We start from the raw sequence: 54,041 nt of genomic DNA on the forward strand, positions 1-54,041 counted from the left end.
CCGTATCCCAAGGTCCGCGGCTTTTTTCGCCTTCGATCCGGCGCCCGGCCCCGCCACTACAAGGTCAGTCTTGGCGGAGACGGACCCTGCCACCCGCGCGCCCAGCGACTCGGCCTGTGCCTTGGCCTCGTCCCGGCTCATCGTCTCCAGCGTCCCGGTGAAAACGACGGTCTTCCCGGAGACTTCGGACGCGCGCGTCTCGTGAACAACGTCGGCGGGCACGATCTCGGTCAGCAGGTCATTGACCGCCTCGTCGTTCCGCTCTTCGGCGAAGAAATCGATCAGTGCGAGGGCGACTTCGGGGCCCACCTGCTTGGTATCGACGATCGCCGCCAGTTCTTTGGCCGTGCGGGCGAGCAGCTTGTCGTCGCTCTCGCCGATTGCCTGGAGCATGCCGTCGCGCTTCTCGATCCCGCTCTGCACCATCGCGCGGAATGCCGCCCAGCTCGTCCAGCGCCGCGCCAGATCGCGGGCGGTCACTTCACCGATGTGCCGGATGCCCAGTGCGAACAGGAAGCGATCGAGTGGCGGCGAGCGCTTGGCGTCGATCGCCGCGATCAGGTTGCGCGCCGAAACCTCCGCCCAGCGTTCGCGCGCCAGCAGGTCTGCCTCGGTCAGCCGGAAAATGTCTGCCGGCCGTGCGATCAGCTTGTCGGCAAAGAAATTCTCGATGTTGGTGATGCCCAGCCCCTCGATGTCGAGCGCATGGCGCGAGGCGAAGTGGCGCAGCCGCTCCACCTGCTGTGCCGGGCAGACCAGCCCGCCCGAGCAGCGCCAGTCGACTTCGCCCGGCTCGCGTACCGCTTCCGATCCGCATTCGGGGCAGTGCGTGGGGAATTGCCATTCAGGCCGCGGCGTATCGCGGGTCAGATTTTCGACGATCTGCGGAATGACGTCGCCGGCCCGCTGCAGCACCACGCGGTCTCCGGGCCGCACGCCGAGCCGGCCGATCTCGTCGGCGTTGTGCAGCGTCGCATTGCGTACCACCACGCCGCCGACCGTCACTGGCTCCAGCTTCGCCACCGGCGTCAGCTTTCCGGTGCGTCCCACCTGGATGTCGATCTGGTTGAGCGTCGTCTGCGCCCGCTCGGCCGGGAACTTGTGCGCGATCGCCCAGCGCGGCGCCCGCGCCACGAAACCCAGGCGCTCCTGCCAGTCGAGCCGGTCGACCTTGTACACCACGCCATCGATGTCGAACGGCAGGTCGGCCCGCTCCGCCTCGATCGACCGATAGACCGCCAGCGCATCCGCCGCCGTATCGACGCGGGTGAAGCCGTCAGCGACGGGGAAGTGCCATTCCCTGATGGCCGCGATCACATCTGACTGGGTCGATCCGGGGAGGGCACTCGCTTCGCCCCAGCCGTGCGCCAGGAAGCGCAGCGGGCGGCTGGCAGTGACAGACGCGTCCTTCTGCCGCAGCGATCCTGCGGCGGCATTTCGCGGGTTGGCGAACTGCCGCGCTTCCTTCCCCGTCTCCGCGGCCTCGGCAGCAAGCCGGGCATTCAGCGCGGCAAAGTCGGCCTTCGCCATATAGACCTCGCCGCGCACCTCGAACACGTCGGGCGCACCGCCCGGAAGGCTTGCCGGAATATCCGCGATCGTACGCACGTTGGCGGTCACATCCTCGCCGGTGGTGCCGTCGCCCCGCGTCAGCGCCTGCACCAGGCGACGCCCCTCGTAGCGCAGCGAACAGGACAGGCCATCGATCTTCGGCTCCGCGGTCAGCGCCACCGCTTCATCATCCGCAAGGCGCAGGAAGCGACGCACGCGGCCGACGAAATCCTCCACCTCCTCGTCGGAGAAGGCATTGTCGAGACTGGTCATCGGCCTGGCATGGGCGACCTTCGCCAGATGCCCCGCCGGCGCTGCGCCCACCTGCCGCGACGGGGAGTCCGCCCGAACCAGATCCGGGAACGCCGCCTCGATCTCGTTGTTGCGCCGGACCAGCGCGTCATAATCGGCGTCCGAAATCTCGGGCGCGTCGTCGGTATGATAAAGCCGGTTGTGGTGCGCGATCTCGGCGGCGAGCCGCTCGAGCTCAGCGGCGGCAGCTTCGGCGGTGGTGGGCAGGGCTGGCATGCGCTTTCGTTAGGCGAGCCGCCGGTTCCCGCCAAGCACATGCAAGAAGGCCCGGGAGCATCGCTCCCGGGCCTTCCTGAACTCGCCTGAACCTCGCCTCAGCGAACGCCGGGCACCGGCGGATCGAGTTCGGTCACCGCCTCGTCCTCATGAACTTCGACGAGTCCGCGGCCGAGGTGCGACGCGCGATAGCCATAGGCATAATAGATCACGAGGCCGATGATGCCCCAGATCGGCAGCACCAGCATCGCATCCAGCGGCAGGTTGAAGAACAGGAAGATACAGCCCGCGATGGTCATCGGCCCGATCAGCCACAGCGCCGGCGTGCGGAAATCACGCTTCCGGTTCGGCTCCCGGCGACGCAGGATCATCACCGCGATCGCCACCATCATGAAGGCGTAGAGCGTCCCGGCGTTGGCGATATCAGCCAGCTTGCCGACCGGCAGGAACGCTGCCGCGAAGGCCACCGCGCCGCCGGTGATGGCAGTCACGATGTACGGCGTCTTCCACTTCGGGTGTACGGTGGAGAGCTTGTCCGGCAGCAGGCCGTCACGGCTCATCACGAAGAAGATGCGCGTCTGGCCGAACATCAGGATCAGGATCACCGAAGGCAGCGCGAGGAATGCCGCAATGCCAAGCATGTTGCCGACGCCCGACCAGCCGATCTGGCGAAGGACGTGTGCCAGCGCTTCGTTCGAGCAGACCAGCGGCAGCTGATCGGCGGCATAGGTCGCGCACTGGCGCGCCAGTTCTTCCGAGCCGGCCGGGAAGGGAACGCCGTTCGGCCCCATGATCGGCTGGCCGCCCACGGTGCCGATCGCGCCCGCAGCCACCAGGATGTAGAAGACGGTGCAGAACAGCAGCGAGGCGACGAGGCCGATCGGCACGTTGCGCTGCGGGTTCTTGGTCTCCTCGGCCGCGGTCGAGACCGCGTCAAAGCCCACATAAGCAAAGAAGATCGTCGCTGCTGCGCCTACCGCGCCGACGCCGGTGCCAAAGCCGCCGAAGACGCCGGCCGGCAGGAACGGGTTGAAACGGTCGGTGTCAAAGGCGTCCGACGGCAGCGTCAGGGCGATGAAGGCGGTCAGCGCGGTCACCTTGATGGCGACCAGAACGGCATTGACGCGGGCGCTTTCGGTGGTGCCGATCATCAGCAGCCAGGTGATCAGAAGCGCGATGAAAACGGCCGGAAGGTTGATGAAGCCGCCTTCGACACCGCCCAGTGCCAGCGGTGCACCGGATAACCAGGGGGGTAAGTGTATGCCGAGGAATTCGTTGAGGATGGTGCCGGTGAAATAACCTGACCAGCCGACCGATACCGCGCTCGCCGCTACCGCATATTCAAGGATGAGGGCCCATCCGACCGTCCAGCCGATCACCTCCCCCATGGTGGCGTAGCTGTAGGTGTAGGCTGATCCCGCGACCGGGATCATCGCTGCAATCTCGGCGTAGCAAAGTGCCGCCACGATGCAGATCAGTCCGGCGATGGCGAAGGCCAGCATCAGGCCCGGTCCCGCCTTCTGGGCGCCGGCGGATGTCAGCACGAATATGCCTGTTCCGATGACGCAGCCGATGCCGAATAAGGTTAGCTGGAACCAGCCCAGTGTACGATGAAGCGACTTCTTCTCGGCAGTTGCCAAGATGGCGTCGAGTGGCTTTACTCGGCCAAAGATCATGCGGCCCTTCCCCCAGGAGGTGCGGCCCTCTGCCGGCCGCGCTTTCGTGAAGGGGCCAGAATTAGCGGGAGATGAGCCTCGCGCAATCCCTCACCGCGCGAGCGGGGGGATCGGCCGAAGATTCATTCACTTGGCGCTGTCGTTCTGCGCCAGCATCGGGCCCAGCGGGCGGCCCGCCAGGATATGGACGTGGAGGTGCGGCACTTCCTGGTGGCTGTGCGACCCGGCGTTGGCGAGCAGGCGGTAGCCCGGCTCGACCAGCCCGGCCTCACGCGCGACGAGTCCGACGGCGCGAACGAAGCCGGCGATCTCGGCATCACTCGCCCGGGCGGAGAAATCGTCCCAGCTTACGTACGGTCCCTTGGGGATCACCAGCAGGTGGGTCGGCGCCCATGGCGCGATGTCATGGAACGCCAGCGCGTGATCGTCCTCATATACCTTCTTCGCCGGGATCTCGCCGCGCAGGATGCGGGCGAAGATGTTCTGGTCGTCATAGGGGCGAGTTGCGTCGACGGGCATGATCGGCCTCACTCAGGTCGGAAGGAGAGGGGGCGGCCGGCCTTCTCGTCATGGCCCGACTGGCCTTCGCGCCGCGCCAGTTCCTGGCGCACGTCGTTGAGGCTCAGTCCGGCATCCGCCAGCAGCACGAGAAGGTGGAAGATCAGGTCGGCCGCCTCGGGCACGATCGCGCTGTCGTCTCCCGAACAGGCGGCGATCACCGTTTCCACCGCTTCCTCGCCCAGCTTCTGGGCGATCTTGTGCCGCCCGCGGAAGAACAGGCTCGCGGTATAGGAGCGGACCGCGGGCGCATCCTTGCGCGCGCGGATCGTGGCTTCGAGGCGGTCCAGCATGTCTTCGGCCATGCATCAGCCGGTGCCGCGCGGCGGCGGTCAGGTCAACCTTTGCGCGCGCGCTTGCGCAGCGCACGTCGCGCCAACCACACTGCAACGGCCGCGACCGCGAACAGGGCGACGTCGGACAGTTCCGGTCCGGTGCGCGGCGTGGAGACAGCAGAACGCCCGCCGTCGGCCACCGCCGGCGCGGCAAGGAACAGGATCGCGATCAGCCACATGGTGCGTGATCCATAGGCCGCCACGGTTATCGAGCCGTCAATGCGAGCGGACGGGAACGCCGGCAGCAGCCAGCGCGGCGTGCGCGTCGGCGATGGTCGCTTCGCCGAAATGGAAGATCGAGGCGGCGAGCACGGCGGATGCGTGGCCCTGCGTCACCCCCGCGACGAGGTGATCGAGGTTGCCGACGCCGCCTGATGCCACGACGGGAACGCTCGTCCGGTCCGACACGGCGCGGATCAGGTCGAGGTCATAGCCGTCGCGGGTGCCGTCGCGATCCATCGACGTCAGCAGGATCTCGCCCGCGCCCAGCTCTGCCAGGCGCAGCGCATGCTCCACCGCGTCGATGCCGGTGGCGCGCCGCCCGCCATGGGTGAACACTTCCCAGCCATCTCCGCTGCGCCGCGCATCGACACTGGCAACGCAGCACTGGCTGCCGAATCGCTCCGCGATGTCGGCCACCACTTCCGGCCGGGATACGGCAGCGGAATTGACCGCCACCTTGTCCGCCCCTGCCAGCAGAAGCGCGCGCGCGTCATCCGCCGTGCGCACGCCGCCGCCGACGGTCAGCGGCATGAAGCACACCGCCGCGGTGCGTCGCACCACGTCCAGGATCGTGTCCCGTCCTTCGTGGCTCGCGGTGATGTCGAGGAAGCACAATTCGTCCGCGCCCGCCGCATCATAGGCGCGCGCCTGCTCCACCGGGTCACCTGCGTCGATCAGGTCGACGAAGTTCACCCCCTTCACGACGCGCCCATTGGCGACGTCGAGGCAGGGGATCACGCGCGCGCGGACCGTCATGCCGCCGCCGCCACGCTCAGCGCTGCGGCAAGGTCGAGCCGCCCGTCGTACAATGCCCGGCCGGTGATCACCCCTTCGACGCCGTCGCGCGTATGCAGGGCAAGCACATGGATGTCGCCGATCCCCTTGACGCCGCCGCTAGCGATCACCGGGATCGACACCGACCGCGCCAGATCCACCGTTGCCTCGACGTTGCAGCCCTTCAGCAGCCCGTCGCGCCCGACATCGGTGAACAGCAGCGCCGCGACGCCAGCATCCTCGAACTGCCGCGCCAGGTCGACCGCGCTGGTGGTCGACACGTCAGCCCAGCCCTTGGTCGCGACCATCCCGTCACGTGCGTCCACCGCAACCACGATCCCGCCTGGAAAAGCGGCGGCCATGTCGCGAACGAACTGCGGATTCTCGAGCGCAGCGGTACCAATCACCACCCGTGCGACACCAAGATCGAACCATCTTTCCACACTTTGTGCCGTTCGGATACCACCGCCGAGCTGAACATGACCGGGAAAGCACGCCACGATCGAGCGTACGGCGTCGCCATTGCGGCTCTCGCCAGCAAACGCCCCGTCCAGATCGACGACGTGGAGATGCCCGGCACCTGCCTCGGCGAACAGCAGCGCCTGCGCCGCCGGATCGTCGCCATAGACGGTCGCGCGGTCCATATCCCCCTCGGCGAGCCGCACGACCTGTCCTGCCTTGAGGTCGATCGCAGGGAAGACGATAAGGCTCACGGCCGCCACTCCAGAAAACGGGCGAGCAGTGCCAGGCCGTAGCGCTGGCTCTTCTCGGGATGGAACTGCACGCCGACGATATTGTCGCGCCCGATCGCCGCGATGACCGGCCCCGCGTGATCCGTGCGGGCGATCACGTCATCGCCCTCGAAGGCATAGCTGTGCAGGAAATAGGCCTCGCCCGGCGCGATCAGTGGATGGTCGCTGACCGGCACGACGTCGTTCCAGCCCATGTGTGGAACCTTGGCGTCAGTACCGGCCGGATCGAGCCGGCGCACCGCACCTGAAATCCACCCAAGTCCAGTATGTTGGCCGAGCTCTTCACCACGATCTGCGAGGAGTTGCATGCCGACGCAAACGCCGAGGAATGGGGTGCCCGTCTCAAGCACCCGCTCCCGCAGCGCCGCTTCCAGGCCGTCGATCGCACGAAGGTTCGCTGCGCACGCGCCGAACGCGCCGACACCGGGCAGAACGATGCGGTCGGCACGCAGGATCTCCTCGGGATCGGCGGTGATCGTGACGTTATCCGCTCCCGCAGCCCGCAGTGCATTCTCGACCGAGTGGAGGTTGCCCGACTGGATGTCGACCAGCGCCAGCGTCACAACACGCCCTTGGTGGAGGGGATGGCGTCCGCTTTTCGCGGATCGATCTCGATCGCCTTGCGCAGAGCGCGGGCCAGGCCCTTGAACGCGCTTTCTGCGATGTGATGATTGTTCTCGCCGTGCAGCGTCTCGACATGTAGTGTGATTCCAGCAGCTTGCGCGAAGCTGTGAAACCAGTGTTTGAAGAGTTCGGTGTCCATCTCGCCGAGCTTCTTCTGGCTGAACTCCGTCTTCCAGACGAGCCACGGACGACCGGAGATATCGAGCGCGACGCGGGTCAGCGTCTCGTCCATCGGTGACAGCGCGTCGCCGTAGCGGCGGATACCGCGCTTGTCGCCGAGCGCCTTGGCCAGCGCTTCGCCGATCGCGATGCCGGTATCTTCCACCGTGTGGTGCTGATCAATGTGCAGATCGCCCTTCGTTTCGACGTCGAGATCGATCAGCGAGTGTCGCGAAAGCTGCTCCAACATGTGATCGAAGAAGCCGACTCCGGTCGAAATCCGGTAGATGCCGGTACCGTCAAGGTTGACGGTGACCGCGATTCGGGTCTCGTTGGTGTCGCGACGGATCGTGGCGGTGCGCATGGGCGCGCACATAGCGGAGCAGCCACGTCATGCAATCTTGACCGTACGCGGTGGTCCGTTACCCATGGCGGCAATGGACGATCATTCTCCCGATAGCCTGATTCCGTACGACGAGATCGTGCAGGAGGCGCTTCGCGCCGTCGTCGGTCGCGTGCTCGGCTCGGTCGCCGAGGGCGGCGGGCTGCCCGGCGACCATCATTTCTACATCACCTTCAAGACTCAGGCCGCTGGCGTGGACATCCCGAAGCGGCTGATCGAGCGCTTCCCGGACGAGATGACGATCGTCCTGCAGAACCGGTACTGGGATCTGACGGTGGACGATACACGCTTCTCCGTCGGCCTGAGCTTCAATCAGGTGCCCTCGAAGCTCGTCATCCCCTATTCCGCGATCACGGGCTTCCACGATCCGTCGGTCAATTTCGAGCTGCGCTTCCAGGCCCAGGAAGGCCCTGGCGACGGCCCAGGCCCGCATGATCCGGCCGAGAACGATGGCCCTCCGGTGCCGGCCGAGGACGGCTCGAACGTCGTCGCGGTGGACTTCAAGCGCAAGAAATAACCTGGCTCGTCGGATGCGGGTGCCATCGTGCAACCGAAGTGCCCGCCGGGAGCTTGAGGATCAGGCTTCCGCGGGAACGACGAGATCATGAACACACGCACCGAAACCGATTCGCTTGGCCCCATCGAGGTGCCGGCCGATGCCTATTGGGGCGCGCAGACGCAGCGCTCGATCGAGAATTTCCCGTTTCCCTCGACCGAGCGGATGCCGATCGCCATCGTCCATGCGCTGGCGCTGGTGAAGCAGGCCGCCGCCCGAGTGAACCGCCGCCATGGCCTGGAGCCTGAGAAGGAAAAGGCGATCGAGGAGGCAGCCGCGGAAATCGTCGCGGGCAACCTCGACGACCAGTTCCCGCTCGTCATCTGGCAGACGGGCAGCGGCACGCAGAGCAACATGAACGTCAATGAGGTGATCGCTGGCCGTGCCAACGAGATCCTGACCGGCACGCGTGGCGGCAAAAGCCCGGTCCACCCCAACGACGACGTCAATCGGGGGCAATCCTCCAACGATTCGTTTCCTACCGCGCTCCACGTTGCCGCGGCATTGGGCGCGACTCAGCGGTTGCTCCCGGCGCTGGAGCGGCTGGAACGTGCGCTTCTCGAGAAGGCGGAGGCGTGGCAGCGGATCGTGAAGATCGGCCGCACCCACCTGCAGGACGCGACGCCGCTGACGCTGGGGGATGAATTCTCCGGCTACCACAGGCAGTTGCGGCTGGCCCGCACGCGCCTGATTCCGGCGATCGAACAGGGCCTTTCACAGTTGGCGCAAGGCGGCACGGCTGTAGGAACCGGACTGAATGCGCCACCGGGCTTCGACAGGGACGTTGCGGTGGAACTGTCTGAACTCACCGGATTTGCGTTCGAGACAGCGCCGAACAAATTCGAGGCACTCGCAAGCAACGATACGCTGGTGGACTTCTCGGGACGGCTCAACACGCTGGCCGTGGCACTGACGAAGATAGCGAACGATATCAGGCTTCTGGGATCAGGGCCGCGTTGCGGCATCGGCGAGCTTGTCCTGCCCGCGAACGAACCGGGCAGTTCGATCATGCCGGGCAAGGTGAACCCGACGCAGGTCGAGATGCTGACGATGGTAGCGGCGCAGGTGATCGGCAATCACGCTGCCATCACCGTAGGCGGTATGCAGGGGCATCTCGAGCTCAACGTGTTCAAGCCGATGATTGGTGCCGCAGTGCTTCGATCGATCGATCTGCTGGCCGTCGGGATGGAGAGCTTTGCGGAGCGTTGCATAGAGGGTCTCGAGGCGGACGAGCGGCGGATCGCCGAATTGCTGGATCGGTCGCTGATGCTGGTGACCGCGCTGGCGCCGGAGATCGGTTATGATCAGGCGGCCAGGATCGCCAAGCATGCTCATGCCGAGGGGCTGACGCTGCGCGAAGCGGGGTTGGCGCTGGAGCTTGTCGACGAGGAGACCTTCGACCGGGTGGTGCGCCCCGAAGCGATGCTTGGAACCTGAGCACCGGCATCATTGTTGAACGTCGGAAGCAGGGAAGGGAGCTATATGATCCGCACCATCATCGGCGCGCTTGTGGGCAGTGAACTCGATCGGCGGGACGGCCGTGGCGGGCTGAAGGGCGCGGCAATGGGAGCGCTGGCTGCGCGTGCCGTCACTCGCACCGGCCCCTTCGGGCTGCTGCTGGGCGGCGGTTATGTCGCCAAGAAGATGTACGATCGCCGCAAGGCTTCCCGGGTCACGGCTGGCCGGTCTGCTGCCAAGCCCTGACGGCGTCGCTCGGGGCGATCAGCATCAGCAAGTTGAGCGTCAGATTGTCCCGGATCGCAGCCAGCGCAATGAGTTCGAGCAGGATGGCCAGCGCGACCCCGCCCCAGCGGGGTAGCCACGCCGCCAGCCAGAAGCCGAGCGCCATCATCGCCATGTCGCTGACCGAATTCAGGATACTATCGCCGGAGTAGCCGAAGGTCATCGTCACCGCGCGGTACCGGTCGATGATGAGGGGCGAGTTTTCCAGCACTTCCCAGCCAGCTTCGATGATCAGGGCCAGCAGGAAGCGCGTGCCGATGGGCTGGCGACGGAGCAGCAGCCAGCCGAGCGAGTAGAAGATCAGGCCGTGGACGATGTGGCTGAGTGAATACCAGTCGGCGATCTGCTGGCTGTTCTCGTCCGATTGAACCAGGCCGTGCCACAGCCTGATCGTGCCGCACGGGCAAATCGGCGATCGCCCCATCACATAGAGGGTCAGGGTTGCCAACCCGATGATCAGCTGCCGCGACCTGCCTTGACGCTAGCCCCATCGCCGCGGCACTAGCGCGCATGGCCGCCTCCAACCAGTCCGATCCCCATGGCATGCGTCGCCGTGGGGTACTCTTCGTGCTTTCCTCCCCGTCGGGCGCTGGAAAATCCACCATCGCCCGCAAGCTGCTGGCGGCGGAGCCAGAACTGTCGATGTCGGTATCCTATACGACCCGCGCGCCGCGGCCCGGGGAGGTGGACGGCAAGGATTATCACTTCGTCTCGCTCGAGAAGTTTCGAGAGATGGTGTCGGACCACGAGTTCCTGGAGTGGGCGCACGTGTTCGACAATCGCTACGGCACGCCGAAGGCGGATGTGTTCCATACGCTAAGCGAGGGGCAGGACATCCTGTTCGACATCGACTGGCAGGGCGCGCAGCAGCTTCATCAACTGGCCGGCGGAGACGTGGTGCGCGTGTTCATCCTGCCGCCGTCCATGGCGATCCTGCGCGATCGACTGGAGAAGCGCGCGACGGATAGCCAGGACGTGATCGATGCGCGGATGGCGCGCGCCGCCAACGAGGTCAGCCACTGGGACGGCTATGACTATGTGCTGGTGAACGACGATCTCGAACAATGTTTCGAGCATGTCCGCACGATCCTGGCCGCGGAACGGCTCAAGCGATCGCGGCAGACGGGGATCATTGGATTTATTCGCAGCCTGCTGAAGAGCGGCTGATCCTCGCGCCCGCTCGAGCGCGGCGCGGAATCAGGATACCAATGCGAGAAATCGCGCCGCGGCGGCAAAGTCACGATGCCGTGCATCGCGCGCTTCCGCGGCGAGCACATCTTCGCCCCATTGGTCGACCTGCCACATCTCGTCCACCAGGGCGGCGTTCCAGAGTGCCTCGACATCGATTGCGCCCTCAGCGAGCGCAAGCGTGCCCACCAAGGTGCCGCTGATCGTGACGAGGGGCTGAAGCGCGACCAGCCGGAAGGGCGGGCGGCTCGCCACAGCTTCCGAAAGGCGCGCGATGGTCGCGGCGGGCTGCGGACGATGCATGACGCCGCTCACCAACTCGAAATGAACATCGTAGCGATCGCGCGCCCAATCGAGCAGCGGATTCCATGCTGCTGCTTCCCGCGCGATCAGTTCCGCAGGCGAGTCAGCGCGGTAGTAGAGCAAGTCACTTTTCGCATAAGCGGCAAGGCCGGCAGCAAAGGCGGCGGGATCAGGTGCCACACGATCGATGGCCGCGTTTGCGAGGCCGGTGAGCGGCATCGCGCGCGGATCGATCGTCTCTTCGACTGCGTCCCACTCCGAGGCGATGGCCTGGGCGAGCGCACCGGTTGGCAGGGCGAGTGGGCTCCGTCCCGGCGTGCGGACGGGCCGTTCATCGAGCCGAACCACGTTGTCAGAATCGACGCTTACCGACTTCCAGAACCGCTTCACGGCCGGGGGCTCCGCCAGCGGCGGGCGAGCGCGCGCGGCACGATCGCCATCGTCCACAATGCCGCGATCACGATCCCGCCGCCAAGCAACTTGCGTCCCAGCTCCTCGCCACGCGCGAGCAGCAGCACGCCGAGGACGGCAGCCATCGCCGTTACCAGGCGGACGAGCACCAGCACGAGCCAGCGTGATCGGGCAGGGTCGGTTGTCATCTGCGCTGCTATGGCCGATCCGCCTGCGGCTTTCCAGCCGCGACAAGCGGGCGCGAAAATCCGACCAGTCGCCTGGCAACCTCTTGGTTACAAACGGACATTATGGTTTAATTCCACATGTAGCGAGAGCGGGCCCGGGGGGGCAGCCTCGAACCAGCGGTGATGAGGAACGGGACGGCGATGGTCGGCGCGGCGGTGTTTGTTTACGGTTTGCTGATGAGCTTTGTTTTTTCGGGCGCCTCGCGCAACGCAAAGCTCCGTCGTCCCAACCCGCCGGTGATGCAATATGTCGGCTATGTGCTCTGCGGGATCACCGCCGGCGCATCGGTGGTGCTGATGTGCCACGCAATCGGCGATTCGATCGGCATGCCACTGCTGCCGTTGACGATCTGATGCCTGGCTGGCGTGGCCAGCGGGCATTCATAGCTGTCGAATGTCGATCACCCGCAGCTAGCGCCGCGGGTGATGGCTCATTCCTTGGCGCCGCGACCGCGGCGTTCGCCGCGCCGGGCCTTGCGGACCTGCTTTGCGTGGGCGCGGGCTTTCGCTTTGCGGTCCTCTCGCGTCGGCGCCGGGCGGCTGCCGTCCGGTAAATGATCCCCGAGCGACTCTTGGAAGCCCAGACCAGAGAGACTATCGCGGAAATGCGTCGGCAGCGATGCCGTCACGTCAATTGCGCCGCCGTCCGGATGATCGACCCGGATGCGCCGGGCGTGGAGATGCAGCTTGCGGCTGATCCCGCCCGTCAGGAATGCAGCGGGGCCGCCATATTTTCCGTCACCCACAATCGGGTGTCCGATGGCCGCCATATGGACGCGCAGCTGATGGGTGCGCCCGGTGAAGGGCTGTAGCTCCACCCAGGCCGCGCGGTTGCCGGCGCGTTCGATCACGCGGTAGCGGCTGCGCGACGGAGCGCCATTCTCCTCGTCGACGTGCATCTTCTCGCCGCCAGTGCCCGGCTGCTTGGCGATCGGCAGATCGACCACGCCGTCGTCGATCGAGGGCACGCCGACGACCAGCGCCCAATAGACCTTCTTTGCGGATCGCCCGGAGAATGCCTTGGCAAAGAAGGCGGCGGCACGGCTGGTGCGGGCGACCAGCAGCGCGCCTGACGTATCCTTGTCGAGCCGGTGAACGAGCTTCGGCCGCCCTTCGGACTCGAACTGGAGCGCGTCGAGCAGCCCGTCGACATGCTGGGTCGTCTTGGTGCCGCCCTGCGTCGCGAGCCCGGGCGGCTTGTTCAGCACGAAGGCAGCGGGATCCTGGTGGATGACCAGTTCGCGCGCGAACGCCACCTCATCCTCGCTGAGCGGGGGACGCACGCGCTTTGGCCGCGCATCGGCGCGTGGCGCTTCCTCTGGCGGCAATCGCAACGTCTGACCCGCGACGACCCGGTCGCCTGGACCGACGCGTGCGCCGTCGAGCCGCAGCTGCCCCGTGCGCGCCCATTTGGCGACGGTGGTGAAGCTCGTGTCGGGCAGATGGCGCTTGCACCAGCGATCAACGCGGATGCCATCGTCATCCGGCGCGACGGTGAACTGGCGGACGGTGTCGCTCATGCAAAGCCCCTCGTCAGACCCAGGCCAAGCGCCAATGCGCCAATCGCACCAAATACGGAGAGGATGACGTAGGCCAGCATGGCGGCGATCTCGCCGCGCTGGATCATCAGCACCGCGTCGAGCGAGAAGGCGGAGAAGGTCGTGAAGCCGCCGAGTACGCCAACGCCGAGCAGCAGGCGCCAAGCCTCGCCATCGCTAACGCGTGACAGCGAGCCGGCGAGGACACCCATGACGAGCCCGCCGACGATATTCACCATCAGCGTGCCCCAGGGCCATGCCGGACCAAGCGCAACAAGCGCTGCGCGCCCGACCAGATGGCGCAGTCCGGCGCCGACCGCGCCGCCGGCCATCACGAGAAACAAGGAATTCATCCGCGTCTCCCTAGAGGGAACGGCCGCGGGGCGGAAGGGACGATCAGCTGCCGTCGGCCATCAAGTCCACTTGCGTACCGCCATTCTTGCCGGGATTCATGATCACCATGAAAGCTGCGCCGCGCTTCGTGCCGGCAAGGACATGTTCCTTGCCCTCGGCCTGATGGCCGGCGCGATATCCTGCGTCCGTGGTGCGGGTGAAATACCAGTCGAGCAGCCGCTGCATCGGTGCCGCCGACGTGAAGCTCACGACGCGCAGCGCGCAGCCCTCGCCGTCTGCCCCGGCAGCCTCGGTAACACGCGCGTCTGGATAGAGCGGCACGCCGGCGGGCAGGCGGTTGGCCCAGTCGTTCGAGTAGGCAACGTTGTTGGCGCAGCGTGGCGAGGCGCCCTGGCTTGACGCGAGCGCCCCCAGGGTCAGCGCGCGGCGGGCAGCGGCGCACTGCTTGCAGTCACCCGAAGCGGGCGGGGCAGGGCGGACGGTGTCGGTCTCTTCCTTTCTTGCGGCGTCAGCGATGCCATCTGGCGGGACTGCACCCGATACCGGCTGCGCCGGTGGACGCACCGTATCGGCGTTCGCCTGCTGGACGAGCGCCGGATCGACCATGATCTGGTCCTTGAGCGTGCTCTGTAGCGCGGGATCGGCGGCACTTGAGGCGGCGTTCGCCTGTGCCAGCGTGTTGTCGAGGTCGGCAAGTGCGGCCTCTTCAGTCGGCGTTTTGCCGCACCCGGCTGCAATCAGCGCCAGCGCCAGCGCCGCCCCATGGCCAATCAGGCGTTTCATCGTCATCCCCGCGTGATCCTATCGGAAGGGCAGCTTGGCACGGCAGGCGTTAAAGAACGGTACGGGCACTAATGGTGTATCATTCTTGCAATACACGTCGGGTGGCGTCATGTGGAGAGAATGCTGAACCTTGTTTCGATTTTGATCGGTCTTGTTACCCTGGCCCTGGGCCTTGTCGCGTTCATGCCGCTACTGGGCTGGCTCAACTGGCTGGTGATCCCGATCGGGATCGTAGGCGCTGCCGTGGGCGCGCTTTCGAGCACTGACGGCGGTCGCAATCTCAACATCGTGCTGATCGTGATCTTTGCCCTGCGGCTGATGCTGGGCGGCGGCATTTTCTGATCAGCGGGCGCCGGTCACGGCGCCACGACGACGCAGGCAACGCCCGCCTTGGTGCACGCTGCCTGCGCCGCTGCCTTGGAGGAAAAGCCGGTCGCCTGGAGGCGGGTGACGGCGCCTGCCTTCACATAGCTGGGGCTGCCGCCGGTGCGGCTGCCGACCTTCGCCCATAGGCCGCGCGCATTGCTCTCGTCCCGGAAGGCGCCGAGCTGGATGCGCCATGCGCCGCCTGAGGTGCCGGGCGCAGACGTGGCTGCCGGCCTTGTCGCTGCGGCGGGGCGCTGTGCGATGGCGGGCGCCGGGGTCGGCTTCGCAGAAGGTGCGGCCGCAACCGCGCCCGGGCGGGCGGGCGTCGTGGCCGGGGCGGTTGCAGGTACCGGTGCCGTCCGGCCGGGGAGGGGTGCGGGCGGCGCGGCCATGGCGAGCGAGCGGGCATCCGCCTCGTACTTGCGGGCAAGGGCGAGGCCCTGCTGTCGCTGCGGGGCGGGGATATATTGATCCATCTGCGCCAGCGTCTGCGAGGCTTGGGGCAGACTCTGCTGCGAGGAACGCGTCACCAAGGCGTAGGCACGGACCCAATCCTTGGGGACCCCATCCCCGTTGAACAGCATCGTGCCGAGAACGAGCTGCGTGCGCTTCTCGCCGCGCGCGACGGATTTTTCGAGCCAGGGGAGCGCTTCGGCCTTCTTCCCTTCCTGAAAAAGGATCAAACCATAGTTATCGATGGCCTGCGCGTGGTTCTGAATGGCGGCTTTCCGGTACCATTCGGTCGCAATTGGCATGTCGATGGGGACGCCTCGTCCAAGCTTGTACGCCTGTCCCAGGTTGAACTGCGCATCGGCATCGCCCGCGACAGCGAGCGGGCGCCAGATGTCGACCGCCGCCTTGTAATCACCGCGCGACCAGGCATCCACGCCCTGCTTCACGTCAGCCGCGGCGGGCGCCGCGATCGCAACGATGCCGCCGAACAATCCCCAATACGCCTTGTTCATCCCACCACCCCAATCAACCGCAGGTTATCCCTGACGAAGCCGCATCGGCTTCATGCCCGAGAAGCGCGGTTTGAGCCAGTACGGTAATCAGGCCGTTAACTGCTTCGACCGTCTCAAATTGCCCGCTTTACCATTCCTTATCTAACCCCGTGCCATGCCTGATCATGAACAGGGCGGGAGTTCGGCGAGGTTGATGGGCGGTTCGCTACGAACAGCGCGGCAAGGCGGATCGGGCAACTCCGATCCGGCGAACGTGGCTGTCGGGCGGATGCTGCCGCGTTCCTTCCCGGATCTTCCGACCACCTCGCGGGGCGCAGCGGCGATCGTGCCGACGGCGTCCCGCCAGACACTTCGTTCGTTCGAGGATTGATCATGAACATGCGCGCGATTGCCGGTCTCAGCCTTTCGGCCCTGATGCTTGGTGGAACGATGGTCGCTTGCTCGCAGGGCGGCATCGCGACGGCGAGCAGCCGTGATGCCTCGGCGGCAGCAAAGACCGCGGCGAAGAACGCCGAGAAGGCGAACAAGGCGCTCGCAAAGGGCGATGCGAAAAAGGCAATCGGGTTCGCGGAAGCCGCAGTGGCGCTGATGCCGCAGAATACCGACTATCGTTCGCTGCTGGCGGGCGCTTATCTCAAGGCGGGCCGCTTCACCTCGGCCCACGCCGCCTACGCCGATCTGCTTCAGCTGACACCCGGTAACGGCAAGGCGGCGCTTAACCTGGCCTTGGCGATGATCGCGGAGGGGCAGTGGGACGAAGCGCGCCAGACGCTGGAGGCGCACGCGAGCGTCGTTCCTGCAGGTGACCGCGGCTTGGCGGTGGCGCTGGCGGGTGATCCGGCGACCGGCGTCGAACTGCTCACCGCTGCCGCGCGATCGCCCGACGCCGATGCGAAGACGCGGCAGAACCTGGCGCTGGCACTGGCGCTGGCGGGACGCTGGGTCGAAGCGCGCGAAGTCGTGGGCATCGATCTGGCGCCGACGGACGCGGATGCCCGGATGGTGCAATGGGCGGCGTTCGCCAAGCCGGTTGGCGCGGCTGACCAGGTGGCCGCCCTGCTTGGAGTCATGCCGGTGAAGGATCCCGGCCGCCCCGTGGCGCTGGCGCTGAACGCAGCCGTGCCGGTAGCGGCGATGGCGGCAGCAGAGCCGGTCGAGGCGCCGGTGGCGACAAGCGAGCCGGTGGCAGCACCGGAAGCAGTGGCCGCCGTGGAAGCCCCACCATCGTCAGGCGCGGCTAGGATCGTCTTCGCCGAGCGGCGGGAGGTGGTGCAGGCGCTGCCGACACGTACGCCAGCGACGTTTGCGGCGCCCCGCACGGTCAAGACGCAGCTGGCGACGGCGTCCGCTGAGCCGAAGCCGGTTGCGCAGCCGAACAAGGGCAAGTGGTTCGTCCAGCTCGGTGCGTATGACAATGCGGCCGTGGCGAAGGACGCCTGGGGCCGCGCACAGCGCCGCTATCCGGCGTTCGAGCAGCAGACGCCAACCGGCATGGCGTTCAAGTCGTTCTACCGCCTGTCGGTTGGCGGCTTTGCCAAGGCCGACGCCGACGCGCTTTGCCGCGGTTATCGCGCCAAGGGCGGCGCGTGTTTCGTTCGCACCGGTGCGGGTGATCAGGTTGCGCAGTGGGTGAAGCCGGCAGGGGTGCAGGTGGCTTCGCGCTAAGCGCAGCCTGTGGGCTGCATCGGCTGAACGAGAAGGGCGTCACTCCGTCCAAGCGGGTGACGCCCTTTTCGTGCCAGATGGCTATTGAAGTTCCCGGCCGCCTTTGAAGAGCCGGAGAACACGGCCCTGCACGGGAAGGCCATCGAACGGCGTGTTGCCCGCTTGGCCGGGCAGCGTGTCAGAATCGATCTGCCACGGCGCGTCCGGATCGACCAGCATGAGGTCCGCCTCGGCACCGGGTGTCAGTGCGCCCACGTCGAGGCCAAGGACGCTCGCCGGGTTACGCGACAGAAGCGCGACGAGGCGATCGATGGTCACGCGTTCGTCACGCACCAACCCAAGTGCGAGCGGCAGCAGCGTGGCTGCACCTGCCGCGCCGACGCTGGCATCCGCGAACGGCAGGCGCTTTTCCTCCGGCCCGCGCGGATCGTGGCCGGAACAGAGGACGTCGATCGTGCCGTCGGCGAGCGCCGCAAGCGCTGCTTCGCGATCCTCCTGGGAGCGCAGCGGCGGCGACAGGTGCGCGAAGGTGCGAAAGTCGCTCATCGCGTTGTCCGCCAGCAGCAGATGGGCCGGCGTGATGCCGCAGGTGACTTGGACGCCGCGCCGCTTGGCGGCACGGATGAGATCGAAGCCGGCGGCGGTGGTCACTTGTCGCACGTGAAGGCGCGCGTCGGCTGCTTCGGCGAGCATCAGATCGCGGGCGATCGCCAGCGGCTCGGCGAGCGCCGGAGCGGCCGGCAAGCCAAGGCGGGTCGCGGTCTCCCCTTCGGTTGCGACCGCTTCGCCGACAATGCCGGCGTCCTCGGCATGGCTGATGACCGTGAGACCAAGATCATGCGCATAAGCGAGGACCCGTGCCATCACGCCCGAATCCCCGATCCAGCGCCGACCGGTGCCCACGGCGCGTGCGCCCGCCGAGGCGCAGATCGCCATTTCGGCAAGGTCGGTGCCAGCGAGGCCGCGTGTGGCGGCCGCGATCGGGTGGATCCACAGATCCGGCCGGCCGATCAGCGCGGATCGCTGGACGATGCCGGGCTCGTCGAGCACCGGCGACTGATCCGGCATCAGCCCGACGCGGACGATCCCGCCCGCACGAAACGCGGCGCGATCGATGGTTGCAACCCCAAGATCGACGATCGCCGGCATCAGCAGCTTGCCGCGGCAGTCGATCACGGTGGCCTTTTCAGCCGCGTCGTCAGCGGGATCAACGATCCGGCCGTCGGCAACGAAGAGGTCCCCGCGACGTTCGCCAGTCAGCGGGCACACGATGCGCGCGTCCCTGAAAAGCAGTGCCGCGCTCATGCCCAACCCTCCACGCCGCGCGCTCTTCGCGTCAGCACGTCCAGACACGCCATGCGGACCGCCACGCCCATCTCGACCTGTTCGGTAATGGCGGAGCGATCATGGTCTGCGACGTTCGAATCGATCTCGACTCCGCGGTTCATTGGCCCGGGGTGCATGACCAGGGCGTCGGGCTTCGCGCGGGCGAGCCGCTCCAGCGTGAGACCATAGCGCAGGCGATACTCGCGCATCGACGGAATGTAACCACCGGTCATGCGCTCGGTCTGGAGCCGGAGCATCATCACCACGTCCGCCCCCTCCAGCGCCGCGTCGAAATCGGTGAACGGCGTCACGCCCATGCGCTCGATCGCGGCCGGCATCAGCGTGGTCGGGGCGCAGACGCGCACCTCGGCCGCAAGGGCAGTAAGGGCGAGGATGTTCGACCGTGCCACGCGGCTGTGCAGCACGTCGCCGCAAATGACGACTCGCTGGTTGTGGATCGTTCCCCGCCGCCGGCGGATCGTCAGCGCGTCCAGCAGCGCCTGTGTCGGATGCTCATGCCGACCGTCACCGGCGTTGAGGACGGGGCAATCCACCTTGTCGGCGATGAGCCGAACCGCGCCCGACGACATGTGGCGGATGACGAGGACGTCGGCACGCATGGCATTGAGCGTCATTGCCGTGTCGATCAGCGTTTCGCCCTTCTTCACGCTGGACTGCGCCGCGTGCATGTTCACGACGTCAGCACCCAGTCGCTTTCCGGCGATCTCGAAGCTGAGCAACGTGCGGGTCGAATTTTCGAAAAAGGCGTTGATCTGCGTGAGACCGGCGAGCCGCTTGTCTGGGGCGGCGCGATCGCGATTGGCGGTGATCCAGCCTTCCGCTTCATCAAGCAGGAAGGTGATCTCGTGCGGCTCCAGACCCTCGATACCGGTGAGGTGCCGGTGCGGGAAAACGGCGCCGCCGGAGATCAGCGACGCGGGGCGGTGGTCCGATGTTGGCATCGAGCGGGCGCGATAAAGCCGCAAGGCTGGCGAGGCAAGCGAAGCTGCCCGATCATCGCCATCTGCTCAGGCCTGCGTCAGCGCATCGATCGCTGCCTGCAGGATGTGGGCGGCAGCGAGGCTGTCGATCCGCTCTGCCCGCTTTGCGCGGCTCATGTCCTGCTCGATCATCACGCGCTCCACCGCGACGGTGGACCAGCGCTCGTCCCACAGAAGGATCGGCCCGAGATCGGCGATGTTGCGGGCAAAGGCGCGAGTCGATTGGCTGCGTGGGCTTTCGCTGCCGTCGAGATTGAGCGGAAGGCCAAGGACGATGCCGGCGACCTGTTGCGCCGCGATCAGATCGGCAAGCGCGGCCTTGTCCTGCGTGAACTTGCGCCGCTTGATGAGCGGGGCAGGGCTGGCGAAGGTCCAGCCCGCATCGCACAGCGCGGTGCCGATCGTCTTGGTGCCGAGATCGAGCCCGATCAGGCGCCCGCCGCTCGGCAGAGCGTCGCGAAAGTCGGCGACGGTGGGGGTGATCATCGTGCCGCCAGCCGGCGTGCGACGTCGGCGCGCACATTCGCCCAGAACAGGCTGTAGTCGTAGACGTGATAGTTCTTGCCGGGGAGCACGTAAGGCCCCACGTCCGGCCCGTCGCCGATCAAGAGGAAGCCGCGATCGGCGCAGCGCGCGGGGACGCGGCCTGCCTCGATGCGGGCGCTGCCAAGGTCTTGGGCCGGGAACAGCGTGCCGACGTTGGCGCTGGCAGGGGCTGCAGCATCCGCCGTGCCGGTCAGCGGGTTCGTACAGACGAGTTTGCTTCCGCGGCGTGGCTTGCCATCGAAGCCGATTGTCTTGTCATAGGTGTCGATGACCAGTGAGGGATCGGCCGGCTCTCCGAACGTCGACCACGAAAGAATGCAGCCCCGCTGATCGGCGCGGGTACATTCAGGGAGGCCCATGGCGGCAAGATCGTTGCTGCGGCTGACGGGCCACCCGACGACATAGGCGGCGATCACGCGGCGGGCGAGCGGGGTGCCGGAGACCTTGTCCTTCAACAAGTGCGATAGATGAAGCGCACCCTGGCTATGGCCCGCTAGGATGATCGGCCGATCGGGGCCGATCTGACGGAGGAACGCCGCGAAGGCCGCCTGGATGTCTCCATAAGCGAGGTTCAGGGCGCGCTGCGCGTCGGCCGCATCGGTCAGGAACGAGCCGAAGGTCGCTTGGCGGTAACGCGGCGCCCAGATCTCGCCCGCTTGGTTGAAGGCGCTAGCCTGGCCGCGCAGGAAGAGGGCCGCGCGATCATTGGCCTCCTGATTGTCGAGCGGCGCGTTCCAGTGATCATCGCTGATATAAGACGTCGGGTGGATGAAGAAGATCGCCGCGCCCCCCGGCGCAGCACGGGGCTTGTATCCTTCCGGTACCCAGAGGGCGGGGTTGCCTGCACGGCCAGGGCGGGCGAGCCACATGCCGGGCCTATCATAGGCATTCTCCGCGACCTTCTTCTGCGGCTCGAATGGGCGGTCGGGAACGAAGGTCCAGCGGATCAGATCGTTGCCCCAGATTCGATACACGACGGCGCCGGCGAGGACGAGCGCGATGAGGAAGGCAATGACGTAAAGGAACTTGCGGGCCATGGCCCCGGCGCCTGCCCCAGCCGGGCCTCTCGCGCAACAGTGCGCCATTGCCTTGCGCAGCGCAGCAATGGTAGCGCGCCGACATGTCCGTAGATACCGCCACCGTGAAGAAGGTCGCCAGCCTTGCGCGCATCGCGATCGACGATGCCCATGCCGAGCGGCTCGTGCCCGAGCTCAACAACATCCTGGGTTGGATCGAGCAACTGGGCGAAGTCGACACCAGCGGGGTCGAGCCGATGACGGCAGTGATCCCGAACAAGCTGCGTCTGCGCGACGACGTGGTGAACGCCGATCCGCTGACTGGCGGCGGGATCCGCGACGCGGTGCTCGCTAACGCGCCGCAGGCCGAGCACGGCTTCTTCACTGTGCCCAAGGTGATCGAGTGACCGCTTGGTCCGCCCCTATCGCGCCTGCGACGGCCTGCACTCTTTGTTCGAGTTTCGACCATGACTGATCTTACCGACCTTGGCATTCGCCAGATCCGCGACGGCGTGCGCGACGGGAGCTTCTCCGCGCGCGAAGTGGCGGAGGCTTTCACCAGCGCGGTCAGCGCCGCGAAGGAGCTGAATGCCTTTCTCGTCGAGACGCCGGAGCATGCGCTTGCCGCAGCCGCCGCCGCCGATACCGCGCGCGCCTCGGGCGAGACGCTGAAGCCGCTGGCCGGCGTCCCGATCGGGATGAAGGACCTGTTCTGCACCAAGGGTGTCCCGTCGACGGCCGCGAGCCACATCCTGGAAGGCTTTACGCCGCAGTATGAGTCGACCGTGTCGCAGCGCCTGTGGGACGCTGGCGCCGGGATGCTCGGCAAGCTCAACATGGACCAGTTCGCGATGGGCTCGTCGAATGAGACCAGCGCGTTCGGCAACGTCATCTCGCCGTGGCGGCGCAATGATGGCGGTAATGCCGCGCTGGCGCCGGGCGGATCCTCGGGTGGCAGCTCGGCCGCGGTTGCCGCGCGGCTGTGCCCGGGCGCGACCGGCACCGACACGGGCGGTTCGATCCGCCAGCCGGCGGCATTCACCGGTATCTCGGGGATCAAGCCGACCTACGGCCGCTGCTCGCGTTGGGGCGTCGTCGCTTTTGCGTCCAGCCTCGACCAGGCGGGGCCGATGGCGCGTGACGTGCGTGACTGCGCGATCATGCTGGAGGCAATGAGCGGCTTTGATCCCAAGGACGGAACCTCGCTGGACCTGCCCGTACCGCAGTGGGAGCAGCAGCTTGATGCGAGCCTTAAGGGCAAGCGCGTCGGCATTCCCAAGGAATATCGCGTCGACAACATGCCCGAGGAGATCGAGGCCCTGTGGCAGAGGGGCATCGAGTGGGTGAAGGATGCCGGTGCCGAAGTCGTGGAAGTGTCGCTGCCGCACACCAAATATGCCCTGCCGGCCTATTACATCATCGCACCGGCGGAGGCGTCTTCGAACCTCGCGCGCTATGATGGCGTGCGGTACGGCCAGCGCGACCTGCCGGATGGTGCCAACCTCCAGGCGATGTATGCCGCGACGCGCGCTGCTGGCTTCGGCGAGGAAGTGAAGCGTCGCATCCTGATCGGCACTTATGTGCTGTCGGCCGGCTTCTACGACGCCTATTTCACCCAGGCATCGAAGGTGCGGACGCTGATCGCACGCGATTTCGAGCGCGCGTGGGAGAGCTGCGACGTGCTGCTGACGCCGACGGCGCCGTCGGCGGCGTTCGCGCTGGGCGAGAAGAGCGCCGATCCGCTGGCAATGTACCTCAACGACGTGTTTACCGTGCCGTCGAGCCTCGCCGGCCTGCCGGCGATGAGCGTGCCGGGCGGCCTCGACAAGAACGGGCTGCCGCTGGGGCTGCAGGTGATCGGCAGGGCGCTGGACGAGCAAGGCGTGCTGAACGCGGCGCTGGCGATCGAGGAGCGCGCCGGCTTCACCGCCCGTCCGCAGGCCTGGTGGTAATGATGTTTGAATTCGGGGATCAGGCCAATGGCTGACGCAACCGCACCGTTCCGTATCAAGGGCGCCACCGGCGATTGGGAGGTCGTGATCGGCCTCGAAGTCCATGCCCAGGTCACGTCGAACGCGAAGCTTTTTTCCGGCGCCGCGACCGCATTCGGCGCGGAGCCGAACACCCAGGTGAGCTTGGTCGACGCGGCGATGCCCGGCATGCTGCCCGTGCCGAACCGCGAGTGCATCCGCCAGGCGGTGCGCACCGGCATGGCGATCGACGCGAAGATCAACAAATGGTCACGCTTCGACCGCAAGAACTACTTCTACGCCGATCTGCCGCAGGGCTATCAGATCTCGCAGCTCTATCACCCGCTGGTTGGCGAAGGCGCGGTCGAGATTGAGGACGGCGATACCGTCAAGACGATCGGCGTGGAGCGAATCCATGTCGAGCAGGACGCCGGCAAGCTGATGCACGATCAGCATCCGACGCGCTCCTATGTCGATCTGAACCGCTCGGGCGTGGCGCTGATGGAGATCGTCAGCCGGCCGGACATGCGCTCGCCGGCGGAAGCGGGCGCGTATCTGCGCAAGCTTCGCGCGATCCTGCGTTATGTCGGCAGCTGCGACGGCAACATGGAGGAAGGCTCCATGCGCGCTGACGTGAATGTCAGCGTGCGCCGGCCGGGCGAGGAGTTCGGTACACGGACCGAGACGAAGAACGTCAACTCGGTGCGCTTCGTGATGGCGGCGATCGAGCATGAGGCGAACCGCCAGGTCGACGTGCTGGAGAGCGGCGGGCGGATCGTGCAGGAGACGCGCCTGTTCAACCCGGACACGGGCACGACGCGATCGATGCGTTCCAAGGAGGATGCGCACGACTATCGCTATTTCCCGGATCCCGACCTGCTGCCGCTGGAACTGGACGACGCCTTCCTGGAGGAATGCCGCGCCTCATTGCCGGAACTGCCGGATGCCAAGCGCAAGCGTTACGAGGCTGCCGGTATCACCCCGTACAATGCCGGGGTGCTGACCGCCGAGGTGGAGACCGCGCGCTGGTTCGACGCGCTGCTGGAGGCCGGCGCTGCGCCGGTGGCGGCATCGAACTGGGTGACGGGTGAACTGTTCGGTGCGCTCAACCGCATGGGGAAGGATATCACGGAATCGCCGGTGACGCCAGGCCAGGCAGCCGAGCTGCTGGCGCTGGTGGCCGATGGCACCCTCTCCGGCAGCCTCGCGAAGCAGGTGTTCGAGGTGATGCTGGAGACGGGCGACGCGCCCGGCAAGATCGTCGAGGAGCGCGGGCTGAAGCAGACCAGCGATACGGGCGCGATCGAGGCGGTGATCGCCGAGGTGCTGGCGAAGAACCCGAACCAGCTGGAACAGTATCGCGGCGGCAAGGTGGCGCTGTTCGGCTTCTTCGTCGGCCAGACGATGAAGGCAATGGGCGGCAAGGCGAACCCGGGCGTGGTCAACGAGCTGTTGAAGAAGGCCTTGGGTTGAGGAGATCGTCCATCCTGCCCGTACTAGTCGGGCAGGATGGACGGGCCGGTCAGCGGAGCGTCCGGAACGCGGCGCGCACTTCGTCGACGAACAGTTCCGGCTGCTCGAAAGCGGCGAAGTGGCCGCCGCGGTCGAGCTCGTTCCAGTGGATGATGTTGGGGAATTGCCGTTCCGCCCAGCGGCGCGAGGCCCGGAAGATCTCCTTTGGGAAAATGCTGCACCCGGTCGGGACATTCACCGTCTCGCTCGAGAAGCTGCCGAAGCTTTCCCAGTAGAGCCGCCCGGAAGATGCGCCGGTGCCCGTCAGCCAATAGAGCATGATATCATCGAGCATCTCGTCACGGGTGAGGGCGTTTTCGGGCACGCCGCCGCAATCGGTCCACTCGCGGAACTTCTCGTAGATCCACATGGCCTGGCCGACGGGCGAGTCCACCAGCCCGTAGCCGAGGGTCTGCGGGCGGGTGGCCTGCTGCTGTGAATAGCCGTTGCCGTCCTTCATGTAGTTCTGAAGGCTTTCGAGCGCCGTCTTTTCGCGATCGGTCAGGGTCGCCATGTCCTCCGCGGTCGGTCTCGCCACCACCATGTTGAGGTGAATGCCAGCCACCGATGGATCAGCCGTCGCGCCGATTGCGGTGGTGACGGCCGAACCCCAGTCACCGCCTTGCGCGACGAAGCGATCATAGCCCAGCCGCTTCATCAGCGCGATCCATGCCTTGGCGACGCGAGGCACGGGCCAGCCTTCGGAAGGACGCTGCGAGAAGCTGTAACCGGGGAGCGATGGACAGACCACATGGAAGGCGTCCTCCGCGCGACCACCATGCGCGACCGGATCCGTGAGCGGACCAATGACCTTCAAAAATTCAATCACCGAGCCCGGCCAGCCATGGGTGATGACGATCGGCAGGGCATTGGGCTCAGGCGAGCGCCGGTGGAGGAAGTGAAGCTGCAATCCATCGATTTCGGTGGTGAACTGACCGATGGCGTTCAGCGCGGTTTCGCACCGACGCCAGTCATATCGATGCTGCCAATGATCGACGAGCGCGCGCGCTGCATCAAGCGGGACGCCTTGCTGCCAGCCATCGACGGTTTCGCGCTCCGGCCAACGGGTGCGGGAAAGCCGCTGCTGCAGGTCATCGAGATCGGCCTGCGGCACGGCAAGGGTGAAGGGCGTGATCGCATTGCTCATGATCTTATCCGCGTCGCAAGATGGAGAGCGCCTGTTCGGCGAGCATCGGGGTGCCGTTGATCGCCTCGCCAGCATTCGGCGTCACCCCAGCGAGGGCACGAGCGTAGACGCCCTGGCTGATCGAGGCGAGGCGGAACACGGCGAAAGCGAGATAGAAGTTCCAGTCCTCAATCGCGCCGCGTCTCGTGCGCCGACTGTAAGCGGCGACATACTCTGTCTCGGTCGGGATCCCGCTGGTGGTGAAATCCACCCCTTCCAACGTGCCCCAGCTGGGCGACGTCGAGTGCCACATGAAGCAATTATAACCGAGATCGGCCAGCGGGTGCCCGATGGTCGACAGCTCCCAATCGAGCACCGCGATGAGGCGCGGCTCGGTGGGATGGAACATGACGTTCTCCAGCCGATAGTCGCCATGTGCGATGCCGACCGCCTCGTCCCTCGGAATACGGCCGGGGAGCTCTGCGATCAGCGCCTCCATCGCCGGGATCGGCTGCGTCTCCGCGCCACGATATTGCTTGGTCCACCGGGCGACCTGGCGCTCGAAATAGCCGGTCGGGCGGCCGTAGTCTTCCAGGCCGACGGCGCGGTGATCGACGGAGTGAAGCGCGGCCAGCGTTTTGTTGAGCTGGTCATATACCTCCGCCCGCTCGGCCGGCGACAGATCGGGGAGGGAAGCATCGCGGAAGATGCGGCCTTCCAGATAATCCATGACGTAGAAGGCGGTGCCAATGATCTCGGGATCTTCGCACAGCGCGCGCATGTTCGGCACGGGAACATCGGTGTCGCGCAGCGCCTCCATCACGCGGTACTCGCGGTCCACCTGGTGGGCACTCGCCAGCAACTGGCCTGGAGGCTTCTTGCGCAGGACGTAATCGCCGGCGTCGGTGGAAAGCATGAACGTGGGGTTGGAGGCGCCGCCGACGAACTGGCGGACCTGCATTCCATTGCCGAACCCGTCGACATTGCGATCCAGCCAGGCGGCGAGCTTCGCCTCGTCGAAGCGGTGCCGCTCTGCGACCTCGGTAAGTCGTGCGCCAGACGCCCCGCTCATGCAGCAACCGGCCGTTGATCGTTCATGCCCGCTCTCCTCGCATCGATTTTTGGAACGCGTAGCAAGAAAGCGTCGCGGCGAGCGAGCCCTTAATTCGGCGCGGAGCTCGAGCTGGCAGGGCCGGGGGGTGTCATCGTTCCGGACAATATATCGGCAAGCAGCCGGAAATCCCGCTCGCGCGGGCTGGCACGACGCCAGGCAAGGGCGATCGTCCGCCGCGGATTGTCGCCTGCGAGCGGACGAGCGCAGATGTGCGTGTGATCGAGGATGCCGGCCTTCAGCGCGATCTCCGGCAGCATCGTCACGCCCAGGCCATTGTCGACCATCTGGACGATGGTGTGGAGCGACGTTCCCATCATCGTCGCCTCGGCACGCAGCTCCGGCCGATTGCATGCGGCAAGTGCATGATCCTTCAGGCAGTGACCGTCCTCCAGCAGAAGCAGCCGTGTTTCATCGATGTCGGCCGGCGAGACAGGCGTAACGCCATCAGCCAGCTCGCCTTCCGGAAAGGCGAGGAAGAGGCGATCGTCGAACAGCGGTTGCGTGGTCACTTCGCCGCAGGCGTAGGGCAGGGCGAGCAGCACGCAGTCAGCGCGGCCGTTGTGGAGCGACTCGCAGGCGGCGCCGCTCGGCTCCTCGCGCAGGAACAGGCGCAGATCCGGATAGTCCGCACGGAGCCGCGGCAAGACGCGGGGAAGCAGGAAGGGCGCGATCGTGGGGATGACGCTCATGCGCATCTCACCGGATAGTGGCCTGCCGGCTGCGCGCGCCATGTCGCCAAGCTCTTCCGCCTCGCGCAGCACACGGCGTGCCTTGGCCGCGATCCGCTCGCCAAGCGGGGTGAATCGGACGACCCGCCGCGTTCGCTCGACCAACGTCACGCCGATCAGCGTCTCCAGTTCGCGAATACCCGCCGACAAGGTGGACTGCGTAACGAAGCAGCTGTCTGCGGCGCGGCCGAAATGCCCCTGATCTTTCAACGCGATCAGATATTGCAGCTGTTTCAGAGTCGGTAGGTAAGTGGCCACTAATCGCCTCAATCGATCAACTCACGCGGAATAGCGTGCTTGATCGATTATAAGAACCCCTTATATCGCCTTCCAGAGAGGCGGATCGCCGCCCGGCAAGAGAGGTTGCCCGAGGCCTTAATTTATTCCTGGAGGCCCATTCATGCTCACCGTCGGCGACAAGTTCCCCGCCATCACCGTTCCTGTTCAGCAGGGCACCAATGCGCTTCCCGCGGGCGAGACGCTCGACCTGACGACCGCCTTCCCGGGTAAGTGGAAGGTGCTGTTCTACTGGCCGAAGGACTTCACCTTCGTCTGCCCGACCGAGATCGTCGGCTACAGCCAGCTGAAGGGCGACTTTGAGGATCGTGACGCCGTGCTGATCGGTGCATCGACCGACACCGCCCACGTCCACCTCGCCTGGCGAAAGTCGGACCCGGATCTGGCCGCAGCGGACTTCCCGTGGCTTGCCGATAACGGTGCGAAGCTCGCCGAGGCGCTGGGCATCCTCGATGCTAACGAGCATGTCGCGTTCCGCGCGACCTTCACCATCGATCCGGACAACGTGATCCAGGCGGTGCAGGTCAACGGCCTTAACGTCGGCCGCAACCCGCAGGAGACGCTGCGCGTGCTCGACGCGCTGCAGACGGACGAGCTGTGCCCGTGCAACTGGAACAAGGGCGACGACGTCCTCCAGATCGCGGCCTGAAGCCACACGTCCCCTCCCGCGTGAGGGAGGGGAAAAAAGGAGGGCGTGTCGGCTGGCGCGCCCTCTCTTTTTGCCTGGCGCCGATCGGCGCGGGTGCTTCCCCAATCCTCCGCAGGAGCGGAGGCGTGATGAAAGAGATACCATGTCGCTCAAGGAATTCGCCGGCACGCTGCCGGATTACGCCAAGGATATTCGCCTCAACGTCGGCTCGCTGCTGAACGAGACGATCCTCAACGACCAGCGCAAGTACGGCACTTTCCTCGCCTGTGCGCATGGCAGCGGGCACAAGCCGCTGGTCGAGGCAGCCGAGGCTGAGTGCGCCGACAAGCTTTCGCCCGAAGCTGCCAACGCGGCGCGTGCAGCGGCAGTAGTGATGGCGATGAACAACGTCTATTACCGCTTCACGCACCTCGCGGGGAATCAGGAATACCGGAACATGCCGGCGAAGCTGCGCATGAACGTGATCGGCGCGCCCGGCATCGACAAGGTCGATTTCGAGCTGTTCAGCCTGGCCGTCAGCGCGATGAACGGCTGCGGCATGTGCATCGATTCGCACGAGGCGGTGCTGAAGAAGGCGGGCGTCACCGCCGAGGTGATTCAGGGCGCTGTTCGTATCGCTGCGGTGATGCAGGCGGTCGGCACGGTCCACGCCGCCACCTCCTGATTGTTTCAACCCGCGTCGCTCTTACAGAACGGCGCGGATGAACCCGTAGGTGCTGGTGATGACCAGCACGGTCCCGACCAGGATGAGCATCGTCTTGGTCGGGATTTTCTTTGCCATGATCGCCCCGAACGGCGCCGCGATGACGCCGCCGATGAGCAGGCCGAGCGTAGCCGTCGCGAAATCCTTCAGCCCCAGATGGAATATGAAGGTGGCCGAGACGGTGAGGGTGAGGAAGAACTCCACGGAGTTCACGGTGCCCACCACCTTGCGCGGCTCGACGCCCTGAACAAGCAGGTTCGAGGTAACGATCGGTCCCCAGCCGCCACCGCCAGCCGCGTCGAGAAAGCCGCCGACGAGACCGAGCGGCTCGACGACCTTGGGCTTCTTTGACTTGGGCGGGAACAGCAGGCCGCGCACGAGAAGGTAGATCCCGACTGCGACGAGATAGCCAAGAACGTACGGCTTCACCGTCTCGCCGTCCAGATTGGTGAGCAGGTACGCGCCGGTGATCCCGCCGATCATCCCGGGGATCAATAGCCGCAGAAACAGGCGGCGATCGACGTTGCCGTGGAGCACATGGCTGATGCCCGACACGGCAGTGGTGAATGTTTCGACGATATGGACGTTCGCCGACGCCCGCGCGGGGGCCAGGCCGATGACCGCGACCAGCAGTGTATTGCAGATCACACCGAACGCCATGCCGAGCGCACCGTCGACAATCTGAGCGCCGAAGCCGACCAGGATGAACGGCAACAAGGCCTCGATCGTCGTCAGCGAAAAATCCACACCGGTCCCCTGGGGCATGTTCATTGGTCGCCGCCGGATGGCGCACCGAGCCAAATCCTACAAGATCGCTATGCTTTGCAGCAATAGCGTTCAGCTTTCGCGGTGCTGGAAAACGGCGTTCGGAAGGCCTAGATGCGCGTCACGACTAGGGGAAAGCGTGATGGCGCGATTGGCCGATTATCTCGATTCGATCCGCGCGCGCGATCCCGCGCCGCATTCCCGGCTCGAAATCCTGACCTATCCGGGCGTGTGGGCCCTCGGATGGCACCGCGTGGCGAACCGCCTGTACCGCGCGCGACTGTTCTTCCTTGCCCGTCTGGTGAATCATTTTTCGCGCTTCATGACGGCGATCGACATCCATCCCGGGGCGAAGATCGGGCGCAATTTCTTCATCGATCACGGCTTCGTCGTGATCGGGGAAACGGCCGAGATCGGCGACGACGTCACCATCTACCAATGCGTAACGTTGGGGGGCACGAGCCCGGACAACGGCGTGGCGGGTAAGCGCCACCCAACGATCTCTGACGGCGCGATCATCGGATCGGGCGCGCAGGTGCTCGGGCCGATCACGGTCGGCCGGCGCGCGCGCGTGGGCGCGAACGCCGTGGTGACGCGCGACGTACCCGAGGGCGCGGTGATGGTCGGCATCCCGGCGCGTCCAACGGTGGTTGAAGGTGGAAAGGCGCCGGAACGCAAGTTCATGGCCTATGGCACGCCTTGCTGCGACGGCTTCGATCCGGCGACGCAGAAGGTGGAACTGCTGCGCTGCGAACTGGAAGCGATGAAGAAGCGGCTCGACGCCCTGCTGGAGGAACATGGCGAGCAGCCGCGGGAGCGTGACCGCGCCTGATGGGCGTCGTCACGCCATTTCCGCTTCCGTGGCGCCCCAGCCAGATCGGGTTCGAGCGGCTGGAGCTGAACCGGATCCTCGATCTGTACGGCCGCATGGTGGCAGCGGGTCATTGGAAGGATTACGCCATCGATCTCGGCCGAGACGCTGCGATTTTCGCTGCCTTTCGCCGGTCAGCCGAGCGGCCCGAGTTCCGTATCGAGAAGCGGCCGGCGCTGCGCAACAAGCAGGGGATGTGGGCGCTGGTGGGCGAAGGCGGGCAGGTGGTGAAGCGCGGCCACGAGCTTGGGCCGGTGCTCGCCCCGGTCGAGCGGCGCCTGATGAAGCTCGTCGAGGAATGATGTCAGTCACCGACGCCTTCACTGCCCTAGTGGAGACGTCGACCGGCACGGCAGTTCGATGGCGATACCACGAACCGTGGCGTCATTATCATGACTGGAGTCACCCTCTAGCGATGATCGTCCATCTCGTCGCGGCGGAGCGAGACGGCATCCAAATTCACGACTCCACGGCTGCTGCCGCCTTCGTTCTGTGGCACGATGCGATCTACGATCCTCAAGCGGCCGCCGGAAGGAACGAGGAGTTGAGCGCGGCTTTGTGCCGCAATGACCTATCCGCGCCGGCAATTAGCGTCGAGCGAGCGGTGGCCGCAATCCTCGCGACCGCAGACCACAAGGTGCCTGACGCTGGGAAGTGTCCGGACGGCGCGTTGCTGCTGGATGTCGATCTGGCGATCCTTGGGGCCGAAGCTGACGATTTCGACCGGTATGATGCGCAGATCGCGGCGGAGTACGCCCATGTCGAGCCCGCGGCCTATCGCGCGGGAAGGGCAGGGGTCCTGCGACGCTTTCTGAATCGCGAGCGACTGTACGTCACTGATTGGGCGCGGGCGCGATGGGAAGCCCGGGCGCGGGATAACCTGGCGCGGGCGATCACCCGCCTGGGGTAAGTCCGGTTCGTCTGGGCGCGATGCTGCGTTGGGCAGCGTTGCGGGGGCCGCTGGCGCAGCCCCCGTGGCCGATCAGCCGCCCTGAAGCTTCTTGCCGATCATCATCGACTGGCCGGCGCCCGAATCCGGCACGATCTCGCCGGTCCGGTCGGTGATCTCGGACCAATGCTTCGCGATGCCCTCCGGCGACAGTTCTTCGCCGCTGAGCGCGACGCCCGGCGTCAGCGTGACATAGGCTGCCTGGAACACGCCGGCGCCAGCACCGACGATCTGGTTGGTCGGCGCATCCTCGCTGACGAGATAGAGTGCGGCCGGCACCACCTTCTCGGGCGAGAATGCCTGGAACAGCTGCTCAGGAAACAGATCTTCGGTCATGCGCGTGCCGGCGACCGGCGCGAGCGTGTTGACCTTGATGTTGTTCTTCGCGCCCTCGAGGTACAGCGATTTGGTGAAGCCGGCGAGGCCGAGCTTAGCCGCGCCATAGTTTGTCTGGCCGAAGTTGCCGTATAGACCGGTCGACGACGCGGTCATCAGGATGCGGCCGTAGTTCTGCTCGCGCATCGTGTCCCACACCGCCTTGGTGGCATAGGCCGAGCCGAGCAGGTGAACCTGCACGACGAAAGCGAAGTCCGCCGGATCCATCTTCGCGAACGACTTGTCGCGGAGCACGCCAGCGTTGTTGATCAGGACATGGACGCCGCCCCAGGCTTCCTTGGCCTTGGCAACCATCTCGACCATCTGCTCGTATTCGGTGACGCTGGCGCCATTGGCCATTGCCTCGCCGCCAGCAGCCTTGATCTCCTCGACTACCTTGTGGGCGGCATCAGATGCGCCGGTGCCGGTGCGATCGCCGCCGAGGTCGTTGACGACCACCTTCGCGCCGCGGCGTGCTAGTTCCAGTGCATATTCCCGGCCGAGCCCGCCGCCGGCACCAGTGACGATCGCAACCTTGTCATCGAAACGGATGGACATGGAAAAGGCGCTCCCTCGCGTGATTAGAAGCGCCTTCCCATACTCGACATTCAAACGGGTGCAACCGCCCGGTGTGTCAGGTCCACCGCAGTGGCGGTGTTACTTGCCGCCGCGCTGCATGCAGTTGTTGTACTGGCCCTTCTTGCAGATCGGGTAGCTCTTCATGGGCGGGGGTGGCGGGAATGCAACCGAGGGCGGCGGTGCGGGCTGGAATACGACGCGCGCCCCGGGCTGCGGGGTACCCTTCAGAGCCGGCTCGGCGGGCTCATAGCCGCCCATCGCCGGGCCGCCTTCTTCCTCGAAGCCGGGGGCGGTGGGACGCGGCGTTTCCTCGGATGCGATCGTGGCCTGTTCAGACGCCGGGGCCGGTTGGGTTTGCGCGAGTGCGGGAGCGGCAATGAGCGCCGCCGCGGCGAGAAGGAACGACTTCATGAGGAAATCTCCTGAAAAAGCTGACTTGCGTGCAAACGCAGCACAAGGAACGCACTTACAGGCTGAAGTATCCTTCGTTTCGAGTGCGATTCGACATCTACGTAGTCGGCCTATCCTTGAGTATGACTAGTGGCCGGCATCCAGCGCATATCCCGCAGACCGCACGGTTCGAATGATGTCTGGTCGTCCACCATCATTGATCGCCTTGCGAAGGCGCCGAATGTGCACATCGACGGTGCGACTTTCGATATCGCTGTCGTGCCCCCAGACGCTGTCGAGCAGGCGCTCGCGGGAGAAGACGTGGCCGGGATGCTCCAGGAAATGCTTGAGCAGGCGGAACTCGGTCGGGCCGAGCGGTATCACTTCGCCACCGCGGCGGACCTTGTGGCCGACAGTGTCCATCTCGAGGTCGGCGTAGCTCAGTGCTTCACCAGCAAGGCCAGGGCGAACGCGGCGCAGCACCGCGGATACGCGAGCGACGAGTTCGCGCGGGCTGAACGGCTTGGTAACGTAATCGTCCGCGCCGGTTTCCAGCCCGCGGATGCGATCCTCTTCCTCGCCGCGCGCGGTGAGCATGATGATCGGCACATTCGCCGTTTCAGGCGAGCGCCGCAGGCGGCGGCAGACCTCAATGCCCGAGAGCCCTTCCACCATCCAGTCGAGCAGGACGATGTCCGGCACCTTCTCCTTGGCGAGCAGCAGTGCCTCCTCGCCGTCGATGGTGTGCGCGACGTCAAAATCCTCGCGCTTGAAATGCCAGACGAGCAGTTCCGCGAGGGACGCATCGTCCTCGACCAGAAGCATGCGGGCGCGTGCCATCATTCCCCCTTTTCGCGATCGCCGAGTTGCGTCCCCGTCGCGGCGAAATAGACCATTTCAGCAACGTTCGTGGCGTGATCGCCGATGCGTTCGAGGTTCTTGGCCACGAACAGCAGATGGGCGACTTCGCTGATGGTCTTGGGATTCTCAACCATGTGGGTGACGAGCGTGCGGAAGATCGCGTCGTAGAAATCATCAAGCGCCCGGTCGCGCTCGCAGATCTCCACCGCTGCCTGTGCATCGCGCGCGGCGAAGGCGTTGAGAACGTCGTGGACCATTTCCGCCGCCATCCGGGCCATTGCCTGGATCACGGAGATCGGCTCGATGCGATGCTCGCTTTCAATCATCGGCACGCGCTTGGCGATGTTCTTGGCATAATCGCCGATACGCTCGAGCACGGCCGCGATCTTGAAGGCTGCGACGACTTCGCGAAGATCATTCGCCATCGGTGCGCGCAAGGCGATGACGCGAACCGCAAGCCGCTCCACCTCCGCCTCGATTGCATCGATCTGGGCATCCGCCTTGCGCACCTTCTTGGCGAGGTCGAGGTCGCTGCGCGCGAGCGCGAGCATCGCGCTTTCGATCGCTTCCTCCGCGAGGCCGCCCATCTGGCTGATCATCCCGCGCAGGCGGCGGATGTCATCGTCGAACGCCTTGACGGTATGTTCCTGTCCCGTCGGCATATCCTCTCCCCTCAGCCGTAACGGCCCGTGATATAGTCGGTGGTGCGCTGCTCGCGCGGGTTGGTGAAGATGTCGTTGGTGTCACCGTACTCCACCAGCTCGCCCAGGTGGAAGAAGGCCGTCTTCTGGCTGACGCGCGCGGCCTGCTGCATGTTGTGCGTGACAATTACGATGGCATAGCGGCCGCGCAGATCGTGGATCAGCTCCTCGATCCGGGCAGTGGCGATCGGATCGAGCGCGCTGCACGGCTCGTCCATCAGGATCACCTCGGGATCAACCGCGATGGCCCGTGCAATGCAGAGCCGTTGTTGCTGGCCGCCCGACAAAGCGGTGCCACTGTCGGACAGGCGGTCCTTCACTTCGGCCCAGAGGCCGGCGCGGGTGAGCGACTGCTCCACGATCTGATCGAGATCCGCCTTGTTGCGGGCGAGGCCATGAATGCGCGGCCCGTAGGCGACATTCTCATAGATCGACTTGGGAAACGGGTTCGGCTTCTGGAACACCATGCCCACGCGCGCGCGCAGCTGAACGACGTCCATGTCCTTTGAGTAGATGTCCTCGCCATCGAGTCGGATCTCGCCCTCCACGCGTGCATTGGCGACGGTGTCGTTCATGCGATTGAGGGTGCGCAGGAAGGTCGACTTGCCGCAGCCGGACGGGCCAATGAAGGCGGTTACGTCCTCCTGATCGATATCGATCGACACGTCCCTGATGGCTTGTTTCTCGCCATAGAAGACGCTGACGTGATGGGCCGTGATCTTTTGCGTCACCAGCGGGTCTCGAAGCGGTTGCGGAGGTAGATGGCAAGGCCGTTCATCGCGAGCAGCACGACGAGCAGCACGATGATGGCGGCAGAGGTCTTTTCTACGAAGCCGCGGGCGACTTCGTCCGACCAGAGGAAAATCTGGACCGGAAGAACGGTGGCTGGATCGGTGAGGCCGCTCGGCGGCGCGGCGATGAACGCGCGCATGCCGATCATCAGCAATGGTGCCGTCTCGCCGAGTGCGCGCGCCATGCCGATGATCGTGCCGGTGAGGATCCCGGGAAGGGCGAGCGGCAGGACGTGGTGGAAGACGACCTGGACTGGGCTCGCGCCAATGCCCAGCGCTGCGTCACGGATCGACGGCGGCACTGCCTTGATCGCGTTGCGCCCGGCGATGACGATGACTGGCATGGTCATCAACGCCAGCGTCAGGCCACCGACGATCGGCGCCGAGCGTGGCAGTCCGAGCGTGCCAAGAAATACCGCCAAGCCAAGCAGGCCGAAGATGATCGAGGGCACTGCTGCAAGATTGTTGATCGAGACCTCGATGAGGTCCGTCCACCGGTTCTTTGGTGCATATTCCTCAAGATAGAGGGCGGATAGGACGCCGATCGGGAAGGCGAGCGCCAGCGTGACGAACATCGTCAGCAGCGAGCCCTTCAGCGCGCCCCAGATGCCGACGCGGGTCGGATCCGTCGAATCCGCGCCGGTGAAGAAGCCGCGGTTGAGGCCGAGCGACAGACGGTTGCCCAGCGCGGCGACAATCCGCTCGGCAGCGGGCGGGCCATCACCCTTGTATGCCATGTCGATTTCAGTCGAAACCGGCACCTCGATCAGGGCGGAGCGGCGGAGCAGCGAGGGATCGGCCTTTACGGCGTCGCGCACCCTCAGCCATGCACCCTCAGACAGGAGCGCCGCACCGCCTTCCGGCCCGTAAGCGGCGCCGGCGGCGCTATCGACCACTGATTCAAGGCCCGCACCGGCCAGAGCCAGATCGGCGCGATCGCCACGCAACTGCTCGGGCGTGACGGCGAGGTTCGCCCTCGCGAAATCGATCGGTAGCGCGAGACGGGTTTCGGTGAAGCCTGCCGCGCCCTGCGCCACCATGGTGATGATCAGGAAGGCGAGGAACCCGGCCGACAGCAAGATTGCGCCAAGACCCAGGAGGCGAAAGCGTCGTTCGGCAGCGTATCGGCGCGCGATGCGACGCCGCATCGCTTCCGTGCGCCAATCGGTGGGCGCGCGCTCAGTCATAAGCTTCCCGATATCTTTTCACGACCATCAGCGCGACGATGTTGAGGAGGAGCGTGACGACGAACAGCGTGAGGCCGAGCGCAAAGGCCGCGAGCGTCTTCGCGCTGTCGAATTCTGCTTCGCCGGTGAGGAGATCGACGATCTGCTTGGTCACCGTCGTGGTGCTGGCGAAGGGATTGAGCGTCAGCGCAGCGACGCCGGATGCCGCCATCACGACGATCATCGTCTCGCCGATCGCGCGACTGACGGCGAGAAGCACGCCGCCGACGATCCCTGGGAGGGCGGCAGGAACGAGAACCTTGCGGATCGTTTCCGAGGGCGTGGCACCCATCGCCAGACTGCCATCCCGCATCGCATTGGGCACGGCGGCGAGCGAATCGTCTGCCATGGAGGAGACGAAGGGAATGATCATCACGCCCATGACGAGCCCGGCTGCAAGTGCGCTTTCGCTGCTGGCCCACGTGATGCCGATCGCCACGGCGAAGTCGCGAACTGCCGGCGCCACCGTCAGCGCTGCGAAATAGCCGTAGACCACCGTAGGAACGCCGGCGAGGATTTCCAGCAGCGGCTTCATCCAGCGGCGGGTGCGCGGCTTGGCATATTGCGTCAGGTAGATGGCGCTCATCAGCCCGAACGGGATCGCCACGATCATCGCGATGATCGCGCCGATGAAGAAGGTGCCCCAGAAGAGGGGCAGCGCGCCGAGGCTCGCACCCGGATCGCGCGCGTCGATGACCTGCGGCGACCAATGGGTGCCGAACAGGAAATCGGTAATCGGCACGATCGAGAAGAAGCGCGCACTTTCAAAGACCAGGCTGGCGACGATACCGACAGTCGTGAGGATCGCGATCAGCGACGCCGCCAGCAGCGCGATCATCACGATCCGTTCGACGTGGGTGCGGGCGGCGAATTGCGGGCGTACGCGAAGATAGGCGAAGGCGAAGCCGGCGAACGCAAGCGTCGCGGCCAGCGCAGTCGCGATCCAGTTGAAGCGCGCCTGCGCGGCGGCATAGGCGGGGGCCAGCACTTCAGAGAGATCGTGGAAGGCTCCGAAAGCCTGGCCACGCGCGAGGTTCCGCGCTTCCGACAGGATGGCGGCGCGTTCGAAGCCTTGGGCCGGCAGCGCCGCCGCCGCAGGCGTTGCGATGACGGCATCGGTCACCAGCGCCGGCGACGTGAATGACCAGATGGAGAGGAACGCCACCGGGGGGATGATCGTCCACAACGCGACGTACCAGCCATAATGGCCGGGCAGGGCCGTGAAGCGTCCCGATGTCGAGCCTCGGAAGGCGGCCGCGCGGGCACGCGCCATGAACCAGGCAATCAACCCGAACGCAGCGACCACGAAGAACAGGGCGCCGACGCTCATGACAGTTCACGTCCGTCGAGCGGCATTTCCTTGTGAACGACCTCGGCCGCATGAGCCTGCACGGCCGTCGGCGCGGCGATCAGACCGCGCCGGGCGAGGGGGCCGCCTTCGCCCCAGAGCTTCGCATATTGCTTCAGGTACTGACGCAAGCCGGGGACCGCATCGAGATGCGCCTTCTTCACATAAAGGTAGAGCGGGCGGGCGCCGGGGTAGCTGCCGTCAGCAATGGTCGCATCACTCGGCGTGACGCCCGAGATCGGCACGCCGTCCACCGAGCCCGCATTTTCCTCGAGATACGAATAGCCGAAGATGCCGATCGCGTTGGGGTTGGCCGTCAGCTTCTGAACGATGAGATTATCGTTCTCCCCGGCGTCGATATAGGCGCCGTCCTCGCGCACGCGCTGGCAGCGCTTCTTGAACGCGTCCTCGTCGTGCGCCTTCATCGCCTTTGCTGCGGGATCCACTTCCTCGCAGCCCTTTGCGAGGATCAGTTCCGCCAGGGCATCGCGCGTTCCGCTGGTTGAAGGCGGTCCGTAGACCTGGATCGGCGTTGCCGGCAGCGCCGGGTTCACGTCGCGCCAAGTGCGCGCGGTGTTGGGGCGGCCGTTGGGATTGGCAGCAAGCGCCCGGTAGAGATCAGCGGGTGTGAGCGGCATCTTTGGGCCGTTCTTGGCCTCCGCAAAGGCGACGCCGTCGATACCGACCTGGATTTCCAGAATGTCTCCCGCACCGTTGCGCGCGCAGGTATCGAATTCACTGCGCTTCATCCGGCGCGAGGCATTTTCTATGTCCGGATAAGCCGCACCGATCCCTCCGCAGAACAGCTTCATCCCGGCGCCTGTACCGGTCGATTCGATCACAGGGGGACGAGCGTCGGGGTTATTGGCAAGGAACTGCTCGGCAACGATCGTGGTGAAGGGATAGACCGTGGAGGAGCCAACCGCCCGGATCTGATCGCGTGCGCCCGCCCCGCCGCTCGCCTGGTCATGACAGGCGGCGACCAGTGCGAGCATCACGATCGGCATGACGGCGCGAATCATTGGCATCCCGAAATCCGTCGCTCCAGCCGCGACCGGGCGGCCTGTGTGACACGTGCGTTACGGCTTCATGACAACGTCTCTGCTGCAGCCGGGGCGCGTAGGGTAACTGCGACGCGCGTGCCTTCGCCAAGACGGCTGGATATCTCCAGCCGGCCGCGATGCCGCTCCGCGATGTGCTTGACGATGGCGAGACCGAGCCCGGTTCCGCCGATGGAGCGGCTGCGGCCCGGATCGACGCGGTAGAAGCGCTCCGTGAGCCGCGGCAGGTGCTCCGGAGGGATCCCTTCCCCTTGGTCGGCCACGACGAGGCGCACGGTACCTTTTTCGCGAGTGAGCGAGACACGGATCGGTGTGCCTGGGCGGCCATATTTCATCGCGTTACCGATGAGGTTGTGGAGCAATTGCGATAATTGTGACGCATCACCGAGCACCGGCACGTAGGCGCCCGGCTCATATTCGAGGATGATGTCGCGACCGCGGCCGTTGTGCGCATCCGCCAGTTCCGCTTGGGTCTTGTCGACGAGGTCCGCGAGATTGATCACCTCTGCGGGCGTTCGGAACTTCTCCGCCTCGATACGAGAAAGGCTCATGAGGTCATCGACCAGCCGATCCATGCGGCGGGCTTCGTCGAGAACGATTTTGAGGAAACGGGCGCGCAGGGCAGGATCCTCCCCGGCCTCGTCCGACAGGGTTTCCACATAGCCGAGGATCGAGGCGAGCGGGGTGCGCAGTTCATGGCTGGCATTGGCCACGAAGTCGACCCGCATGCGCTCCGCGGCATGACTGCCGCTGCGATCGGCAAGATGGACGAGCCGGCGCCCGTCGCCGATCGCGGCGACGCGCATGTCCCACCGCTGATCGGGCGACCCGAGCCCCGCGAGCGCAACGGGATCGGTATCGCTCGCCCCGCCGAGTACTGCGGCGGCTGCGGGATGACGGATGGCCGTACGCGCATCCTCGCCGATGATATGGTCGCCGAGAAGTTCGCGCGCGGCGCGGTTGGCGGCGAGGATGCGGGGGCCTCCGAGCACGAGCACCGGCTCCGCGAGTGCGTCCAGGACCAGATCGGGCTCGCCGGCAGATGCCGTATCAACGGGCGCGAAGGCTGCTTTTTCTTCCGTGGCTTCGCGCGCCGTGGTGGCGAGTACAGCTGCGGTGCCACCTACCAGCGTCAGTCCGGCAGCATCAAAGCCAGCTCCGGTAGCGGCGATGATCCCGGCCGTGAGGATCACGATGCCGAGCGCGAGCCAACCGCGAGGAGAAACGATCTCAGCCATGGTCGCCTGTCAGTTACCTCCCTGCCGCCGGTACGCGGCCCAAGAGTGTAGCGCATTCCTAGTCGGCTGATACATGGTTGCATCAGGAGCGGCAGTTGGGACTTGCCCCTATGCCTCACGCAAGATCATCGTCCCGCGATGAAACGACGCTCCGAGCGGCGCTTGTTCCACCGTTAGGATTATGGAAGGGCGTCTTGGTGGAAAAGCGTCCGATGAGCGAACCGATCGACCCGGATCAGCCGGCCCAGCCGCAGCGGCGCCGCGCCTTGCGCCTTGGTGCCGCGGGCGCGGTGGCAGTGGTGTCGATCCGGCCGGCGATGGCCCAGGCCTACGGCTCGGTGCTGACGTGTGAGATTCCCGTGCCCGACCCGCGCCAGACCGGCGGCTTCATCAATCGCGACGGCAAGGTTGTGCCCGCTGGAACTGCCGGCGCCTACGCGCCGCCTGCACGCCCGCTGAAGGGCGAGGACGTGCGACGCGCATTGGCGACCGGGGGCAATTTGCCCGGCGTCGACTACGAGCGCAGCCGGGCCTACCTCAAATACGTTCAGAACCTGCGCAGCGGATCGACCGGCTTCACCTGCTTCGCGTCGCTGCAGATGCCGCGGAGGTAAGTGGGTGGACGCGACGCGCTATCGCGCGCCGCCGGCCGACGGCCTTGCGATCGTGCCGCTCGATGATCTGGTAGCGGTCTTCCATCGCGCGTCGGGCATCACTCATCTCGTCACATCTCCCGCGCCGGAATTGCTGGATGCGCTGGCGGATCGCTGGCTCACGCTTGATGATCTCGAAACCGAGTTCGAGCTCGTGGGCGGCGATCGGGGCAGTCTGATCGCAGCGTTGGATGAGTTGGCGGTCGCCGGGCTGCTTGAATGGCGATGAGGCATGTTTTTACCGTCCGGGTCGGGCCGATCGGCTTTCGTGTCGGATCCGAGTGGCGCACACCAATCGAACAGCTGAACGCGTTGTATAGCGACTACCCTCCTTTGGAGGGGGTTTCGGATTTTACCGTGCGGCTGGAGCCTGTCCGGCCGTGGCGACGCTGGGTGCGGCCTGCCGTCAGCATCGCGGGGGACTATGCGATTCCGGATGCCGCTCCGCTGCCACTGGCGCAGGGGCTGCTCGCAGCGGAGATGGCGATGAACCTGCAGATGGCGCTGGGGCAACGAAGATTTCTGCTGCTGCACGCGGCCGCGGCAGAGCGCGACGGCCGCGCGATCATCATGACGGGAGAGTCGGGGGCGGGGAAGTCGACGCTCGTCGCCTTGCTGCAGCGGCGCGGCTGGCGGCTGATGGCGGACGAGTTCGTGCTGGTCGACCCATCGACTGGCCTGGTCGTTCCTTTTCCCCGTCCCATCAGCATGAAGAACGCAGCGATCGCGGTAGCGGCAGCTGCGCTGCCGGGTGCCCGGTTCGGCCCGCTGCTTTACGGCACGCCAAAGGGGGACATCCGACACCTCGTACCCAACCACGCAGCTCTGGCCGCGATGGATGAGGCCGCCGAGCCTGCGCTGCTCCTCTTCCCCCGCTTCGGCCTGCCGGCGGAGCAGCGACCGGTCGGCGCGGGCGAAGCATTCGTGCGGTTGACGCAAGCATCGACCAACTATGTCGGGCTGGGGGAGGCGGGGTTTACGGCACTCACGCGGCTGGTGAACGGCGTTACGCGCATGGCGATCGACTATCCCGAGGCGGACACTGCGGCTGCATTGATCGAGGCCATGTGGTGAGCCCGGCCCGCGAACTCGTTAGGTTACTGGTTGCGCCGGCCGAAGCGGAGCAACTCAGCGATCGCGAATGGACCGGTGTTCTTGCAGTCGCGCGGGCGGAGCAGTTGATGGGCTCGCTAGCCTGTCGTCTGTCGGGCCTTTCACTGCCGGGCCGGGTAGCAAGCATCCTGGCAGAGGCGCGCGCGACCGCGCTGGAGGGACGCCGCCAGGCGCTGTGGGAAGCGGAAGTCGCGCGCCGCGCGCTGGTGGGCATCGCTGAGCCACTTATCCTCCTCAAAGGCACTGCTTTCGTCGCCGCGGGGCTGGACGCGGGGCAGGGCCGCTCGATCGGTGACCTGGACATCCTGGTGCCGCGGCAGGCGCTAAACCGGGTTGAGGATGCGCTTCTGGCGCATGGCTGGATGTGGGTGAAGCCGGACCCCTATGACGACGAATATTACCGGCGCTGGATGCACGAGCTGCCGCCACTCATCCATCCGGAACGGGACCGGATGATCGACGTGCATCACACGATCCTGCCGCTGACCGCTCGAATCTCACCCGATGCTGGCAAGCTGATCGAGGACGCAGTGCCGCTCGGCGGCGGTTTCGCCATGCTCTCGCCAGAGGATATGGTGGTGCACGCTGCGCTTCACCTGCTGGCCGACGGCGACCTGAGCGGGGGCTTGCGCAACCTGTGGGACATCGACCGGCTGCTGCGCGAGTTTGGCGAAGCTGAGGATAGCTTCTGGCTGAAACTTGCCGCGCGTGCTGCCGAACATGGAGCGGATCAACCCGTGGCGCGCGCCGCGCGGTTGAGCCATGCCCTATTCGCGACGCCAGTGCCGGACCCGTGGCGCAGGCAAACCGCCCTGGACCGGATCTTCGTTCGCCGGCTGCTGGCGCGGGATGGCTGGGGGCGCAGTACGCGTCGAGCGACGCGTCTGGCCTTCTACGTCCGGTCGCACTGGATGCGGATGCCCCCTGCGCTGCTCGCCCGTCACCTTTGGATCAAATGGCGGCGCGGCGGCCCCGGACCAGCCTGACGACGAGCAGCATCCCGACAATCACGACGGTGTCAGCCACCCAGTCCATGATGTCACAATCACGGTGAAGCGCCGGGATCGACTGAACCACTTCGATCATGGCGCCAAGGAAGGAGAGCCGCTCGCCAATGCGCAGCAGCTCGGCCTCCGGATAGGCCATGACCGAGAGGATCGTGAGCACGCCGAACGCCAGCATGTGGCGGAACTTGTCGCTGTCGATCGGAACGGACGGTGGGTTTGGCAGGACCGCCATGGTCACCGCTCCGAGGAGAGCCACGATCAAGAGGATGCGCCATGGCAAGCGCCTTTTGCCCGTCACTGGCTCGGCCCCCTCGATACGCTTCCGAGCCGCTCCAGCGTGGGCACCAGTTCATCGAAGTGGTCGATGATCGCTTCGGCGCCCAGTTCCTCCACCGGCTGCATAAGGAAGCCGAAGCGGCAGGCGATCGCCGGAACGCCAGCGGCGTGAGCGGCGGCGATGTCGAAGATCGAGTCGCCGACAAATGCTGCGCGGCCACCGCCCGATCGCTCGATCATCGCCTGGATCGGCACCGGAGAGGGCTTGGAGTTGCCCGGTCCCATTGTGTCGCCGCCAATCACGCACGCAAGCCGATCCAGCAGGCCGGCGCCGCGCAGGACTTCGATGGCGAACGCTTCAATCTTGTTGGTAACCACGGCAACCTTCGCGCCGCGTGCTTCGATCGAATCAAGGGCCGCTATTGCGCCCGGAAACGGAACGGTGTGGATGGATAGATGTTCGGCATAATAGTCGAGCAGAACACGGTGAAGGCGCTCGAGTAGCACCTCATCGCTGCCGCCGGTCGCCGCGAGTCCGTGCGACAGCATCATTCGGGCACCGCCACCGATCATCGGCTTGATTGCTGCCACCTCGAGCGGGGGACGGCCGTTTTGTGCCAGAGCGTAATTGACGGCCGCGGCGAGGTCCCCGCTGGTGTCGAGAAGGGTTCCGTCGAGGTCAAAGCCGACGACGTCGAAAGGAAACTGCTGCATCGCGGCGAGCGGTGACGAGTTGCTATGGAATTGGCAAGCGTCCGGTGGCAGAGGCGCGTGATGACGGGTCGACCATTAGCCGCCATCGTCCTTGCTGCCGGCAAGGGCACGCGGATGAAATCCGATTTGCACAAGGTGCTCCACCCGCTCGCCGGGCGTCCCATGCTGTTGCATTTGCTCGACAGCGTCGCGTCGCTCAAGCCGACGCACAATGTGGTGGTGGTCGGTGCCGGCCGGGACCAGGTGGAAGCTGCGGTCAAGCCTCTTGGCGTGGTAGTGGCGCATCAGGCAGAGCAACTCGGCACCGGGCATGCCGTGCTGCAGGCGAAGCATGCGCTGGCTGGGTTCGGTGGCGACGTGCTGATCCTCTATGGTGACGTACCGCTGGTAACGGCGGCGACGATGCGGCGCATGATCGAGCGGCTGCATGCGGCGGATTCTCCGGCAGCCGTGGTGCTCGGCTTTCGGCCCTCTGATCCAGGTGCCTATGGCCGCGTGATTGCCGATGCCTCAGGGCGGATCGATCGTATGGTCGAGTTCAAGGACGCATCCGCAGAAGAGCGCTTGGTGACGCTCTGCAACTCGGGGCTGATGGCCGTGCGAGGCGAGGAGCTATTCGCGCTGCTCGAACGGGTCGGCAACGACAATGCAGCGGGGGAATATTATTTGCCGGATATCGTCATGCTGGCAGCGGCTGACGGACGTGCTTCCGCGGTGATCGAAACGGGGGCGGATGAAGTTGCCGGCATCAACAGCCGGGGCGAACTCGCCGAGGTGGAACTGGCCTGGCAGGAACGCCGCCGCCGCCAGGCGATGGCGGACGGGGTTACCCTCGTCGCGCCGGACACCGTATGGTTCAGCCATGATACTACCCTCGGCCGCGACGTCACGATCGAGCCCAATGTCGTGTTCGGTTCCGGTGTAACCGTCGCTGACAAGGTCACGATCCACGCCTTCAGTCACCTCGAAGGAGCAGAGGTTGGCGAGGGAGCATCCGTCGGTCCGTACGCTAGGCTGCGCCCCGGCGCTGTGATGGGAGCCGGTTCTCGGGTAGGCAATTTCGTCGAGATGAAAAAGGCGGTGCTCGGCCCGGGTGCGAAGGCGAACCATCTCACCTATCTTGGGGACGCGGAGATCGGGGCGGGCGCGAACATCGGGGCTGGCACGATCACGTGCAACTATGATGGCTTCTTCAAATATCAGACGAGGATCGGCGCTGGCGCCTTCATCGGGTCGAACTCCGCGCTGGTGGCGCCCGTGTCGATCGGCGATGGGGCGATCGTGGCGGCAGGGTCGACGGTGACGTCCAACGTGGAGGCCGATGCGTTGGCGCTCGTCCGTCCGCCGCAAACGGCGAAACCAGGTTGGGCGAAGAACTTCAGGGACATCATGCGCGCACGAAAGGATGCACGTTAATGTGCGGAATTGTGGGGATTTTGGGCAAGGAGCCGGTTGCTGACCGGCTGCTAGATGGACTGAAGCGGCTTGAATATCGCGGCTATGATTCTGCCGGTATCTGCACTGTCCACGATGGCGACTTCGATCGTCGCCGCGCGCCGGGCAAACTGAAGAACCTCGTGCAGCGACTGGCGGAAGCGCCGCTGCCGGGCGACAGCGGAATCGCGCATACGCGCTGGGCCACACATGGCGCGCCGACTGTTGACAATGCGCACCCGCACATCGTGGGCGACGTGGTGATCGTCCACAATGGGATCATCGAGAACTTCAAGCCGTTGCGTGATGAGCTGATCGCCGAAGGGCGTGAGTTCAAAAGCCAGACCGATACCGAAGTCGTGGCGCATCTGGTCGCGCGCGAGATCGAGCGAGGGGCGGAGCCGCGCGCGGCGCTGGCGGCGGTGCTGCCGCGCCTGCATGGCGCCTTTGCGCTGGGCGTGATGGTGCGCACCCATCCCGATCTCCTGTTGGGCGCGCGCCTCGGTGCGCCGCTGACGGTTGGCTACGGCGACGGAGAGAGTTTTCTTGGATCCGATGCCCTCGCGCTTGCTCCGCTGACGCAACGCATCGCCTATCTGGAAGAGGGCGATTGGGTCGCGATCACGCGCGAGGAGGTCGAGATCTATGATCGTGACAACCAGCGGGTCGAGCGGCCGATCGTGAATTCCGGCGCGTCCGGCCAGCTGATCGACAAGGGCAATCACCGTCACTTCATGCAGAAGGAGATTTACGAGCAGCCGGTGGTGGTGGCGCAGACGCTGCGTTCGTATCTCCGTCCGCTCGAGGCGCAGGTCGCGCTGCCTGACATGGAATTCGACCTTTCGACCGTTGAGCGCGTGGTGATCGTTGCGTGCGGCACCGCCAGCTATGTCGGCATGATCGGTAAGTATTGGGTCGAAAGCATGGCTCGCCTGCCGGTCGAGGTCGATGTGGCGAGCGAGTATCGCTATCGCGATCCGGTTCTGCTCCCGAACACGCTGGGCATCGTCATCTCACAGTCGGGCGAGACGGCGGACACGCTGGCAGCGCTTCGCCACATGAAAGCGGGCGGGGTGACCACCGCCGGCATCATCAACGTGCCGACAAGCTCGATGGCGCGTGAGGTGGACCTGCTGCTTTCGACTCATGCCGGACCGGAGATCGGCGTTGCCTCAACCAAGGCTTTTACGTGTCAGCTCGCCGTAATGGCGGCGCTGGCGACGAACCTCGCGCGGGCGAAGGGGCGGCTCGGCAATGAGGCTGAGGTCGTCGAGCATCTGCAGCAGGTGCCTGAGGCCATGAGCCTCGCACTCGCGCACGACGAGGAGATCGAGGCGATGGCGCCGAAGATCGCGGCGGCGCGCGACGTGCTGTATCTTGGCCGTGGCCCTGAGTTTCCGCTGGCGCTGGAAGGCGCATTGAAGCTGAAGGAAATCAGCTACATCCACGCTGAAGGTTACGCGTCGGGCGAGATGAAGCACGGGCCGATCGCGCTGATTGATGATCAGGTGCCGCTGATCGTGATCGCGCCCTCGGGACCGCTGTTCGACAAGACCGTCAGCAACATGCAGGAGGCGCAGGCGCGCGGTGCGCAGGTCGTGCTGATCTCCGACGCCGAGGGTATTGCGCAGGCCGGCGAGAACACGATCGCAACGATCGAGATGCCAAATGTGCATCCACTCATCGCCCCGCTGGTCTATGCGGTGCCGGTGCAGCTGCTCGCCTATCACGTGGCGGTTGCCAAGGGAACGGACGTCGATCAGCCGCGCAATTTGGCAAAATCCGTGACCGTTGAGTGATTTAAAGGACGTCGTTGAATGGCGGGCGGAGGGTTCGGTCTCCGCCCGACCTACTGATCCTGCCGCCACTCTCCTCGAGAGAGGAGAGGCCTCGCAGGCTTAGTCGAAGCCACGCTCCAGGAAGCGTTCGGCCAAGGTGCAGTGCATGGCAATGCCCTTTGCCATCACTGCTTCCTCGATTGTCATGCGCGTGTTGTGCAGCGGCGGGTTGGTGCGCGGATCGCTCCCCTCAGCTGCTACGCCGACGAACGCCATCGCGCCGGGGACTTCTCGCAGGACGTAAGAGAAATCCTCGCCGCCCATCATGGGCGCCGGCATGTGCGACCATCCCTGTTCCCCCGAGAGCGTACCGGCGACGTCGCGCATCATCGCGGTGGCGCGCGGATCGCAGAAGGTAACGGGATAGCCTTCGTCAATCTCGACATCGGCAGTGCAGCCATGGGCGGACGCGATGTCCGTGACGATCTGACGGAAGGCCGCGCGGGCCTTTTCGCGCGTGTGTTCGGACAGCGTACGCAGCGTCCCCATCAGCTTCACCTCATCCGGGATGATGTTGTGGCTGCTGCCGGCGTGGAACTGCGTCATCGTGAGAACTGCGGGATCCGCAACCGGGATGCGGCGGGCGACGAAGGTCTGGAGGGCAGTGACGATCTCGCAGGCTACCGGGATGGGGTCGATCGCATCGTGCGGCATGGCGGCGTGACCGCCCTTGCCGCGGATCGTCGCCAGAACCGTGTCGGTCGAGGCGAGCAGGGGTCCTTCGCGGCCGACGAACACGCCGGCAGGCGCGTTGGGTGAAATGTGAAGCGCGAACGCCGCCTCGGGCCGGGCGATGTCGAGCAGGCCGTCCTCGATCATGTGGCGGGCGCCGTGGTGCCCCTCTTCGCCGGGCTGGAACATGAAGACGATCGTGCCGGGGATCTGGTCCTTGCGCGCGCACAGCGCTCGCGCCGCGCCGGCGAGCATGGCGGAATGCGCGTCGTGGCCGCAGGCGTGCATCGCGCCGGGGATCGTTGAGGCGAAGTCGAGGCCCGTTTCCTCCGTCATCGGCAGCGCGTCCATGTCGCCCCGCAGGAGCACGGTGCGCATGTTGCTGCCCGCAGCACCCGTGCGCTCGCCGCGCAGGATCGCGACGAAGCCGGTCGTCGACGTGCTGTCGTGGATCTCCAGCGGCAGCCCGGCGAGCGCGGCCTTCAGCTTGGCGGTCGTCTTCGGGCAGTCGTTTCCGATTTCCGGCTCGGCATGGATCGCGCGGCGGAGCGCGATCGTGTCGGCGAGCTCGGCCGCGCCCGCGGCGGTCCAGTCGGTGCGGGTGAGGGGGGCGTTCATGCTCGATCCTTCGCTTACCAGGAGACCGCAATCTTGCCGAAATGTGCGGCGCTTTCCTCATAGCGGAAGGCGTCGGCGAGTTCCTCCAGTGCGAAGGTACGGTCGATGACGGGGCGGATCGCGGCAGCTTCCAGTGCGCGGACGAACTCCTCCTGCTCCTGCCGGCTGCCGACGATGAGGCCCTGGAGCCGGGCCTGCTTTGCCATCAATGCTGCGGTAGGGACTTCGCCCGCGATTCCGGTGAGGACACCGATCAGTGCGATGTGGCCGCCGATCCGGACCGCCTCGATCGACTGCGCGAGCGTGCCCGGGCCGCCGACCTCGATGACGATGTCGACGCCGCGGCCGCCAGTGAGATCCCGTACCGCGCGGCCCCATTTCGGCTGCTCGCTATAATTGATGCAATGAGTGGCGCCCAAGTCCTTGGCACGGGTCAATTTCTCGTCCGAGGAGGAGGTGGCGATCACTTCGCAACCCATCGCACGCGCGATCTGCAGCGCGTAGATCGACACGCCGCCTGTGCCGAGCACGAGGACGGTGTCGCCGGCCTTCAGCCCACCGTCGACGACGAGGGCGCGCCAGGCCGTCAGGCCGGCAGTGGTGATCGCCGCGGCTTCGGCGTGGCTCCAGCCGGCGGGGGCGCGGGTGAAGGCAGTGGCGGGAAGGATCGCGACTTCGCGGGCGAACCCATCGATGCCGTCACCCGGCACGCGGCGGAAATCACCGACGCGCGGCGGGCCGGCTTGCCAGTCCGGGAAGAAGCAGGACACGACATGATCACCGACGGCGAAGTCCGTGACGCCGTCACCGATCGCCTGCACCACGCCAGCCCCGTCGGCCAGCGGGATGCGGCCGTCGGCGGTCGGCGACATGCCGGAGCAAACCAGATAATCGTGGAAATTCAGCGAGCTGCCGTGCAAGGCTACACGGATTTCTCCAGCGCCGGGCTGGCCGGGATCAGGGCGATCCGAGAGAACGAGCTTGTCGAGGCCGCCGGGTGCGGTGAGCGTGACTGCTCTCACTTTGCGGTCTCCGAAGCGAGAGCGGGGGCGCGGCGGGCGGTTTTTACCGGTACCGTGGGTTCGAGCATCTGGCCCTTCATAATTCCTTCTCCCTTGGTGGGCGAGGTCGGCAAATCCATGATGCGACGGACGACATCCATGCCCTCGACCACGCGGCCGAACACGGCATAGCCCGGGTTGCTGCCATCAGCGTCCATCGCGGGGGTGTTGCCGACGATGATGAAGAAATCGCCGCGCGCCGTTCCGGGTTCCGCCATCGCCATGGAAATCGCGCCATCTACGTGGCTTAGGCCGGTCTTTGAGGTCGGCTCATGAGCAATGGGTGGGAGCGTTCGCTTGGGATCGTTCTGGGTGCCGAACTGGATGAAGCCATAGCCCGGTGCGACTTTCACGGTGCGGTAAAAGACCGTTCCGTCGAGGCGTTTGCCATCGACATATTTCAGGAAATTGGCAGCGGTGATGGGCGCCTTTTCGGTCTCGATCGCGAGGACGATCGGCCCCTGAGCCGTGGAAATCAGTACATTCGTGGTGGCTGCCTGGTCCGCTTTCGGTGCGGACTGGGCGACGTTGGTTGGGGTTTGGGCGGCACTGGTATCGCTTTGTACAGCGATGGGAGCGGTCAGAAGCAGGCCGAGGAGAGTGAGCGTCTGGATCATGCGAGCCTTGCCACGAGGAGGGTGATGCTGTCGGCTTCAGCGCCGGACAGCTGAAGGGTGTAATTGCCTGGCGCGAGTTTGAAATCGACCATCTTGCGCACGCCGCTGCACTTCGGACCATGGGCGTGCGCGACGGACGCTAGCGACTTGCCGGCGTGCAGCACGTCGATCCATGCCTTGCCGCTTAGCGCGATGCGATAGGTGCCGGGGGTCGCCACTGCGAAGGCGAGCGTGCCGCCGGCGCCAGCGGGGTTCTTCGGCGCGGGTGAGAGCGCGAGGTGGCGGCCCGGGTGGAGCGACACGAGCGCACCCTGGCCGACCGCGATCGTCGCGCCCTCGCCGGGCTTCACCCCGGCGCTGACCGGTACCTGCTGCGACCAGCCGGCGAGTTCGGGCGGAAAGGCGACACGCACGTTGGCGCAGGCGGGGTCGGTGGCGGAATCCTTGGTGTGGGCCGGAGACTGGCTCTGGGCGTCGGTCTGGGCCGCCAGCGGGGCGGCGAGGAGCAGCGAGGCGAAGGCAAGCGCGACACGCATAGAGGAGTGATCCTTTCGCCCGACCCTAGGCCAAAGCGGCCGACAAATGAAGCGTCCAGCCTTCCGCCACGGCAACTTGCGTGCCCGTTGTAGCTATGATTGGAGGCCGCCCCGCAGCACAGGAGCAATGCGATGGCGACGAACGCGACCGAGCCCAGAGAGGCGCGGACCCCGATCCCCGCGCCACCCGGCCTGCCGGTGGTGGGGCATCTGCACCAGATCGCGCGGGCAGGGCTGATCGGCCACCTGCTGCAAGTCGGCCGTGACTTCCCCGAGGGCATCTTCAAGCTGCGCTTCGGCAGCCGCGTGTCGCTGTTCGTGACGAACCCGGACCTCGCCGCCGAGCTTTCGGACGAGACGCGTTTCCGCAAGATGCCGGGGCCGGCCCTGCGCGTGGTGCGCAAGTTCGCCGGCGACGGGCTGTTCACCGCGTTCAGCGAGGAGCCCAATTGGGGCAAGGCGCACCGCATCCTGCTGCCCGCGTTCAGCCAGCGTGCGATGCGCGGCTATTTCGACATGATCGTCGAGGTGTGTGACCAGCTGGTCGCCAAGTGGGAGCGCGCCGCCGGTACCGACGTGTTGGTGGCCGACGACATGACCCGGCTGACGCTGGATTCGATCGCGATCGCCGGCTTCGGCCACCGCTTCAACTCGTTCGAGCGGGAGGAACTCGACAGTTTCCTGCTGGCGCTTGGCCGCGCGCTGACCGAGGCGCTATCGACGATCACGCGGCTGCCGATCCAGAACCGCTTCGCCAAGAAGGCGAAGGCGCAATATGAAGCGGACATCGAGGAGATGAACGCGCTGGTCGACGGCATCATCGCCGACAGGAGGGTAAACCCCACCGACGGCCGCGACCTGCTGAACCTGATGCTGACCGCGGTCGACCCGGAGACGGGCGAGCGGCTGGACGACGTCAACATCCGATACCAGGTGCTGACCTTCCTGATCGCCGGGCACGAGACGACCAGCGGCATGCTGACGTTCGCCTTCGCCTATCTGCTGCGAAATCCGGCGGTGCTCGCGCAGGCCTATGCCGAGGTGGACCGGGTGATGCCGGGCGACGTGCGGCCGGATTACAGCCATGTCGCCAAGCTGGAGGTGATCGAGCGGATCCTGAAGGAGGCGCTGCGGCTGTGGCCGACGGCACCGGCCTTCAGCGTCGCGCCGTTCGAGGACGAGATGATCGGCGGCAAGTGGCTGATGCGCAAGGACCGGCCGGTGAACGTGTTCGTGCCGGGGCTGCATCGTTTCCCCGGCGCCTGGCCGGACCCTGAGAGCTTCGACATCGACCGCTGGCTGCCGGAGAACGAGGCGGCGCGGCATCCGCATGCGTACAAGCCGTTCGGCAATGGCGAGCGCGCATGTATCGGGCGGCAATTCGCGATGGTGGAAGCGAAGATCGCCATGGCGATGCTGCTGCGGCGCTTCGCGATCGGCGATCCGCATTCGTACAAGCTGGCGATCAAGGAAACGCTGTCGATCAAGCCGGACGATTTCTGGATGCGCATCCGGCTGCGCCAGCCGCACGAGCGGCTGCAACTGGCGAGCGCGGCCCCGTCACCGGCGAACGACGACGCGATCGGTTCCGTCGCGGGGACGGGACAGCAGTTTGCGGTGCTCTACGGTTCGTCGCTGGGCACCGCGCGAGACATCGCGGAGGAGATCGCCGAGCGCGCGCGGCTGGATGGGTTCGACGTGACCGTCCGATCGATGGATGAAAGCTTCAAGGGCGGGGCAGCGCCGCAGGACAAGGTGATCGTGATTGTCACCGCGACCTATAACGGCCGCGCACCCGACAGTGCGGTGGAGGTGGAGCGGGCGCTGGACGCCGGCCTGTTCGATGATGCCGACTGGAGCGGTGCGCGTGTCGCGGTGCTTGGCATCGGCAACAGCCAATGGCCGAACTACCAGTTCTTCCCGAAGCGGATCGCGGAGGCGGTCGAGAAAGCCGGGGCGACGATCCTGGTGCCGCGCGCGGAGGCAGACGGGCAGGGCGACTTCGACGGCGCGGTGAGCGGCTTCGTGCGTGACCTGTGGCAGGCGCTGGGCAGCCAAAGCGGGCCGAGCGACAGCGCCGCCTCCCTCTCGTTGACGCTGGTTGATGCGGCGGACACGCGGGCGCAGGCGCTTCCCGAACATGCCCAGCGGCTGGCGATCGTCAGCAACGAGGAGCTGGTGCGCCCGGCCGACGGGCTGTGGGATTTTTCGCACGAGCCGCCGCGCCCGTCGACCCGGCTGATCCGGGTGCGCCTGCCGGCGGGGCAGGTGTATCACACCGGCGATCATATCGCGGTCTATGCCCGCAACCGCCCCGAACTGGTGATGCGCGCGATCGACCGGCTGGGGCTGGACGGCGCGCGGCAGGTGCGGTTGGACGGCAACGGCGGGCGCTTCAAGCATCTGCCGCTTGGCGAGACGGTGACGGTGGCGCAGCTGCTGACCGATTTCGTCGAGCTTTCCGATCCCTTGCCCAGGCGCGCGCTGGCGCAGGTGGCGGCGCAGACGCGCTGCCCGGATACCAAGCGCAAGCTGGCGGCGATCGAGGCGGACTATGATGCGGCGGTGGCGGAGAAGCGGCTGACGCTGATCGACCTCCTCGAAGCGCATCCCGCGGCGGAGCTGTCGTTCGAGAGCCTGGTCGAGCTTTCCGCGCCGATCGCGCCGCGCTTCTATTC

General features: G+C 65.9%; 61 protein-coding genes (2 of these 61 cut by a window edge). 22 read left to right on the forward strand and 39 right to left on the reverse strand.

What is annotated here, in order from left to right:
* The 9 genes from ligA to hisB form a co-directional block, all read right to left on the reverse strand.
* Positions 1-2,079 carry the 5' portion of an NAD-dependent DNA ligase LigA gene (gene ligA / locus ACH0AE_RS09900; RefSeq protein WP_294441679.1) on the reverse strand. The gene continues 48 nt to the left of window position 1, outside the view, so only the first 2,079 of its 2,127 coding nucleotides appear in the window; the start codon lies at positions 2,077-2,079; the stop codon falls past the left edge of the window.
* Positions 2,080-2,177: 98 nt separating this feature from the next.
* Positions 2,178-3,755, reverse strand: a complete 1,578-nt coding sequence (locus ACH0AE_RS09905) for an amino acid permease (RefSeq protein WP_294441678.1) — start codon at positions 3,753-3,755, stop codon at positions 2,178-2,180.
* A gap of 126 nt (positions 3,756-3,881) precedes the next feature.
* Positions 3,882-4,274, reverse strand: a complete 393-nt coding sequence (locus ACH0AE_RS09910; protein ID WP_294441677.1) for a histidine triad nucleotide-binding protein — start codon at positions 4,272-4,274, stop codon at positions 3,882-3,884.
* Positions 4,275-4,282: 8 nt separating this feature from the next.
* Entirely contained in the window at positions 4,283-4,618 is a 336-nt protein-coding gene (locus ACH0AE_RS09915; RefSeq protein WP_294441676.1) for a phosphoribosyl-ATP diphosphatase, read from the reverse strand.
* 32 nt (positions 4,619-4,650) lie between these two features.
* Positions 4,651-4,827, reverse strand: coding sequence for a hypothetical protein (locus tag ACH0AE_RS09920; protein ID WP_294441675.1), 177 nt, complete (start codon positions 4,825-4,827; stop codon positions 4,651-4,653).
* 37 nt (positions 4,828-4,864) lie between these two features.
* A complete protein-coding gene (hisF, locus tag ACH0AE_RS09925) occupies positions 4,865-5,626 on the reverse strand; it encodes an imidazole glycerol phosphate synthase subunit HisF (protein ID WP_294441674.1) in 762 nt (253 codons plus the stop codon).
* Entirely contained in the window at positions 5,623-6,357 is a 735-nt protein-coding gene (gene hisA, locus ACH0AE_RS09930; protein WP_294441673.1) for a 1-(5-phosphoribosyl)-5-[(5-phosphoribosylamino)methylideneamino]imidazole-4-carboxamide isomerase, read from the reverse strand. The genes hisF and hisA overlap by 4 nt, the downstream gene beginning before the upstream one ends.
* A complete protein-coding gene (gene hisH, locus ACH0AE_RS09935; RefSeq protein WP_294441672.1) occupies positions 6,354-6,959 on the reverse strand; it encodes an imidazole glycerol phosphate synthase subunit HisH in 606 nt (201 codons plus the stop codon). The genes hisA and hisH overlap by 4 nt, the downstream gene beginning before the upstream one ends.
* Positions 6,956-7,543 carry an imidazoleglycerol-phosphate dehydratase HisB gene (gene hisB / locus ACH0AE_RS09940; RefSeq protein WP_294441671.1) on the reverse strand — a complete coding sequence of 196 codons (588 nt, stop codon included), beginning with the start codon at positions 7,541-7,543 and terminating at the stop codon, positions 6,956-6,958. The genes hisH and hisB overlap by 4 nt, the downstream gene beginning before the upstream one ends.
* Before the next feature lie 73 nt (positions 7,544-7,616).
* Between hisB and ACH0AE_RS09945 the strand changes: the two genes are divergently transcribed.
* The 3 genes from ACH0AE_RS09945 to ACH0AE_RS09955 all read left to right on the forward strand — a co-directional run bounded on the left by ACH0AE_RS09945 (position 7,617) and on the right by ACH0AE_RS09955 (position 9,842).
* Positions 7,617-8,099 (forward strand): SspB family protein, encoded by a 483-nt coding sequence (locus ACH0AE_RS09945; protein ID WP_294441670.1) that lies wholly within the window; start codon positions 7,617-7,619, stop codon positions 8,097-8,099.
* 84 nt (positions 8,100-8,183) lie between these two features.
* Complete coding sequence (fumC, locus tag ACH0AE_RS09950) at positions 8,184-9,575, forward strand: class II fumarate hydratase (protein WP_294441749.1); 1,392 nt, start codon at positions 8,184-8,186, stop codon at positions 9,573-9,575.
* A gap of 45 nt (positions 9,576-9,620) precedes the next feature.
* Positions 9,621-9,842 carry a hypothetical protein gene (locus tag ACH0AE_RS09955; protein ID WP_294441669.1) on the forward strand — a complete coding sequence of 74 codons (222 nt, stop codon included), beginning with the start codon at positions 9,621-9,623 and terminating at the stop codon, positions 9,840-9,842.
* Here ACH0AE_RS09955 and ACH0AE_RS09960 read toward each other — a convergent pair.
* Positions 9,811-10,305 carry a DUF2585 family protein gene (locus ACH0AE_RS09960; protein ID WP_294441748.1) on the reverse strand — a complete coding sequence of 165 codons (495 nt, stop codon included), beginning with the start codon at positions 10,303-10,305 and terminating at the stop codon, positions 9,811-9,813. The genes ACH0AE_RS09955 and ACH0AE_RS09960 overlap by 32 nt on opposite strands.
* Positions 10,306-10,391: 86 nt before the next feature.
* Here ACH0AE_RS09960 and gmk point away from each other — a divergent pair, with 86 nt between their 5' ends.
* A complete protein-coding gene (gene gmk / locus ACH0AE_RS09965) occupies positions 10,392-11,048 on the forward strand; it encodes a guanylate kinase (RefSeq protein ID WP_294441668.1) in 657 nt (218 codons plus the stop codon).
* 30 nt (positions 11,049-11,078) lie between these two features.
* On the opposite strand, the gene ACH0AE_RS09970 is transcribed toward gmk, so the two are convergent.
* On the reverse strand, positions 11,079-11,762 hold the full coding sequence (locus tag ACH0AE_RS09970; protein ID WP_294441667.1) for an ATP12 family chaperone protein: 684 nt from the start codon (positions 11,760-11,762) through the stop codon (positions 11,079-11,081).
* A complete protein-coding gene (locus tag ACH0AE_RS09975) occupies positions 11,759-11,971 on the reverse strand; it encodes a hypothetical protein (RefSeq protein WP_294441666.1) in 213 nt (70 codons plus the stop codon). Before ACH0AE_RS09975 ends, ACH0AE_RS09970 begins: the two co-directional genes overlap by 4 nt.
* Positions 11,972-12,151: 180 nt before the next feature.
* Between ACH0AE_RS09975 and ACH0AE_RS09980 the strand changes: the two genes are divergently transcribed.
* A complete protein-coding gene (locus ACH0AE_RS09980; protein ID WP_294441665.1) occupies positions 12,152-12,364 on the forward strand; it encodes a hypothetical protein in 213 nt (70 codons plus the stop codon).
* 77 nt (positions 12,365-12,441) lie between these two features.
* On the opposite strand, the gene ACH0AE_RS09985 is transcribed toward ACH0AE_RS09980, so the two are convergent.
* The 3 genes from ACH0AE_RS09985 to ACH0AE_RS09995 are packed head-to-tail and all read right to left on the reverse strand — an operon-like array spanning position 12,442 to position 14,685.
* Positions 12,442-13,530: an RluA family pseudouridine synthase gene (locus ACH0AE_RS09985; protein ID WP_294441664.1), complete on the reverse strand. Its 1,089-nt coding sequence runs from the start codon at positions 13,528-13,530 to the stop codon at positions 12,442-12,444.
* Positions 13,527-13,901: a fluoride efflux transporter CrcB gene (crcB, locus tag ACH0AE_RS09990; RefSeq protein WP_294441663.1), complete on the reverse strand. Its 375-nt coding sequence runs from the start codon at positions 13,899-13,901 to the stop codon at positions 13,527-13,529. Before crcB ends, ACH0AE_RS09985 begins: the two co-directional genes overlap by 4 nt.
* 43 nt (positions 13,902-13,944) lie before the next feature.
* Positions 13,945-14,685, reverse strand: coding sequence for a hypothetical protein (locus ACH0AE_RS09995; protein WP_294441662.1), 741 nt, complete (start codon positions 14,683-14,685; stop codon positions 13,945-13,947).
* Positions 14,686-14,805: 120 nt separating this feature from the next.
* On the opposite strand from ACH0AE_RS09995, the gene ACH0AE_RS10000 reads away from it, so the two are divergent.
* Positions 14,806-15,027 (forward strand): hypothetical protein, encoded by a 222-nt coding sequence (locus ACH0AE_RS10000; protein ID WP_294441661.1) that lies wholly within the window; start codon positions 14,806-14,808, stop codon positions 15,025-15,027.
* 14 nt (positions 15,028-15,041) lie between these two features.
* Here ACH0AE_RS10000 and ACH0AE_RS10005 read toward each other — a convergent pair whose 3' ends face one another.
* Positions 15,042-16,016: an SPOR domain-containing protein gene (locus ACH0AE_RS10005; protein WP_294441660.1), complete on the reverse strand. Its 975-nt coding sequence runs from the start codon at positions 16,014-16,016 to the stop codon at positions 15,042-15,044.
* Between the two features lie 372 nt (positions 16,017-16,388).
* Between ACH0AE_RS10005 and ACH0AE_RS10010 the strand changes: the two genes are divergently transcribed.
* Positions 16,389-17,681 carry a tetratricopeptide repeat protein gene (locus ACH0AE_RS10010; RefSeq protein ID WP_406875715.1) on the forward strand — a complete coding sequence of 431 codons (1,293 nt, stop codon included), beginning with the start codon at positions 16,389-16,391 and terminating at the stop codon, positions 17,679-17,681.
* Between the two features lie 81 nt (positions 17,682-17,762).
* Here ACH0AE_RS10010 and ACH0AE_RS10015 read toward each other — a convergent pair whose 3' ends face one another.
* The 4 genes from ACH0AE_RS10015 to ACH0AE_RS10030 form a co-directional block, all read right to left on the reverse strand.
* Positions 17,763-18,986, reverse strand: coding sequence for a dihydroorotase family protein (locus ACH0AE_RS10015; protein WP_294441658.1), 1,224 nt, complete (start codon positions 18,984-18,986; stop codon positions 17,763-17,765).
* Complete coding sequence (locus tag ACH0AE_RS10020; RefSeq protein ID WP_294441657.1) at positions 18,983-19,969, reverse strand: aspartate carbamoyltransferase catalytic subunit; 987 nt, start codon at positions 19,967-19,969, stop codon at positions 18,983-18,985. The genes ACH0AE_RS10015 and ACH0AE_RS10020 overlap by 4 nt, the downstream gene beginning before the upstream one ends.
* 66 nt (positions 19,970-20,035) lie before the next feature.
* Positions 20,036-20,494 carry a Holliday junction resolvase RuvX gene (gene ruvX / locus ACH0AE_RS10025; protein WP_294441656.1) on the reverse strand — a complete coding sequence of 153 codons (459 nt, stop codon included), beginning with the start codon at positions 20,492-20,494 and terminating at the stop codon, positions 20,036-20,038.
* Positions 20,491-21,591, reverse strand: a complete 1,101-nt coding sequence (locus ACH0AE_RS10030) for a DUF3089 domain-containing protein (protein WP_294441655.1) — start codon at positions 21,589-21,591, stop codon at positions 20,491-20,493. The genes ruvX and ACH0AE_RS10030 overlap by 4 nt, the downstream gene beginning before the upstream one ends.
* An 83-nt stretch (positions 21,592-21,674) precedes the next feature.
* On the opposite strand from ACH0AE_RS10030, the gene gatC reads away from it, so the two are divergent.
* Genes gatC through gatB form a run of 3 tightly spaced genes read left to right on the forward strand, consistent with a single transcriptional unit; the run spans position 21,675 to position 25,013 of the window.
* Complete coding sequence (gene gatC / locus ACH0AE_RS10035; protein WP_294441654.1) at positions 21,675-21,977, forward strand: Asp-tRNA(Asn)/Glu-tRNA(Gln) amidotransferase subunit GatC; 303 nt, start codon at positions 21,675-21,677, stop codon at positions 21,975-21,977.
* Between the two features lie 60 nt (positions 21,978-22,037).
* Positions 22,038-23,522: an Asp-tRNA(Asn)/Glu-tRNA(Gln) amidotransferase subunit GatA gene (gatA, locus tag ACH0AE_RS10040; RefSeq protein WP_294441653.1), complete on the forward strand. Its 1,485-nt coding sequence runs from the start codon at positions 22,038-22,040 to the stop codon at positions 23,520-23,522.
* 27 nt (positions 23,523-23,549) lie between these two features.
* The gene (gene gatB, locus ACH0AE_RS10045) at positions 23,550-25,013 is read left to right on the forward strand and encodes an Asp-tRNA(Asn)/Glu-tRNA(Gln) amidotransferase subunit GatB (protein ID WP_294441652.1); all 1,464 of its coding nucleotides are present in this window, start codon (positions 23,550-23,552) and stop codon (positions 25,011-25,013) included.
* Positions 25,014-25,062: 49 nt separating this feature from the next.
* Here the strand turns inward: gatB and ACH0AE_RS10050 are convergent, their stop codons facing one another.
* The 3 genes from ACH0AE_RS10050 to ACH0AE_RS10060 form a co-directional block, all read right to left on the reverse strand.
* Positions 25,063-26,199 carry an epoxide hydrolase family protein gene (locus ACH0AE_RS10050; RefSeq protein WP_294441651.1) on the reverse strand — a complete coding sequence of 379 codons (1,137 nt, stop codon included), beginning with the start codon at positions 26,197-26,199 and terminating at the stop codon, positions 25,063-25,065.
* 4 nt (positions 26,200-26,203) lie between these two features.
* Complete coding sequence (locus ACH0AE_RS10055; RefSeq protein ID WP_294441650.1) at positions 26,204-27,250, reverse strand: phosphotransferase family protein; 1,047 nt, start codon at positions 27,248-27,250, stop codon at positions 26,204-26,206.
* An 89-nt stretch (positions 27,251-27,339) separates the two neighbouring features.
* Positions 27,340-28,278: a hydrogen peroxide-inducible genes activator gene (locus ACH0AE_RS10060; protein WP_406875716.1), complete on the reverse strand. Its 939-nt coding sequence runs from the start codon at positions 28,276-28,278 to the stop codon at positions 27,340-27,342.
* Positions 28,279-28,420: 142 nt separating this feature from the next.
* Between ACH0AE_RS10060 and ACH0AE_RS10065 the strand changes: the two genes are divergently transcribed.
* On the forward strand, positions 28,421-28,966 hold the full coding sequence (locus ACH0AE_RS10065; RefSeq protein WP_294441648.1) for a peroxiredoxin: 546 nt from the start codon (positions 28,421-28,423) through the stop codon (positions 28,964-28,966).
* A gap of 142 nt (positions 28,967-29,108) precedes the next feature.
* Complete coding sequence (locus ACH0AE_RS10070) at positions 29,109-29,630, forward strand: carboxymuconolactone decarboxylase family protein (protein WP_294441647.1); 522 nt, start codon at positions 29,109-29,111, stop codon at positions 29,628-29,630.
* A 21-nt stretch (positions 29,631-29,651) separates the two neighbouring features.
* On the opposite strand, the gene ACH0AE_RS10075 is transcribed toward ACH0AE_RS10070, so the two are convergent.
* Positions 29,652-30,434 (reverse strand): sulfite exporter TauE/SafE family protein, encoded by a 783-nt coding sequence (locus ACH0AE_RS10075; RefSeq protein ID WP_406875758.1) that lies wholly within the window; start codon positions 30,432-30,434, stop codon positions 29,652-29,654.
* A 142-nt stretch (positions 30,435-30,576) separates the two neighbouring features.
* On the opposite strand from ACH0AE_RS10075, the gene epsC reads away from it, so the two are divergent.
* From epsC to ACH0AE_RS10090, 3 genes are all read left to right on the forward strand, one after another.
* A complete protein-coding gene (epsC, locus tag ACH0AE_RS10080) occupies positions 30,577-31,266 on the forward strand; it encodes a serine O-acetyltransferase EpsC (protein ID WP_294441645.1) in 690 nt (229 codons plus the stop codon).
* Positions 31,266-31,607, forward strand: a complete 342-nt coding sequence (locus ACH0AE_RS10085; RefSeq protein ID WP_294441644.1) for a DUF2794 domain-containing protein — start codon at positions 31,266-31,268, stop codon at positions 31,605-31,607. Before epsC ends, ACH0AE_RS10085 begins: the two co-directional genes overlap by 1 nt.
* A gap of 113 nt (positions 31,608-31,720) precedes the next feature.
* On the forward strand, positions 31,721-32,215 hold the full coding sequence (locus tag ACH0AE_RS10090; protein ID WP_294441643.1) for a hypothetical protein: 495 nt from the start codon (positions 31,721-31,723) through the stop codon (positions 32,213-32,215).
* Between the two features lie 72 nt (positions 32,216-32,287).
* Here the strand turns inward: ACH0AE_RS10090 and ACH0AE_RS10095 are convergent, their stop codons facing one another.
* From ACH0AE_RS10095 to ACH0AE_RS10135, 9 genes are all read right to left on the reverse strand, one after another.
* Complete coding sequence (locus ACH0AE_RS10095; protein WP_294441642.1) at positions 32,288-33,187, reverse strand: SDR family NAD(P)-dependent oxidoreductase; 900 nt, start codon at positions 33,185-33,187, stop codon at positions 32,288-32,290.
* Positions 33,188-33,286: 99 nt separating this feature from the next.
* On the reverse strand, positions 33,287-33,619 hold the full coding sequence (locus ACH0AE_RS10100; protein ID WP_294441641.1) for a hypothetical protein: 333 nt from the start codon (positions 33,617-33,619) through the stop codon (positions 33,287-33,289).
* Positions 33,620-33,745: 126 nt separating this feature from the next.
* On the reverse strand, positions 33,746-34,438 hold the full coding sequence (phoB, locus tag ACH0AE_RS10105; protein WP_294441640.1) for a phosphate regulon transcriptional regulator PhoB: 693 nt from the start codon (positions 34,436-34,438) through the stop codon (positions 33,746-33,748).
* Positions 34,438-35,121 (reverse strand): phosphate signaling complex protein PhoU, encoded by a 684-nt coding sequence (gene phoU, locus ACH0AE_RS10110; protein WP_294441639.1) that lies wholly within the window; start codon positions 35,119-35,121, stop codon positions 34,438-34,440. Before phoU ends, phoB begins: the two co-directional genes overlap by 1 nt.
* An 11-nt stretch (positions 35,122-35,132) precedes the next feature.
* Positions 35,133-35,891, reverse strand: a complete 759-nt coding sequence (gene pstB, locus ACH0AE_RS10115; RefSeq protein ID WP_294441638.1) for a phosphate ABC transporter ATP-binding protein PstB — start codon at positions 35,889-35,891, stop codon at positions 35,133-35,135.
* The gene (pstA, locus tag ACH0AE_RS10120) at positions 35,888-37,138 is read right to left on the reverse strand and encodes a phosphate ABC transporter permease PstA (protein WP_294441637.1); all 1,251 of its coding nucleotides are present in this window, start codon (positions 37,136-37,138) and stop codon (positions 35,888-35,890) included. The genes pstB and pstA overlap by 4 nt, the downstream gene beginning before the upstream one ends.
* A complete protein-coding gene (gene pstC, locus ACH0AE_RS10125; RefSeq protein ID WP_406875717.1) occupies positions 37,131-38,507 on the reverse strand; it encodes a phosphate ABC transporter permease subunit PstC in 1,377 nt (458 codons plus the stop codon). Before pstC ends, pstA begins: the two co-directional genes overlap by 8 nt.
* The gene (locus tag ACH0AE_RS10130) at positions 38,504-39,553 is read right to left on the reverse strand and encodes a substrate-binding domain-containing protein (RefSeq protein ID WP_406875718.1); all 1,050 of its coding nucleotides are present in this window, start codon (positions 39,551-39,553) and stop codon (positions 38,504-38,506) included. Before ACH0AE_RS10130 ends, pstC begins: the two co-directional genes overlap by 4 nt.
* A 59-nt stretch (positions 39,554-39,612) precedes the next feature.
* Positions 39,613-40,824 carry an ATP-binding protein gene (locus tag ACH0AE_RS10135; protein WP_294444401.1) on the reverse strand — a complete coding sequence of 404 codons (1,212 nt, stop codon included), beginning with the start codon at positions 40,822-40,824 and terminating at the stop codon, positions 39,613-39,615.
* Positions 40,825-41,036: 212 nt separating this feature from the next.
* Here ACH0AE_RS10135 and ACH0AE_RS10140 point away from each other — a divergent pair, with 212 nt between their 5' ends.
* From ACH0AE_RS10140 to ACH0AE_RS10155, 4 genes are read left to right on the forward strand one after another with little or no spacing between them, the layout of a single operon-like run.
* Positions 41,037-41,438 carry a hypothetical protein gene (locus tag ACH0AE_RS10140; RefSeq protein ID WP_294444400.1) on the forward strand — a complete coding sequence of 134 codons (402 nt, stop codon included), beginning with the start codon at positions 41,037-41,039 and terminating at the stop codon, positions 41,436-41,438.
* A gap of 4 nt (positions 41,439-41,442) precedes the next feature.
* Entirely contained in the window at positions 41,443-41,706 is a 264-nt protein-coding gene (locus ACH0AE_RS10145; protein ID WP_294444399.1) for an HPr-rel-A system PqqD family peptide chaperone, read from the forward strand.
* A complete protein-coding gene (locus ACH0AE_RS10150; RefSeq protein ID WP_294444398.1) occupies positions 41,703-42,551 on the forward strand; it encodes an HprK-related kinase A in 849 nt (282 codons plus the stop codon). The genes ACH0AE_RS10145 and ACH0AE_RS10150 overlap by 4 nt, the downstream gene beginning before the upstream one ends.
* The gene (locus ACH0AE_RS10155) at positions 42,548-43,576 is read left to right on the forward strand and encodes a nucleotidyltransferase family protein (RefSeq protein ID WP_406875719.1); all 1,029 of its coding nucleotides are present in this window, start codon (positions 42,548-42,550) and stop codon (positions 43,574-43,576) included. Before ACH0AE_RS10150 ends, ACH0AE_RS10155 begins: the two co-directional genes overlap by 4 nt.
* Here ACH0AE_RS10155 and ACH0AE_RS10160 read toward each other — a convergent pair.
* Positions 43,542-43,829 carry a hypothetical protein gene (locus ACH0AE_RS10160; RefSeq protein ID WP_294444397.1) on the reverse strand — a complete coding sequence of 96 codons (288 nt, stop codon included), beginning with the start codon at positions 43,827-43,829 and terminating at the stop codon, positions 43,542-43,544. The genes ACH0AE_RS10155 and ACH0AE_RS10160 overlap by 35 nt on opposite strands.
* A 62-nt stretch (positions 43,830-43,891) precedes the next feature.
* Complete coding sequence (locus ACH0AE_RS10165; protein WP_294444396.1) at positions 43,892-44,587, reverse strand: HAD hydrolase-like protein; 696 nt, start codon at positions 44,585-44,587, stop codon at positions 43,892-43,894.
* A 60-nt stretch (positions 44,588-44,647) separates the two neighbouring features.
* Here ACH0AE_RS10165 and glmU point away from each other — a divergent pair, with 60 nt between their 5' ends.
* Together glmU and glmS are read left to right on the forward strand one after the other, a co-directional pair.
* A complete protein-coding gene (gene glmU, locus ACH0AE_RS10170) occupies positions 44,648-46,003 on the forward strand; it encodes a bifunctional UDP-N-acetylglucosamine diphosphorylase/glucosamine-1-phosphate N-acetyltransferase GlmU (protein ID WP_294444395.1) in 1,356 nt (451 codons plus the stop codon).
* Complete coding sequence (gene glmS / locus ACH0AE_RS10175; protein WP_294444394.1) at positions 46,003-47,820, forward strand: glutamine--fructose-6-phosphate transaminase (isomerizing); 1,818 nt, start codon at positions 46,003-46,005, stop codon at positions 47,818-47,820. Before glmU ends, glmS begins: the two co-directional genes overlap by 1 nt.
* 99 nt (positions 47,821-47,919) lie before the next feature.
* On the opposite strand, the gene ACH0AE_RS10180 is transcribed toward glmS, so the two are convergent.
* The 4 genes from ACH0AE_RS10180 to ACH0AE_RS10195 are packed head-to-tail and all read right to left on the reverse strand — an operon-like array spanning position 47,920 to position 51,363.
* Complete coding sequence (locus tag ACH0AE_RS10180) at positions 47,920-49,149, reverse strand: M20 family metallopeptidase (RefSeq protein ID WP_294444393.1); 1,230 nt, start codon at positions 49,147-49,149, stop codon at positions 47,920-47,922.
* Positions 49,150-49,163: 14 nt separating this feature from the next.
* Positions 49,164-50,171: an NAD(P)-dependent alcohol dehydrogenase gene (locus tag ACH0AE_RS10185; RefSeq protein WP_294444392.1), complete on the reverse strand. Its 1,008-nt coding sequence runs from the start codon at positions 50,169-50,171 to the stop codon at positions 49,164-49,166.
* Complete coding sequence (locus ACH0AE_RS10190; RefSeq protein ID WP_294444391.1) at positions 50,168-50,827, reverse strand: peptidylprolyl isomerase; 660 nt, start codon at positions 50,825-50,827, stop codon at positions 50,168-50,170. Before ACH0AE_RS10190 ends, ACH0AE_RS10185 begins: the two co-directional genes overlap by 4 nt.
* The gene (locus ACH0AE_RS10195) at positions 50,824-51,363 is read right to left on the reverse strand and encodes a homogentisate 1,2-dioxygenase (protein ID WP_294444390.1); all 540 of its coding nucleotides are present in this window, start codon (positions 51,361-51,363) and stop codon (positions 50,824-50,826) included. Before ACH0AE_RS10195 ends, ACH0AE_RS10190 begins: the two co-directional genes overlap by 4 nt.
* A gap of 132 nt (positions 51,364-51,495) precedes the next feature.
* Here ACH0AE_RS10195 and ACH0AE_RS10200 point away from each other — a divergent pair, with 132 nt between their 5' ends.
* A protein-coding gene (locus ACH0AE_RS10200; protein ID WP_294444389.1) for a bifunctional cytochrome P450/NADPH--P450 reductase crosses the window boundary here: on the forward strand, positions 51,496-54,041 show its 5' portion. 664 nt of this gene lie beyond the right edge of the window; 2,546 of the gene's 3,210 nt are visible here — the first part of the coding sequence; its start codon is at positions 51,496-51,498; its stop codon lies off the right edge, out of view.

It is taken from the genome of Sphingomonas sp. 179-A 2A2 NHS, assembly GCF_045371305.1.
GTDB lineage: Bacteria > Pseudomonadota > Alphaproteobacteria > Sphingomonadales > Sphingomonadaceae > Sphingomonas.

Bases quoted from the DNA above. Each gene is read 5' to 3' on its own strand.
- ACH0AE_RS10195 (WP_294444390.1), bottom strand. From the start codon at position 51,363: ATGCGTGTCGCGCTTGCCTTCGCCTCGCTGCTCCTCGCCGCCCCGCTG.
- ACH0AE_RS09910 (WP_294441677.1), bottom strand. From the start codon at position 4,274: ATGCCCGTCGACGCAACTCGCCCCTATGACGACCAGAACATCTTCGCC.
- ACH0AE_RS10085 (WP_294441644.1), top strand. From the start codon at position 31,266: ATGGGCGTCGTCACGCCATTTCCGCTTCCGTGGCGCCCCAGCCAGATC.
- ACH0AE_RS10000 (WP_294441661.1), top strand. From the start codon at position 14,806: ATGCTGAACCTTGTTTCGATTTTGATCGGTCTTGTTACCCTGGCCCTG.
- ACH0AE_RS09955 (WP_294441669.1), top strand. From the start codon at position 9,621: ATGATCCGCACCATCATCGGCGCGCTTGTGGGCAGTGAACTCGATCGG.
- ACH0AE_RS09980 (WP_294441665.1), top strand. From the start codon at position 12,152: ATGGTCGGCGCGGCGGTGTTTGTTTACGGTTTGCTGATGAGCTTTGTT.
- ACH0AE_RS09945 (WP_294441670.1), top strand. From the start codon at position 7,617: ATGGACGATCATTCTCCCGATAGCCTGATTCCGTACGACGAGATCGTG.
- ACH0AE_RS10090 (WP_294441643.1), top strand. From the start codon at position 31,721: ATGATCGTCCATCTCGTCGCGGCGGAGCGAGACGGCATCCAAATTCAC.
- ACH0AE_RS10030 (WP_294441655.1), bottom strand. From the start codon at position 21,591: ATGGCCCGCAAGTTCCTTTACGTCATTGCCTTCCTCATCGCGCTCGTC.
- gatB (WP_294441652.1), top strand. From the start codon at position 23,550: ATGGCTGACGCAACCGCACCGTTCCGTATCAAGGGCGCCACCGGCGAT.
- ACH0AE_RS10180 (WP_294444393.1), bottom strand. From the start codon at position 49,149: ATGAACGCCCCCCTCACCCGCACCGACTGGACCGCCGCGGGCGCGGCC.
- phoB (WP_294441640.1), bottom strand. From the start codon at position 34,438: ATGGCACGCGCCCGCATGCTTCTGGTCGAGGACGATGCGTCCCTCGCG.
- pstC (WP_406875717.1), bottom strand. From the start codon at position 38,507: ATGAGCGTCGGCGCCCTGTTCTTCGTGGTCGCTGCGTTCGGGTTGATT.
- ACH0AE_RS10070 (WP_294441647.1), top strand. From the start codon at position 29,109: ATGTCGCTCAAGGAATTCGCCGGCACGCTGCCGGATTACGCCAAGGAT.
- ACH0AE_RS09995 (WP_294441662.1), bottom strand. From the start codon at position 14,685: ATGAAACGCCTGATTGGCCATGGGGCGGCGCTGGCGCTGGCGCTGATT.
- hisF (WP_294441674.1), bottom strand. From the start codon at position 5,626: ATGACGGTCCGCGCGCGCGTGATCCCCTGCCTCGACGTCGCCAATGGG.
- phoU (WP_294441639.1), bottom strand. From the start codon at position 35,121: ATGCCGACGGGACAGGAACATACCGTCAAGGCGTTCGACGATGACATC.
- gmk (WP_294441668.1), top strand. From the start codon at position 10,392: ATGGCCGCCTCCAACCAGTCCGATCCCCATGGCATGCGTCGCCGTGGG.
- ACH0AE_RS10065 (WP_294441648.1), top strand. From the start codon at position 28,421: ATGCTCACCGTCGGCGACAAGTTCCCCGCCATCACCGTTCCTGTTCAG.
- ACH0AE_RS10165 (WP_294444396.1), bottom strand. From the start codon at position 44,587: ATGCAGCAGTTTCCTTTCGACGTCGTCGGCTTTGACCTCGACGGAACC.
- ACH0AE_RS10055 (WP_294441650.1), bottom strand. From the start codon at position 27,250: ATGAGCGGGGCGTCTGGCGCACGACTTACCGAGGTCGCAGAGCGGCAC.
- ACH0AE_RS10075 (WP_406875758.1), bottom strand. From the start codon at position 30,434: ATGCCCCAGGGGACCGGTGTGGATTTTTCGCTGACGACGATCGAGGCC.
- ACH0AE_RS10020 (WP_294441657.1), bottom strand. From the start codon at position 19,969: ATGCCAACATCGGACCACCGCCCCGCGTCGCTGATCTCCGGCGGCGCC.
- ACH0AE_RS10005 (WP_294441660.1), bottom strand. From the start codon at position 16,016: ATGAACAAGGCGTATTGGGGATTGTTCGGCGGCATCGTTGCGATCGCG.
- ACH0AE_RS10095 (WP_294441642.1), bottom strand. From the start codon at position 33,187: ATGTCCATCCGTTTCGATGACAAGGTTGCGATCGTCACTGGTGCCGGC.
- ACH0AE_RS10150 (WP_294444398.1), top strand. From the start codon at position 41,703: ATGAGGCATGTTTTTACCGTCCGGGTCGGGCCGATCGGCTTTCGTGTC.
- ACH0AE_RS10135 (WP_294444401.1), bottom strand. From the start codon at position 40,824: ATGGCTGAGATCGTTTCTCCTCGCGGTTGGCTCGCGCTCGGCATCGTG.
- ACH0AE_RS10130 (WP_406875718.1), bottom strand. From the start codon at position 39,553: ATGCCAATGATTCGCGCCGTCATGCCGATCGTGATGCTCGCACTGGTC.
- ruvX (WP_294441656.1), bottom strand. From the start codon at position 20,494: ATGATCACCCCCACCGTCGCCGACTTTCGCGACGCTCTGCCGAGCGGC.
- crcB (WP_294441663.1), bottom strand. From the start codon at position 13,901: ATGAATTCCTTGTTTCTCGTGATGGCCGGCGGCGCGGTCGGCGCCGGA.
- glmU (WP_294444395.1), top strand. From the start codon at position 44,648: ATGACGGGTCGACCATTAGCCGCCATCGTCCTTGCTGCCGGCAAGGGC.
- ACH0AE_RS10190 (WP_294444391.1), bottom strand. From the start codon at position 50,827: ATGATCCAGACGCTCACTCTCCTCGGCCTGCTTCTGACCGCTCCCATC.
- gatC (WP_294441654.1), top strand. From the start codon at position 21,675: ATGTCCGTAGATACCGCCACCGTGAAGAAGGTCGCCAGCCTTGCGCGC.
- ACH0AE_RS09905 (WP_294441678.1), bottom strand. From the start codon at position 3,755: ATGATCTTTGGCCGAGTAAAGCCACTCGACGCCATCTTGGCAACTGCC.
- ACH0AE_RS10010 (WP_406875715.1), top strand. From the start codon at position 16,389: ATGAACATGCGCGCGATTGCCGGTCTCAGCCTTTCGGCCCTGATGCTT.
- glmS (WP_294444394.1), top strand. From the start codon at position 46,003: ATGTGCGGAATTGTGGGGATTTTGGGCAAGGAGCCGGTTGCTGACCGG.
- epsC (WP_294441645.1), top strand. From the start codon at position 30,577: ATGGCGCGATTGGCCGATTATCTCGATTCGATCCGCGCGCGCGATCCC.
- ACH0AE_RS09920 (WP_294441675.1), bottom strand. From the start codon at position 4,827: ATGTGGCTGATCGCGATCCTGTTCCTTGCCGCGCCGGCGGTGGCCGAC.
- pstA (WP_294441637.1), bottom strand. From the start codon at position 37,138: ATGACTGAGCGCGCGCCCACCGATTGGCGCACGGAAGCGATGCGGCGT.
- ACH0AE_RS09915 (WP_294441676.1), bottom strand. From the start codon at position 4,618: ATGGCCGAAGACATGCTGGACCGCCTCGAAGCCACGATCCGCGCGCGC.
- ACH0AE_RS09975 (WP_294441666.1), bottom strand. From the start codon at position 11,971: ATGACAACCGACCCTGCCCGATCACGCTGGCTCGTGCTGGTGCTCGTC.
- hisB (WP_294441671.1), bottom strand. From the start codon at position 7,543: ATGCGCACCGCCACGATCCGTCGCGACACCAACGAGACCCGAATCGCG.
- ACH0AE_RS10050 (WP_294441651.1), bottom strand. From the start codon at position 26,199: ATGAGCAATGCGATCACGCCCTTCACCCTTGCCGTGCCGCAGGCCGAT.
- ACH0AE_RS10140 (WP_294444400.1), top strand. From the start codon at position 41,037: ATGAGCGAACCGATCGACCCGGATCAGCCGGCCCAGCCGCAGCGGCGC.
- ACH0AE_RS09985 (WP_294441664.1), bottom strand. From the start codon at position 13,530: ATGAGCGACACCGTCCGCCAGTTCACCGTCGCGCCGGATGACGATGGC.
- gatA (WP_294441653.1), top strand. From the start codon at position 22,038: ATGACTGATCTTACCGACCTTGGCATTCGCCAGATCCGCGACGGCGTG.
- ACH0AE_RS10100 (WP_294441641.1), bottom strand. From the start codon at position 33,619: ATGAAGTCGTTCCTTCTCGCCGCGGCGGCGCTCATTGCCGCTCCCGCA.
- ACH0AE_RS10160 (WP_294444397.1), bottom strand. From the start codon at position 43,829: ATGGCGGTCCTGCCAAACCCACCGTCCGTTCCGATCGACAGCGACAAG.
- ACH0AE_RS10015 (WP_294441658.1), bottom strand. From the start codon at position 18,986: ATGAGCGCGGCACTGCTTTTCAGGGACGCGCGCATCGTGTGCCCGCTG.
- ACH0AE_RS09960 (WP_294441748.1), bottom strand. From the start codon at position 10,305: ATGGGGCGATCGCCGATTTGCCCGTGCGGCACGATCAGGCTGTGGCAC.